Below are 55604 nucleotides of genomic sequence, written 5' to 3' on the forward strand. Positions count from 1 at the left end.
CTGCTCTTCCGTAAACCTCAGTCGCTTCATCGTCCGTCCTTCCATCAGGGCCGGACTCTAATCACGCGTGGAGGAAAATCAGGGGGTCACGTCAGTGAAGGGAGAGGCTGTTTCAGGATATAGCGTTCCCTATTTTTTACAGTCTGTATTCCTCTTGCAGAACTGGGGCTTCTCTGACGGTCTCCAATGGAACGTGCCGGCCTGGTCAATCTCTACCGAATTTTTTGCCTACCTGTGTTTCCCGCTGTTGGTTGCGCTGCTGAAAATCTGCAACTGGCCGACGTGGAGCCTCTGCATTTCCCTGGGTTTTATAACTTTGGGGCTGCACTGGTATTTTCGTTCGCTCGGATTCAATTTTGCCGGGGGTATTGAAAAAACGGGGCTGCTGAGATGCGTCGCCCAGTTTTTCATGGGCATGATTCTATGTGTCCTCTTTCTGAGGGACCACCGGGAAAACGTGTTGAAGATCGGCCTGCTGCTGATGGCGGCAGTGATTTTCATTTCCATGCGCATGATCGAAAAGCAGGCGCCGGTAATCCCTCTGATTTGGGTGACAATGATTCTCGGTTTCGCGCTTTGGCGCCGTGCCAACCCGCTTCTTGCGCGGCCGTTGGTGTGGCTGGGCGATGTCTCTTACGCCACGTATCTTTGCCACTACTTGGCATTCATTGTTTTCAAGCTGGTGTTCGTAGGCCCTGAACAGACGCCTCTATGGTTGATCCTGGGCTTTTATGGCGGCGTTCTCGTCGCGTCTCACCTGCTTTACAGATATGTTGAGAAGCCCTCTCAACGATGGTTGACGCGGCAGTATGGCGTGTCTCGTATGGTGCGGGCAGAATCGGCAAACGGCTGACAACGGAACTCAGTCTTGCCCCCCGCCGTCCTTCCCGTGCTTCATCAGGATCGGCGCCTGTGATGCCGCGAAGATCATCGAGATCACCAGCACGCCCCACACCTTGAAGGCGACCCACTGGTCGAACGTCAGCCAGGCGCGCAGGGCTTCGTTCAGCATTGCCATGGCGAGGAAGAAGATCGCCCAGTTGCGGGTGAGTTTCTTCCAGCCGTCGTCGTCCATTTCGGGAAAACCGCTTTCCATCACCAGCTTCAGCAGCGGCCGCCCCGTGATGAGGCCGAAGAACAGGATCGCAGCAAACATCGCGTAGATGATCGTCGTCTTGATCTGGAAGAAGCTCTCGTCGCGCAGATAGATGGTCATGCCGCCGAACACCGCGACGACGATACCGGTGAACCACTGCATGGGGGCGATGCGCCCGGTTTTCAGCTTCGAGACGATCATGGCGATGCCGGTGGCGATCATGAAGGCCGTCGTCGCCCACACCGCCTGGTTCACATCGTCGCCGGGCGCGAGGCTGTTCACCGCGAAGAACACGAGCAGTGGGCCGAAATCCAGCGCCATGCGAAGGCCTGAACCCTTTGTCTCAGGCTTCGGCGTCTTGTCTTCCGTTTCGGCCATTACCCGTCCTTTTTCGCTTCGATGCCCGCGAGCGCGCGGGAGAATTCGCCCGGATCGAACGGGCGCAGGTCGTCGATCCGCTCGCCCACGCCGATCGCGTGAACCGGCAGCCTGCCGCGCTCCGCCGCCGCGACGAGCACGCCGCCGCGCGCGGTGCCGTCCAGCTTGGTCATGACGAGCCCGGTGACGCCCGCCACTTCCTTGAACACGTCGATCTGGCTCAGCGCGTTCTGCCCCGTCGTGGCGTCGAGCACGAGCACGACGTCGTGCGGCGCCGATTCCATCTGGCGTTTCAGCACGCGCTTGATCTTGGCAAGCTCGTCCATCAGCCCGGCCTTGTTCTGCAGGCGTCCGGCGGTGTCGATGATGAGCACGTCGGCGCCTGCCGCGCGCGCCTTCGTCAGCGCCTCGAACGCCAGCGCGGCGGCGTCCCCGCCCACGGCGCCCGAAACGATCGGGATGTTCAGCCGCCCGCCCCAGATCGAAAGCTGCTCGATCGCGGCGGCGCGGAACGTGTCGCCCGCCGCCAGCATCACGGAATAGTCCTGCTCCTGAAACAGATGCGCGAGCTTGGCGATGGTGGTGGTCTTGCCCGATCCGTTGACGCCGACCACAAGGATCACGTGCGGGCGCGGGAAGGCGGTGACCTCGATGGGCTTCGCCACCTTCGTCAGCACCGCCTCGACCTCGGCGGCGACGGCGGCTTTCACGTCGTCGTCGGAAACCTGCCGGTCGAACTTGTCGGCGGAAAGTTTGGCGGTGATGCGCGCGGCGGTGGCGGGGCCGAGGTCGGAGGCGATCAGCGCCTCCTCGATCTCTTCCAGCATCGCCTCGTCGAGCGGGCGCCTGGAAACGAGCCCCGCGAGATTGTCGCCGAGCTTGCCCGATGTGCGCTGCAGCCCGGCGCGGAGCCGCGCGAGCCAGCCTTTCGGTTCTGCCTGTTCTTCGCTCACATCCTTGGTCACGCGCGCGTCGCTAGCAGCCGCGCGGCGTCCGCGCCAGTCACGCGTGCGCGCACGATGCTGCCCGGCGCGGCGGGCTGATCGAGCGCGGCGGGCGTGAAATCGGCGGCGTGGCCGCTCTGCCCGTCCTTCTCCACGAGCATGTCGATCGTGCGGCCTGCCTGCGCGGCGAGATGGGCGGCGAGCCTCTGCGCGGCGGCCTCGCGCAGCCGCGCGGCGCGGGCCTTGCGGAGGGGCATGGGAAGCTGCGGCATGCGCGCGGCGGGGGTGCCGGCGCGCGCGGAGTAGGGGAAGATGTGGCCGAACACGATGTCGCAGTCGGCGATCAGGCGCAGCGAGTTTTCGAACATGGCGTCGGTCTCGGTCGGGAATCCGGCGATGATGTCGGCGCCGACGGCGATCTCGGGCCGCTTCGCCTTCACGGCTTCCACGAAGCGCACGGCGTCGGCGCGGCTGTGGCGGCGCTTCATGCGTTTCAGGATCATGTCGTCGCCCGATTGCAGCGAAAGGTGCAGGTGCGGCATCACGCGCGCCTCACCCGTGATCGCTTCGATGAGCGCCGGGTCGGCCTCGATCGAATCGATCGACGACAGGCGCAGGCGCTGTAGCGCGGGCACATGGCGCAGGATGCGCTGCACGAGGCTGCCGAGCGTCGGGCTCCCCGGCAGGTCGGGGCCGTATGACGTCAGGTCGACGCCCGTCAGCACCACCTCCTGCGCGCCGCCGTCCACCAGCCGCTTGATCCGGTCGATCACGAGCCCGGCGGGCACGCTGCGCGAATTGCCGCGTGCGTAGGGGATGATGCAGAAGGTGCAGCGGTGGTCGCAGCCGTTCTGCACCTCCACGAAGGCGCGCGTGTTGGCGGCGAAGCCATCGAGCAGGTGCGGCGCCGTTTCGCGCACCGCCATGATATCGCCGACGCGCACGCGCCCATCCTTGTCACCGGCCGCGCCGAGCAGCGCCGCGGCGTCCAGCTTCTCGGCATTGCCGACGACGCGGGAAACCTCGGGCATCGCCGCGAAGCTCGCCGCTTCCACCTGCGCCGCGCAGCCTGTCACGATCACGCGCGCGTCGGGGCGCTCGCGCTTCAGGCGGCGGATCGTCTGCCGCGCCTGCCGCACCGCCTCGCCGGTCACGGCGCAGCTGTTGATGACGATGGTGTCCGCGTCCCCCGCGGCGGCGAGCGACTGGCGGATGATCTCGCCCTCATAGATATTCAGGCGGCAGCCGAAATTGATGACCTGGCGGTCGCTCAAGCGTAGGCCTCGAGGTCGATCTCGCCGGTGAAGGCGGTGGTTGCGGGGCCGGTCATCACGATGTGGTTGTCGTTGCGCCATGCGATCGAAAGGTCGCCGCCGGGCAGCGTCACCGTCACCGCGCGGTCCACCAGGCCCCGGCGCATCGCCGCGACGGCGGTGGCGCAGGCGCCGGTGCCGCAGGCGCGGGTCAGCCCGGCGCCGCGTTCCCACACCCGCAGGCGGATGTGCGCGCGCGAAACGATGCTTGCGACGTTCACATTGATCCGCGCGGGAAACAACGCGTCATGCTCGATGATCGGTCCCAGCCGGTCCAGCGCGACCGCATCGGTATCGGGCACGAAGAACACCGCATGCGGGTTGCCCACGTTCACCGCGACCGGGTTTTCGAGCGATTCCCAGCCCACCGGCATGTGCAGCGTGTCCATCGCGTAGGCGATCGGGATCTCGTCCCAGCCGAAGCGCGGCGCGCCCATGTCGATGCTGGCGCCGTCCGCCGTCGCCGTCCCCTCGATCACCCCGCCTGCGGTCTCGATGACGGCATTGGCGCCGATCACCTGCGCCACGCAGCGGGATGCGTTGCCGCACGCCTCCACCTCGCCGCCGTCCGCGTTCCAGATACGCATGCGCGCATCGGCGCGGTCGGACCCCTCGATGACGATCAGCTGGTCGCAGCCGACGCCGGTATGCCGGTTCGCGATCGCGCGCACCTGCGCCGCCGTCAGCGCCAGGGGCGCGCGGCGCGCATCGAACACGACGAAGTCGTTGCCGAGGCCGTGCATCTTGAGAAACGGGCGAGTCATCGCGCAGCATTTAGGGATTGCGCGCTCCCAAGTCCATGCGCGGGGCCCCGCGCATTGTCGGCGCATTGTCGGCGCGGCCGGGTTCAGGGTAAACGGGGGAGAATGAATCGTCGCTCCATTCTCCTGTGCGCCATTGTGTTGGCGGCGTGCAATGCGCCGCCGGCGCCCCCGCCGCCGCCCGGCGAGGACAGTTTTCCTTCCGTCGAGCGCCCCGTCGCCGAGATCGTCAGCGCGCAGTTTTCCGACGAGGAAAGTCGCGAGCAGGCCGGCGAAGCGCGCCGCGTGATGGATCTGATGGGTATTGCAGCGGGCGCCACGGTTGCGGATATCGGTGCGGGGCGCGGCTATTACACGGTCAACCTCTCGCGCCGCGTCGGCGCGGATGGCCGCATTTATGCCGAGGATATTTTCGCGAACACGGTGAACGACCTGCGCGGCCGCGTGCATGCGGAGGGGTTCAGCAACGTCTCGGTCGTGCTCGGCACGCCGGGGAATCCCAAGCTGCCGCCGCAAAGTCTCGATCGCGCGCTTCTCGTGCACATGTACCACGAGATCGAAAACCCTTACGAACTCCTCTGGAACCTGCGGACAAGCCTGAAACCCGGCGCGCTTCTGGGCATCGTGGATGCCGATCGGCCGACGCGGAACCACGGTACGCCGCCGTGGCTGCTGGAATGCGAGGTAACGGCGATCGGGTTCGAGCGGCAGGCGCTGCATGAACTCGACGGGAAATCCTATCTCGCGATCTACGCCGCGACGAAGCCCCGTCCGCGTCCCATCGATATCCAGCCCTGCCGGTCAGCGCCGTAGACGCGCGGGGCGTCTACGGCGCTTTTTAGACAGACTAGTTAGACGGGCCTAGAAGTGGAACACGACCGCCGCAGTCGGGCGGATGCTCTGGAACTCGTCGAACGTGTCGACGGCGAGGCGCAGGCGAACGCCGCTCTCACCCGTCACGCCGCCGAGCCCGATGTCCTTCGGGCCGACCTCGACACCGAAACCGTAGATTTCGTTGCGGTCGTCACCGATGTCGGTGTTGACCCACTGATAGCCGGCGCGGCCGAAGATCATGCCGCTTTCGCCGATGCGAAGGCCCAGATGGCCGGTGACGCCATATTCCCAGTCAATGTCGTTGAAACCCTTGGCGACATTGCCTTCGGCGCCGACGACGAACATGCCGAGCGGCACGTTCACGCCTGCGAAGCCGGTCACGAGGCCGCCCTTGGCGCTGCCCTGCGTTTGCAGCAGGCCTTTGTTGCCGGTGTCGAAATCATGCCAGCCGCCGCCGATGCCGATGTAGGGCTCGATGCCGAACGCGCGGCTGCCGTCGGGTGCCTCCTGGGCGTTTGCGGCGGCGAACGGAAGGGTGGCGGCGCAAAGCGCCGCGATCAGGGTGAGTTTCATGGAAAATACCTCTTACGCTTGGGACGTGCGATGGGGTCGCACGCCGGGCTTGAACACGCGTCGCCGGACGAAAATGCCCCTAAGCCTGACCGGCGACAGTGGCATCAACAGGCGGGCGCGGCTCGGGTTGCACGCGCGGTTTCGATTGCCGCCACTGGTGTTGCCAAGCAGCAACAGGCCCCGCGCGCGCATTGACATCAGCGTGCCCCGCCCCTAGGGGAGCCGAGCTTTTCTTTGAAAGCGAGAGTACGAGACGCGTCCACGGATGCACGCCGGTCAGCGAAGATTCGCCCGCCGGCGCGTTTTGCGTTGGGGTGTTTCGCGAAAAGGATGTGAATGTTCGAAAGCCTTTCAGAGCGTCTTGGCAGCGTCTTCGAGCGCCTGCGCGGCCGCGGCGCGCTGAGCGAGATCGACGTGCGCGCAGCGATGCGCGAGGTGCGAGTCGCGCTTCTGGAAGCCGACGTCGCGCTGCCCGTCGCCAAGAGCTTTATCGACAAGGTCACCGAACGCGCGGTCGGCGCCGAGGTCACGCGGTCGGTCACGCCGGGCCAGCAGGTCGTCAAGATCGTCCACGACGAGCTTGCCGCCATGCTCGGCGGCGATGCCGAAGGGCTCGAACTCGATGTGACGCCGCCTGCGGTCATCATGATGGTCGGCCTCCAGGGGTCGGGCAAGACGACGACGACCGCGAAGATCGCCAAGCGCCTGAAGGAAAGGGACCGGAAGAAGGTTCTGATGGCGTCGCTCGACGTCAACCGTCCCGCCGCTCAGGAACAGCTCCGCATTCTCGGCGAGCAGACCGAGGTGACGACGCTGCCGGTCATCGCCGGCCAGCAGCCGGTCGATATCGCCCGCCGCGCCATGCAGGCCGCGAAACTTCAGGGCTTCGACGTGCTGATGCTCGATACGGCGGGGCGTCTTCACGTCGATGCCGCGCTGATGGCGGAGATGCAGAGCGTTGCGGGCGTCGCGACGCCGCAGGAAATCCTGCTCGTTGTCGACGCGCTCACCGGCCAGGACGCGGTGAACGTCGCTGAAAACTTCTCGAAACAGGTCGATCTCACCGGCGTCGTGCTCACCCGCATGGACGGCGACGCGCGCGGCGGCGCCGCGCTTTCAATGCGGCATGTCACCGGCAAGCCGATCAAGTTCGTCGGCATCGGCGAAAAGCTCGATGCGCTCGATGTGTTCGATCCGCAGCGCGTCGCGGGTCGCATTCTCGGCATGGGCGACGTCGTCAGCCTGGTCGAGAAGGCCGCCGCGACGATCGAGCACGAAGACGCCGAGCGCATGGCGGCGAAGCTCGCCAAGGGTCAGTTCGACATGAACGACCTGCGCTCCCAGCTTCAGCAGATGAAGAAGATGGGCGGCATGGCCGGCCTCATCGGCATGCTGCCCGGCATGGGCAAGCTCGCCGCGCAGGCCGAAAAGGCCGGCGCCGACGACAGGCTGCTCGGCCGCATGGAGGCGGTGATCCTGTCCATGACGCCCAAGGAGCGCGGCAAGCCCGAACTTTTGAACGCGAAGCGCAAGATCCGCATCGCGAACGGCGCGGGGACGACGGTGCAGGAGGTGAACAAGCTCCTGAAGATGCACCAGGAAATGTCCACGGCGATGAAGAAGATCCGGAAGATGGGCGGCATGAAGGGGCTTGCCGGTCTTATGGGGAAAATGGGCGGGGGCATCCCCGGCCTTGGTGGTCTCGGAGGATTGGGCGGGGGCGGCATGCCGCAGCTTCCGCCCGGCTTCGACAAGTTCAAACGATAATCTCAATTCAAGCAAGGAAACGAAAACATGGCTATTTCCATCCGTCTCGCGCGCGGCGGCGCCAAGAAGCGCCCCGTTTACCGCATCGTCGTCGCCGATTCGCGCAATCCGCGTGACGGCAAGTATCTGGAGCGCCTCGGCACCTACAATCCGCTGCTGCCGAAGGATTCGGGCGAGCGCGTGAAGCTGGATGCCGAGCGCGCTGCGCATTGGCTGAGCGTCGGCGCGCAGCCCTCCGACCGCGTTGCCCGCTTCCTTGATGCGGCCGGTCTGATGAAGCGCGCCGCGAAGAACAACCCGAAGAAAGCCGAGCCGGGCGAGAAGGCCAAGGAACGCGCCGAGGAGCGTGCAACGAAGGCCGCCGAAGCCGAAGCCGCCGCGAATGCGCCCGCCGAAGAAGCGCCTGCTGAGGAAGCGCCTGCTGAAGAAGCCCCCGTCGAGGCCGCTCCCGCCGAAGTCGCCGCCGAAGCCCCGGCTGAAGCTCCGGCCGAAGCGGCTGCCGAGGACGCCGCGCCTGTGGCCGACGAAGCCCAGAAGGCCGAGTAAGACATGTCCACCCGCCGGGTCACGCTTGCGGCCGTCATCGGCGCGCACGGCGTGATCGGCGAGGTGCGATTGAAGCTCTTCACCGAGAGTTTCGAGAGTTTCCGCGCGTTCAAATCCTATCAGGGCGACGACCGGACACTGACGCTCAAGTCGGCGAAGCAAACGCCCAAGGGCGTCATCGCCCGTTTCGCGGAAGTCAACGATCGCAACGCCGCCGAGGCGCTGCGCGGCACCGAACTCACCATTGATCGCGATGCCCTGCCGCCGCCCGCCGAGGGGGAGGTCTATGTCGCCGACCTGATCGGCCTTGCGGTCGTCACCACCGAAGGCGCGCCGGTCGGCGTCGTCGTCGCGGTCGAAAACTTCGGCGCCGGCGACATTCTCGAAATCGAACAGCCCGGCGGCAAGCGCTTCATGGTGCCGTTCAACGCCGAAGCGGTGCCCGACGTGGCTGACAGCGTCATCCTTGATCCGGCCTATCTGCCGTAGTATATACATGGCGTATATACGGAGCATGTGATGGGCAAGGAATACAGGGCGAAGGTCTTCAAGTCGGGCAACTCGGTGGCGCTGCGCCTGCCGAAGGAACTCGGCCTGAAGGACGGCGACGTGATGGTGCTGCGCGAGGAGCAGGGCCATTTCGAATTCGAACCCGCACCGGCCAAGGCGGACAGGATCGATGTCAGCGGCTTCTGGGGCTCGATGCCCGGGCTTAAGCCGCTGTCGCCGGAAGACCGGCTGATCGAGCCGCGCGAACTCGATTGGGAAGGAAAGTTGCTCAAGCGTGGTTGAGCCTGCCTTCCTGCTCGATTCCAATACCTGTATCTATGTTCTCGAAGGCCTTTCATCGGTGCTTCGAGACCGGATCGAGGCGCGTAGCCCGGGTGAGATCGTCACGTCGGCCATCGTTTACGCGGAAGTCATGCGCGGGATCGATCCCGCGAACGATGTCGCGGTTGCAAAAGCAATGCTGCTGTTCGAAGCCTTTCCCGCCTTGCCGTTCGATGCCGAGGCTGCACGCGCTTACGCTCAGGTGCCGTTTCGGCGGGGGAAGTTCGATCGCTTGATCGGCGCCCATGCCTTGGCTGTGGGGCTCACCGTCGTCACCAGCAACGGCGCCGATTTCGCCGATATCCCCGGCCTCAAGGTCGAGAACTGGACGCTATGACCTTCGCCGCCGCCGTCCTCACGCTCTACCCGGAGATGTTCCCCGGCCCGCTCGGTCACAGCCTTGCGGGCCGCGCGCTCGGGGACGGGCTGTGGTCGCTGGAAACCGTGCAGATTCGCGACTTCGCGACCGACAGGCACCGCTCGGTCGATGACACGCCCGCGGGAGGCGGTGCGGGCATGGTGATGCGCGCGGACGTGTTGGCGCGCGCGGTCGATGACGTCCTGTCGCGCCGGCCGGACGCGCCGATGCTTGCGATGACGCCGCGCGGGGCGCCGCTCACCCAGGCCCGTGTCCGCGCGCTCGCGGCCGGTCCGGGGGTCTCGATCCTCTGCGGCCGGTTCGAAGGCATCGACGAGCGCCTGTTCGAGGCGCGGCCGATCGAACAGGTCTCGATCGGGGACTATGTGCTTTCCGGCGGGGAAATGGCGGCATTGACGCTTCTGGACGCTTGCATTCGCCTCGTTCCCGGCGTAATGGGCGCCGCTTCGAGCGGGAACGAGGAGAGCTTCGAAAGCGGCCTCCTGGAATACCCGCAATATACCCGGCCCAATGATTGGGAAGGGCGCACGATCCCCGAAGTGCTGCGATCGGGGGATCATGCGCGGATCGGGGCCTGGCGCCAGCGTCAGGCGGAGACCGATACACGGCTAAGGCGGTCGGACCTGTGGGAGCGCTATGGTAGCGCTCGGGTCGGCGAGCCCTCTGGCGCGCGGCGTGAGAACAAGGACGAATGAGATGAACCTCATCCAGCAGCTCGAAGCCGAGCAGATCGAAAAGCTTGCCGCAGGCAAGACCATTCCGGAATTCCGCCCGGGCGACACGCTTCGTGTCGGCGTGCGCGTCGTCGAAGGCGAGCGCACCCGCATCCAGAACTTCGAAGGCGTCTGCATCGCCCGCTCGAACAAGGGCGTCAGCTCCAATTTCACCGTGCGCAAGGTGAGCTTCGGCGAGGGCGTCGAGCGCGTCTTCCCGATCTATTCGCCGAACGTCGATTCGATCGAGGTCGTGCGTCGCGGTATCGTCCGCCGCGCGAAGCTCTATTACCTGCGCGGCCGCAGCGGTAAGTCGGCGCGTATCGCCGAGCGTCGCGACACCCGCGAAACCGCGTAAGCGCACTGTATTCAGGAACGGCCGTCCCGGGAGACCGGGACGGCCGTTCGCGTTTCGATGCCGTTGCGCTTTCGGCGATCATCGCCTAACTCCGCGCGCATGGCACAGAACCCGCGCACGCTTTACGACAAGATCTGGGATGCCCATGTTGTTGCGGAGCGCGACGACGGCACGGCACTCCTGTTCATCGATCGCCACCTTATCCACGAGGTGACGACGCCGCAGGCTTTCGAAGGGCTGCGCACGGCGGGACGCCGGCTGCGGCGGCCGGACCTGACGCTCGCGGTGCCGGATCACAACGTGCCCACCAATCATCGCTTCGAGCCGATCACCGATCCCGAAAGCGCCGCGCAGCTTGATGCGCTCACGCGGAACTGCGCCGACTTCGGCGTCGAGCTGATCGAGATGAACGACGCGCGCCAGGGCATCGTGCACGTGATCGGGCCGGAGCAAGGCTTCACGCTGCCCGGCACCACGGTCGTCTGCGGCGACAGCCACACGGCGACGCACGGCGCGTTCGGCGCGCTCGCCTTCGGCATCGGCACGTCGGAGATCGAGCATGTGTTCGCGACGCAGACACTGCTCTTGCGCCGCGCGAAGACCATGGAAGTCCGGGTCGAAGGCAGCCTCGGCCACGGCGTGACCCCGAAAGACGTCACGCTCGCGGTGATCGGCGAGACCGGCACGGGCGGCGGCACCGGCCACGTCATCGAATATCGCGGGCCGGTGATCGAGGCGATGTCGGTCGAAGGCCGCATGACCGTGTGCAACATGGCGATCGAAGGCGGCGCGCGCGCCGGCCTGATCGCGCCCGACGAGAAGACCTTCGCCTATTTCAAGGATCGCCCGCGCAGCCCGAAGGGCGCGAACTGGGAGAAGGCGGTCGCCTACTGGCGCACGCTCGTTTCCGATCCCGGCGCGCGCTTCGACAAGACCGTGATCATCGACGGCTCGAAGATCGCACCGCTCGTCACCTGGGGCACCAGCCCGGAGGATGTCGTGCCGATCACCGGCGTCGTGCCCGCACCCGCGAGCTTCGCGGATCCCGGCAAGCAGGATGCCGCGCAGAAAAGCCTCGATTATATGGGCCTCGTGCCGGGAACGCGGCTTGAGGACGTCGAGGTGCAGAACATCTTCATCGGCAGTTGCACCAACAGCCGCATCGAAGACCTGCGCGCCGCCGCCGCCGTCGCGAAGGGCCGCCATGTCGCGGGCCATATCAGGCAGGCGCTGGTGGTGCCGGGCTCGGGTCTCGTCAAGCGGCAGGCCGAAGCCGAAGGGCTCGACCGCATCTTCATCGAGGCGGGCTTCGACTGGCGCGAGCCGGGCTGCTCGATGTGCCTGGGCATGAACCCGGACAAGGTGCCGCCGGGCGAGCGCTGCGCATCGACCTCCAACCGCAACTTCGTCGGTCGGCAGGGGCCGGGCGCGCGCACGCATCTGATGTCCCCCGCGATGGCCGCCGCCGCCGCCGTCACCGGCCGTCTCACCGACGTGCGCCAGCTGATGGGAGCCGCCTGATGGATGCGTTCAAGACCCTCACCGGCATCGCCGTGCCGTTCGGCGCGAAGAACGTCGACACCGATGTCATCATCCCGGCGCGCTTCCTCAAGACCATCCAGCGCGCGGGCCTTGGCAGCGGCGCCTTTGCGGTGATCCGCGAAAACCCCGACAACATCTTCGATCAGCCGCGGCACAAGGGCGCGCCCGTGCTCATCGCGGGCGACAATTTCGGCTGCGGTTCCAGCCGCGAGCATGCGCCGTGGGCACTCACCGACATGGGCTTCCGCGCCGTGATCGCGCCGTCGTTCGCGGACATCTTCTCGGGCAACGCCTTCAAGAACGGCATGCTGCTGGTGGCGCTGCCGCAGGAGCAGGTCGACCGGCTGATGGAGGTCGCGCAGACCGACGAGATCACCATCGACCTTGAAAACCAGGTGGTGACGACCCCCTATCAGGACCGCTTCGCCTTCGAGATCGATCCGTTCCGCAAGCACTGCCTGCTGAACGGCCTCGACGAGATCGGCCTGACGCAGGCGATGGACAAGGACATCGGGGCGTTCGAGGCAAAGCTCGCCGCCGACCAGCCGTGGATCGCCGGCGCCGCCAAGGCTGCCTGAAACAGCGCACGAAAAAGGATAGAGCCCGATGACGAAATCCCTGCTTCTGCTTCCCGGCGATGGTATCGGGCCGGAGGTGATCGGGGAGGTGAAGCGCCTGATCGGGGCGCTTGCGCTCGACATCGCGGTTGAAGAGGCGCTGTTCGGCGGCGCCGCCATCGATGCCACCGGCCTGCCGATCACCGACGAGACCGTGGCGCGCGCGTGCAGTTCCGATGCCGTGCTGATGGGCGCTGTCGGCGGCCCGAAGTGGGCGGGGCAGGCTTATGACAGGCGGCCCGAGGCGGGGCTGCTGCGCCTGCGCTCCGAAATGGGCGTCTACGCCAACCTGCGTCCGGCGCGCTGCTTCGCGGCGCTTGCCGATTCGTCCAGCCTGAAGCGCGAGTTCGTCGAAGGGCTCGACATATTGTTCGTGCGCGAACTCGTCGGCGGGGTCTATTTCGGCACGCCGCGTGGCATCGAGGATATCGGCGGCGGCGAGCGGCGCGGCGTCAATACGCAGGTCTACACCTCGTCGGAAATCCGCCGCGTGGCGCGCACGGCCTTCGAGCTTGCGCGCGGACGCTCCAACCGCGTCTGCTCGGCCGAAAAGTCGAACGTCATGGAATCGGGCCTGCTCTGGAAGGAGGAGGTGACCGCGCTCCACAAGGCGGAATACGCCGACGTGGAACTCACCCACATGCTCGCCGACAACATGGCGATGCAGCTTGTGAAAAACCCCAAGCAGTTCGACGTGATCGTCACCGACAATCTGTTCGGCGATCTGCTTTCGGACGAGGCGGCGATGCTCACCGGCTCGCTCGGCATGCTGCCGTCGGCGGCGATCGGCGAGGCCGGGAAGCCCGGCCTCTACGAGCCGATCCACGGCTCCGCGCCCGACATCGCGGGGCAGGGCCTCGCGAACCCGTGCGCGGCGATCCTCAGCTTCGCGATGGCGCTGCGTTTCAGCCTGGGGGAAACCGCTGCGGCCGACCGCGTGGAGGCAGCCGTCGACAAGGCGCTGACGGGCGGCGCGTGCACCCGCGACATCGGCGGCACGCTCTCGACAGAAGAGATGGGCACCGCGATAATCGCGGCATTATGATACCCGCCCGTCACCTTCCCGAACCCCCTCGCCCGCCGTGGCGCGATGTGCTGGACCGGGTCTTCGCCCAGTTCCTCACGGGGCTGCTGTTCCTGCTGCCTTTCATCCTCACATTGATGATCCTCGATTGGCTGGTGCGGCAGGTCGCGGGGCTCTTCGGGGCCGATACGCTGCTCGGGTCGGCGCTGACGAGCGGCGGCGCGTTCATCTTCGGCGACGGTCTCATCGGCTTCTGGCTGCTGCTCATCTTCGTCGTCATTGGCATCTGGGCGGTCGGCTTCGCGTTTCAGGACCGGGCGCGGCGCGGCATCGAGCGGCGCCTTGATGCGATTATCGAACGCATACCCGTGCTGCGCGACGTGTACCGGCCCGTTTCGAAACTGGTCCGCATGCTCGGCACGAAGAACGAGAATGATCTTGCGGCGATGCGCGTCGTCGCCTGCCGTTTCGGGGAACGCGGCGCGGACGTGCTGGCGCTGCTCGCCTCGCCCGAGGTGATGATCGTGGGCGGCGAAGAGCGCATGCTCGTCTACCTGCCCTCGGCGCCGCTGCCGATGACCGGCGGGCTCGTGCTCGTGCCGCCGTCCTCGGTGGTCGAGGTCGCCGGCGTGACGGTCGACGACCTGCTCAAATGCTATATTTCGCTCGGCATGCTCGCGCCCGATGCGCTGCGCGGCAAGCCCGCGCCGCTCCCCGGACTGTAGCAAACGCCTTGCAAGCGTCCGCCCGGGCGCGCAGAAGGCGGCTTCATTTTCAGGCAGGATACGCATGATGGGGTACAGGGTTGCCGTTGTGGGCGCGACCGGGAACGTCGGTCGCGAGATGCTGAACATTCTCGCCGAGCGTAAATTTCCGTTCGACGAGATCGCCGCGCTCGCCAGTTCGCGCTCCACAGGGGACATGATCGCGCTGGGCGACACCGACCGCGAACTCAAGGTCCGCAACCTCGAACATTTCGATTTCACGGGCTGGGACATCGCGCTGTTCGCCGCCGGGTCGGGGCCGACCAAGATTTACGCGCCCAAGGCCGCCGCCGCCGGGTGTGTCGTCATCGACAACAGCTCGCTCTACCGCATGGAGCCGGACGTGCCGCTCATCGTGCCCGAGGTGAACCCGGACGCGATCGACGGATACACGAAGCGCAACATCATCGCGAACCCGAACTGCTCGACCGCGCAGATGGTCGTCGCGCTCAAGCCGCTCCACGATGCGGCCACGATCAAGCGCGTTGTCGTCTCGACCTACCAGTCGGTGTCGGGCGCGGGCAAGGAAGGCATGGACGAGCTTTTCGAGCAGACCCGCGCCATCTTCGTGAACGATCCCAAGGAAAGCCGGAGGTTCACCAAGCAGATCGCCTTCAACGTCATTCCGCACATCGACGCCTTCATGGAGGACGGCTCCACGAAGGAGGAGTGGAAGATGGTCGTGGAGACGAACAAGATCCTCGATCCCGATATCCGCGTGACCGCGACCTGCGTGCGCGTGCCGGTGTTCGTCGGTCATTCCGAATCGATCAACATCGAATTCGAAAGGCCGCTTTCGGTCGAGCAAGCGCACGAGATCCTGCGCGAGGCGCCGGGCATCATGCTCGTCGACAAGCGCGAGGACGGCGGCTACGTCACGCCCGTCGAGTGCGCCGGAGAATTCGCGACGTTCATCAGCCGCGTCCGCAAGGATCCCACGGTGAAGCACGGCCTCAACCTCTGGTGCGTCAGCGACAATCTGCGCAAGGGCGCGGCGCTCAATGCCGTGCAGATCGCCGAGCTGCTCGGCCGCCGGCATCTCAGGAAGGCGTGATGCGTTAGCGGCCCTCTGCGGGACGCTTCAACAGCAGCACCAGCGGGATCGACAGCAGCGTCACGATCATCAGCAGATAGAAATCGTTGATGTAGCCGATCATCGTGGCCTGCCGCGTAATCTCCGCGTCGATCATCGAAAACAGGTTTGAACCGACGCCGCCGGCACTTTCGACAAGATGCGGGTTGAGCGGCGCCAGCGACGTTTCGGTAATGCTTGCCCCGATCAGTTCATGGCTCGTCTGCACGGTCCGCGCGAGCTGGGCCGTCACGATCGAGATGCCCACCGAGGCACCGACATTGCGCATCAGGTAAAGCATGCTGGACGCGTCCGTGCGGTAGCGCGGCGGCAGCGTTGCAAACGCCGCGAGGTTGATCGAAGAGAAGATGAAGCCGAGGCCGAGGCCCTGCAGCACGCCGCTCCAGACCACCGGATTCCAGTCCATGTCGAGCGACCAGCGTGTCATCCACCACAGCGACGCTGCGGCAAGGGCCATGCCGCCCGCGATCAGGATGCGGGGATCGACGCGCCCGGCGAGCTGCCCGGCGATGGCCATGCTGATGAGAACGCCGATGCCGCGCGGGGCCAGCATCAGCCCGGTGTCGAAGACCGGATAGCCGTAAACCGCCTGCAGCATCGGCGGCAGCAGCGCCATCGTCGCCATCATGAGCACGCCGATGTTGGCCATGAACACCAGGCCGATCAGGAAATTCCGGTTGGTCAGCATCTCGCGTTCGAACATCGGCCGGCGTCCGGTGGCCATGTGGACGAGGAACAGCCAGATGCCCACGATCGCGATGCCGAGCGTAATGCGGATTTCCCAGGATTGCAGCCAATCCTCCTGCTGGCCGCGGTCGAGCATCAGTTGCAGCGCGGCGAGGCCGATCGCCAGCATCGAGAAGCCGAACAGGTCGAACGACCGCCGCCGCACCGGGCGTGACGGCAGCAGCGCGATCAGGATCGCGAGCGTGGCGATGCCGATCGGCACGTTGATGTAGAAAATCCAGCGCCAGCTGTAGTTGTCGGTGAGCCAGCCGCCGAGGATCGGCCCCATGATCGGGCCGACCATGATGCCCATGCCCCATATCGCCATCGCCTTGGCGTGCTGCTCGCGCGGCGTGATGTCGAGCATCACGGTCTGCGACAGCGGCCCGACGAACGCGGCGGATGCGCCTTGCAGAACGCGGAACAGCACCATCTCGGGAAGATTGACGGCGATCCCGCAGAGCATCGAGGTGATGATGAACCCCGCAACCGAGGCGATGAAGAGCCTGCGCGATCCGAAACGGTCCGAAAGCCAGCCGGTCAGCGGCATCGCGATGGCGGTGGCGAGGATGTAGCTCGTCAGCACCCAGGAAACGCTGTCGAAGGTGGCGCCGAGCGAAGCCTGCATGTGCGGCAGCGCGACGTTGGCGATTGTCGAATCGAGCACCTGCATGATCATCGCCAGCATGACGCCGACGATCAGCAGCGCTTTGTTGCGGACTTCGACGACGGGCTGGCCGTGTGCCTCCTGGCCGTGTCCTTCTGCGGCGCTAGCGGGCATCGGCGTTGGCGTCGGCGCGGACGTCGATCTTCACCTCGGCGCTCAGGCCCGCGATCAGGGGCCGATCGCTTTTCGAATCGATCGCGATGCGCACCGGCACGCGCTGCGTGACCTTCACCCAGTTGCCGTTGGCGTTCTGCGCGGGCAGCAGCGCGAACTCGCTGCCGGTGCCCGCACCGATGCTTTCGACATGGCCGCTCAGCGCCTTGCCGTAGGCGTCGATCGTCACCGTCGTCTTCTGGCCGGGGAGCACCTTGCGGAGCTGGGTTTCCTTGAAATTCGCCTCGATCCACGAATGGCCGTCGGCGACAAGGCTGAGCGTGGGCAGCCCGGCAGGCAGCATCGCGCCGACCTGCAGCCGCTCGGTCTGGCTGATGACGCCGCTCGCGGGCGCGCGGACCTCCGTGCGCGAAAGGTTGAGCACGGCCTCTTCGCGCGCTGCGAGCGCGGCTTCGACCGTGGCGGGCCGATCGGAAACCGCGCCGCCGCTGCCGAGCGCGACGCGCGCCTTGCGCGCTTCGGATGTGGCGGTGTTCATCTGCTCGCGGGTCTTGGCGAGCGCGAGCTGCGCCGCCTGATAGCGCGCCCGCGTCGTGAAGCCCCGGTCCAGCAGTTCCGATTGCCGATCGAATTCAGCCTTCGCGAACGCGATCTCGTCGCGCGCGGCGGCGATATCGACGTCGGCGACAGACACCTCGGCGCCAAGCCCGTCGACTTCGACACGCGCCTTCGCCAGCGCCGCATCCGCCTGGCGCAGCGCGATGCGGTAGGGATCGGGATCGATGCGGAACAGCAGCTGGCCTTCGCGGACGCGCACGTTCTCGCGGACCGCCACCTCGATCACGCGCCCGCCGACTTCGGGGGCGATGGAAACCTTGTCCTGCCGGACGTACGCGTTGTCCGTCGCTTCGTAGGCCTGCCCGGCAATATAGAGCCACACGCCGCCGGCAATCAGCAGCAGCGGCACGGACAGCATCAGGAGCGGGCGCAGCCAGCGCGGCAGGCGGGAGCGCGACAGCGCCGTGTCGTCGTTCACCTCGAATCCCAGATCAGCCATTGATGGCCTCCTGTTCGTTACGCCGTGAAAGATTGGAGCGCATGCGGCTCAGATAGTCCGCGAATGCGGCCTGCTCCTCTGCGGAGAAGCCTTCCAGCGCGTCTTCGATCAACCGGTCGGCCAGTGGCAGCAGTTCCTCCAGCAATGTCTGGGAACGGGGCGTCAGAAACAGGCACCACGCGCGGCGATCCTGCGGGTTGGCGCGGCGTTCCACAAAGCCTGCCTCCTGCAGCCGGTCGACCATGCGGCCGACGGTGATCGCCTCGACTTCGAGCCGTTCAGCGAGGTCGCCCTGGTTGATGCCTTCGCACCGTTTCAGGATGGTGAGCACACGCCACTGCGGGCGGGTGATGCTCATCGGGCGCACGCGCGCGTCGAATTCGCGCCGCAGAAGGCGGGCGCTGTCCGTAAGGAGAAAGCCGAGGGGTTCGCTCATAAGCGTACACATAATAGCCATGCTTACTATATGCAATGACAGGATGGCGCGCGGTGGCGGGTGGTGTAGTTTGTCGCACATGCCGACACTTTCCGCCGACGTCTTCTGGTCGTTCCGTTCGCCCTATTCGTATCTGGCGACGCGCCGCTACCGCGCGTTGACGCAGGAATACGACCTCACCATCACGCTGCGCCCGGTCTATCCGCTCGCGATCCGCCGGCCGGATTTCTTCGAAACGAACCACCCGAACTGGCTGGGCTACACGATGCGGGATTTCGTGCGCGTGGCGCAGTACCTCGGCATCCCCGTCGCGCCGCCACGGCCGGACCCGATCGCGCAGAACATGCTCACGCGCCAGATCGCCGCCGATCAGCCCTACATCTTCCGCCTGACGCGGCTGGGGCAGGCGGCGGCGCGGCGCGGCGCGGGGCTCGCATTCGCCGACGAGGTGTCGCGGCTCATCTGGGGCGGCACGGAAAACTGGCACGAAGGCGACCATCTGGCCGGGGCTGCAGCGCGCGCCGGGCTCGATTTCGCGCAGATCGAGGCCGAGGCTGCGACCGATGCCGAAGCGCTCGACGCCGAGATCGCCGCCAATCAGCAGGCCTTGGAAAAGGCCGGGCACTGGGGCGTGCCGACGCTGGTGTTCGACGGGGAACCGTTCTTCGGTCAGGATCGTATCGACCTCGCCGTCTGGCGCATGAAGCAGGCGGGGCTGGAATCGCGATGACCAAGGTGACCGGCGGCTGCCAGTGCGGCCGCATCCGCTATGAGGCGGAGATCGAAAACTACGAGGCCTATCTCTGCCATTGCCGCTACTGCCAGCGCGCGACGGGGGGCGTTTCGATCGCGTTCAAGAACGTGGCGAAGGCGGCGGTGCGCTGGAGCCGGGAGCCGGACTGGTATGCGTCCTCGCCGATCGCGAAGCGGCCGTTTTGCGCGCACTGCGGCACACCGCTCGGCTTCGCGTTCCCGGACGGCGAAAACATGGACCTCACCGTGGGTTCGTTCGACGACCCCGCGCCGTTTTTTCCGACCTCCAATTTCGGCATCGAGAGCCGCCATGATGCGTGGAGCGACACGTCCGCTCTTCCCGGCGCGCGCGCCGATGCGTACGAGGCGCTGAACAGAAGGTGGAAGGAAGCGGGTGTCTCTCCAGACGCGTGACAGGGATTTCGAAGCGCCCGACGGCGCGCGCATCGCATGGACGGAAGCCGGGCCTGAAGACGGACGCCCGCTCGTGCTGCTCCACGGCCTGTTCTCGAACGCCCACATCAACTGGGTGAAGTTCGGCACGGCGGCGCGGATCGCCGAAGCGGGCCTGCGCCTCATCATGCCGGATTTTCGCGCGCACGGGAAAAGCGCCGGGCCGACGGATGCGGCATCCTATCCGCCCGATGTGCTGGCGGGCGACGTGCTTGCGCTGATCGATCATCTGGGCCTTACCGACTATGATCTCGGCGGCTATTCGCTCGGCGGGCGGCAGACGCTGCGCGCGGTGATCCGGGGGGCAACGCCGCGCCGCATCGCCGTGATCGGCATGGGGCTCGGCGCGGTCGTGAAGGTCGCGCCCAGCACGAACTGGTTCATCGACACGGTTCGCAACGCCGATGCGCACGCGCGCGGCAGCGATGCGTATTTCGCGATCCAGTTCATGCGGACCAATGCGATCGATCCGCAGGCCGCGATCCATCTGCTGAACGCGCAGGTCGATTCCGCGCGCGCGGACATCGCGGCGATCACGCTGCCCGCGCTCGTGCTGTGCGGCGCGGAGGATCATTACAACGCAGAGGCGCACGCGCTCTCCGAAGTGCTGCCGAACGCGACGTGGCAGGAAATTCCGGGCACGCACATGTCGAGCGTCACGCGCCCCGAACTCGGTTCGTCGCTGGCCGCGTTCTTCACCGCTTGACGCTCTGCCGCGCGGTTCTACCCTGATCCGATAACGGTTCAGGGGAGAGTCCGACCATGAAAAGCCTGACATCCGCGCTTGCGCTTGCCGCGATGCTGCTCGCGACCGGCGCGTCGCCCGCGCCGACGGCATCTGACGCCGAAACCTTCGTCGCGAAGGCCGAACAGGAGCTGGAAGAACTCGTCATCTTCGCCGCGCGCGCCGCGTGGGTGAACGCGACCTATATCACCGACGACACCGACATTCTCGCCGCGCGCACCGGCGCCGCCTATACCGAGGCGGCAGTGCGCTACGCGTCTGAAGCCGCGAAATATGCGTCGCTGCCCGGTCTTTCTTCCAGCACGAAGCGCAAGCTCGACATGCTGCGGCAGGGCCTGGTCGCCCCTGCGCCGAACACGCCGGGCGCGGCGGACAGGCTTGCGACGCTGCTCACCGGGCTGCAATCGGCCTACGGCAAGGGCAAGGGCACCTGGAAAGGCGAGGTGAAGAGCGGCAACGACCTTGAAGCGCTGATGGGCACCGAGCGCGATCCCGAAGTGCTGAAGGAAATGTGGGTGTCCTGGCACAAGGTCGGCGTACCGATGCGCAGCGACTATACGCAGTTCGTCGGCATCTCGAACGCGGGCTCGAGGGAACTGGGCTACGCCGATACCGGGGCGCAGTGGCGCGCGGGCTACGACATGGACCCCGATGCGTTCGCGAACCTCACCGACGATAGCTGGAAACAGGTGAAGCCGCTTTACGATCAGCTGCACTGCTACACGCGCACGAAGCTCAACGAAAAATACGGCGACGCCGTGCAGCCGAAGACCGGCCCGATCCGCGCCGACCTGCTTGGCAACATGTGGGCGCAGGCGTGGGGGAACATCTACGACATCGTCGCGCCGCAGGGGGCGGGCGATGTCGGCTATGATCTGACCGCGCTGCTTGTTTCAAAGGGCAACACGCCCGAGACGATCGTGAAGACGGGCGAGGCGTTCTTCTCCTCGCTCGGCTTCGCGCCGCTGCCGCAGACGTTCTGGGACCGCTCGATGATAACGGCCCCCCGCGACCGCGAGGTGGTCTGTCACGCAAGCGCCTGGAACATCGACAACAAGGACGACGTCCGCATCAAAATGTGCACCAAGGTGAACGGCGACGACTTCGTCACCGTCCACCACGAACTCGGGCATAATTATTACCAGCGCGCCTACAACCAGCAGCCCTATCTTTACATGAACAGCGCGAACGACGGCTTCCACGAGGCGGTCGGCGATTTCGTCGCACTCTCGGTCACGCCCGACTACTTGGTAAAGATCGGCCTGCTCGACGCCAAAGCGGTCCCGAGCGCGGACAAGGACATCGGCCTGCTGCTCAAGCAGGCGCTCGACAAGGTGGCGTTCCTGCCTTTCGGGCTCCTTGTCGACAAGTGGCGCTGGGGCGTTTTCTCCGGGCAGATCACCCCGAACACCTACAACGCGGCGTGGAACGACCTGCGCCTCCAGTATCAGGGCATCGTGCCGCCGGTGCCGCGCAGCGAGGCGGATTTCGATCCGGGCGCCAAGTTCCACGTTCCCGGCAACACGCCCTACACACGCTATTTCCTCGCGCGCCTTCTGCAGTTCCAGTTCCATCAGGCGGCGTGCAAGCAGGCGGGCTGGAAGGGGCCGCTGCACCGCTGCTCCATCTACGGCGACAAGAAGGTCGGCGAAAATCTGAACGCCATGCTGGCGATGGGCGCGTCCAAGCCATGGCCCGATGCGCTGGAGGCGTTCACGGGCTCGCGGCAAATGGACGGCAAGGCGATGATCTCCTATTTCCAACCGCTGATGACGTGGCTCGAAACGCAGAACAAGGGCAAGACCTGCGGCTGGTGAGGTTTCCCGCGACCTGTAGGGCGCAGCTCTCCCTTACGCTTCGACTGCTTGTTTGAAGCGTGCGAGCCGGGCGGTTGCCGCTGCGGCGTGAGGCCCGATCCAGCGATCGTGAATGTCCTGGATTGGTATGGCGTTCAGATGGTTCCAGCGCTCTCGCCCGCGGCGTTCGGCGATGATGAGGTCGGCCTCTTCCAGAACCTTCAAATGCTGCATCACCGTGCAGCGGTCGAGATCGGGGAAATGTCCGCATAGCACGCCCGTTGTCAGCGGCTGGTCCTTCAGGTCATCGAGAATCTGGCGACGAACCGAAGACGCCAGCGCCTTGAAAATCAGGTCGTGCTTTTCGTGAATTGACATGTTATAAATTTATAACATATTTGGGCGCCATTCAACAGGAGACTGTCAATGGATCTGAAGTTCAGGGTGGCGGCGCGAATCGCGAAGCCGGTTCACGATGTGTTCGAAGCGGTGGTCGATCCAGCGCAACTTTCGGAATATTTCACCACAGGCGGTGCGAAGGGGCGTCTCGAGACAGGCGCCACGGTGACCTGGGATTTTCACGATTTCCCCGGCGCCTTTCCTGTCCACGTCATCGAAGTTGTGCCCGATACGCGCGTCGTTCTGGAATGGCAGGCAACCGAGGGGGAGGCGCCGAACGTTGACGGCGGCGCGATCGCCGAGGTCGATTACCGAACGCGCGTGACGATGAGTTTCCAGGCGCTCGACGATGGACGCACGCTTGTCGAAATCGCCGAAGAAGGCTGGCGCGAAAATCAGGGCGCACTCAGCGCCAGCTACGGCAACTGCCAGGGTTGGTCGCAGATGCTCTGCGCGCTCAAGATATGGATCGAGCACGGCATCAATCTGCGCGCGGACATGTATCGGTAAGGCTGGACTCCGTACGGACTTTACCGAAACGCCGGTTCGTCGAAGGCGCGCAGCTTGCGGCTGTGGAGGCGTGAGCCTGCGGCGCGGAGCTGGTCGCAGGCGGCGATGCCGATGCGGATGTGCTCGCGGATGGCGCGCTCGTAGAAGCGGTTCGCCTGTCCCGGCAGCTTCAGCTCGCCGTGCAGCGGCTTGTCGGACACGCAGAGCAGCGTGCCGTAGGGCACGCGGAAGCGGTAGCCCTGCGCCGCGATGGTCGCCGATTCCATGTCGATCGCGACCGCGCGCGACTGCGAGAAGCGCAGCGCGGAGAGTGAATAGCGCAGCTCCCAGTTGCGGTCGTCGGTGGTGACGACGGTACCGGTGCGCAGGCGCCGTTTCAGCGCGTCGGCGCTTTCGCCGGTAACGTCGAGCGCCGCCTGCTGGAGCGCCTGCTGCACCTCCGCGATGGCGGGGATGGGGATTTCGGGCGGCAGCACGGCATCGAGCACATGATCGTCGCGGAGATAGGCGTGCGCGAGCACATAGTCGCCGATCGTCTGCGTTGGGCGCAGGCCGCCGCAGTGGCCGATCATCAGCCACGCCTCGGGGCGCAGCACGGCGAGATGATCGGTGATCGTCTTGGCGTTCGACGGGCCGACGCCGATGTTGACGAGGCTGATGCCGGTGCCGTCCTCGGTCATCAGGTGCCACGCGGGCATCTGGTGGCGACGCCATGCGGCGTCCGAGGCCATGCGTTCCGGGTCGGCGTCGCCTGCTGTCATCACCACGCCGCCCGCGCCTGACAGTGCAATATAGCGGCTGTCGCCCTTCAATTGCTCGCACGCCCAGCGCACGAACTCGTCGACGTAGCGGTGATAATTGGTGAACAGCACGTAACGCTGAACGTGCTCGGGCGGCGTGCCCGTGTAGTGGCGGAGCCGCGCGAGACTGAAATCGGTGCGCAGCGCATCGAACAGCGCAAGCGGCCGCGCCGGGCTGAGCGCCGGGTTCCAGAGACCGTCCGCCACCTCGTCGCCGATGTGCGCAAGCTCGGTGGCCGGGAACCAGCGCGCCAGCTCCTCGGCGCGCACCTCGCCGAGTTCGAGCCCGCCGGTGTCGAGCACATACGGGAACGGAATTTCCTGATGGCCGGGCGCGGCGTCGAACGTCACGCCGTAGTCACGCGCGAGAAGGCTGATCTGTTCGACGAGATAGTCGCGGAACAGCGCGGGGCGTGTGATGCTGGTGGCGTAGGTGCCCGGCGCGGTGAGCCGCCCCCAGGCCTGGGATGCCGGGCGGGCGGCGCGCTCCCCGCTGTAGCTGAGGCGCAGCTCCGGATAGGCGAAGGCGCCCGCCCCGCGTGCCGCCGGGTCCGGGCGCGTGCCGTCTGCGATATAGGCTTGCAGGGCCGTCCGCAGCCGTTCGCGCGACGCCTCGTAGAGACGATCGAGGTCCGCGACGACGGCTGCGGCGTCCTGCATTCGTGTCAGGCGAGCTGGCTCAGCAGATGCTCGGCGCTCGAAACGCGGAAGGCGCCCGGCTCTTCGATGTTGAGTTCGCTGACGACGCCGTCCTTCACCAGCACCGAGAAACGCTGGCCGCGCTTGCCCATGCCGAACTTGGACGCATCCATCGTGAGGCCGAGGGCTTCCGAAAAGCTGCCGTTGCCGTCGGCGAGCATCGTCACCTTGCCGTCGGCGCCCGCGCCTTTGCCCCATGCGCCCATCACGAACGCGTCGTTCACGGCGAGGCAGGCGATTTCGTCAACGCCTTTCGCTTTCAGATCGTCGGCGCTTTCGATGAAGCCCGGCAGGTGCTTGGCCGAGCAGGTCGGCGTGAATGCGCCGGGCACGGAGAACAGCGCGACGCTGCGACCGGCGAAGTATTCGTCCGTGTGAACCGGCTCGGGGCCGTTTTCCGTCATCGTCATCAGCGTTGCGCTCGGGATCTTGTCGCCTACCGAAATCGTCATGTGTCTTGCTCCTTGGACGGGTGAAATCCGGACGCGCTTGGTAGCCGGTCCCCCGCCGATCGCCAAGCGTCCGTTGGCATAAGGTCGCAGGATTGCCTATAGTTCCCCGATGGACGTTGCGCCCTATCTTTCGGGACAGCTTTTGCTGTCCATGCCCGGCATGGCCGATCCGCGATTCGAACGCGTGGTGATCGCGATGTGCGTTCACGATGCCGAGTCGGCGCTCGGGCTTGCGGTCAACAAGATTCGCGACGACATCGATGTGCGCGGTCTGCTCGAACAGCTCGATGTCGATCCCGGTGTTGCGCCTGCCGTGCCGGTGTTCGATGGCGGCCCGGTCGAGCCCGGCAGGGGCTTTGTGCTGCACAGCCCGGAATACGAAGGGCAATCGACGCTCTCGGTGGGCGGGCGCTGGGCGCTGACCGCGACGCTGGATATCCTGCGCGACATCGCCGCCGGAAAGGGGCCGCAGCGCTGGCTGATTGCGCTGGGCTACGCGGGATGGGGCCCGGGTCAGCTCGACGATGAAATGACGCGCCACGGCTGGTTCGCGGCACCGGGAAACGCCGGATTGCTGTTCGACGCGCCGATCGACAGCAGGTGGACCTCCGCCTTCGCCGGCGCGGGCATCGACGTCGGCCTGCTCAGCGCCAGCGCCGGGCACGCATAGACATTCGCACTTAATTGTTCGGCAACCGTTCCGTTTAAGCCCTGGTTTACGCGCGAGTCGCACTTTCGGTTTGCCGCCGGAGCAGGGGTGATCCTCCGGCGTGTCAGCCGGGGTCATAACATGAAGACAAACTCGAAAATGGTGGTCTGCGGTGCGGCCGCGCTGCTGTCCGTGTCGCTTGCGGCGCCCGCCGCCGCGCAAAACTGCTGGAACGGCGCGGCGGTGAAGGCCGCCAAGGTTCGCGACATGCAGACGCTGCTGATGGTGGGCGCTCTGCAATGCCGTTCGACGGCCCACGATGTGCTCGGGCACTACAACCGTTTTGTGAAGACGCACCGCGCGGCGATCTCCGCGCACAACGACATCCTGAAAACGCACTTTGTCCGCGCCGGCAAGGCGCGGGACTACGACCGCTTCGCGACAGCGATGGCAAACGGCCATTCGGCAGGCGCGGGGAATCCCGCGTTCTGCAAGGAAACCGCCGCGCTTGCCGAACAGGTCGCGGGTCTCAGCCGCAGCGAGGTCGAGGCGATCGCCGACAGGATGTTCACTGCGCCCAAAGGCGTTGGCCGCACCTGCTCCTGACAGGGCGTGCCGGCAGATTCCCAGTCCGTTGCCGCTGTTTTCCTCCCCTTTTGCGGCGGCGGCGGACATCCTCCAGAGGCCGCGCGATGCCTTGTGCTCGCGCGGCCCTTTTCTTTCCGGACATAAAGAGTTCTTTATATTCTCTCTTGCCTTGTTCCGGCGCCTCCCGTAACTCCGCCTGAATATCCGCGCGGCGACCCGCGCGCCCACTGACTGGATCAGGGACAGGAAACGAGACTATGGCGCAGGATTATATCGTCCGGGACATCAGCCTTGCCGATTGGGGCCGCCGCGAGCTTCAGATCGCGGAAACCGAAATGCCCGGCCTCATGTCGCTGCGCGCGGAATATGGCGCCGCCCAGCCCCTGAAGGGTGCGCGCATCACGGGTTCGCTGCACATGACGATCCAGACCGCGGCGCTGATCGAGACGCTGACGGCGCTCGGCGCCGAGGTGCGCTGGGCTTCGTGCAACATCTATTCGACACAGGATCATGCCGCTGCCGCCATTGCCGCGCAGGGCATCCCCGTGTTTGCGGTGAAGGGCGAGACGCTCGCCGAATACTGGGATTACATCGATCTCACCTTCCAGTGGCCGGGCGAGCCCGCCAACATGATTCTCGATGATGGCGGCGACGCCACCATGTTCATCCTCTGGGGCGCGCGGCTTGAGGCGGGCGAAAGCCTGCCCGCGCCGACCAACGAGGAGGAAGAGGAATTCCAGCGCGTCGTGAAGGCGCGCGCCGCCGCCTCGCCGGGCTTCTTCACGAAGACGCTGAAAAGCCTTCGCGGTGTCTCCGAGGAAACGACGACGGGCGTTCACCGCCTCTACGAGCTGGCGAAGGCGGGCAAGCTGCCGTTCCCGGCGTTCAATGTGAACGACAGCGTCACCAAGTCGAAGTTCGACAACAAGTACGGCTGCAAGGAAAGCCTCGTCGACGGCATCCGCCGCGGCACCGACGTGATGATGGCGGGCAAGGTCGCTGTCGTCGCGGGCTACGGCGACGTCGGCAAGGGGTCGGCCGCCTCGCTGCGCGGCGCGGGCGCGCGCGTGATGGTGACGGAGATCGATCCGATCTGCGCGCTGCAGGCGGCGATGGACGGTTTCCAGGTCGTCACGATGGAGACGGCGGCGCCGATCGCAGACATCTTCGTGACCGCGACCGGCAACAAGGACGTCATCACGATCGATCACATGCGCGCCATGAAAGACATGGCGATCGTGGGCAACATCGGCCACTTCGACAACGAGATCCAGGTCGGCGCGCTCAAGAATCTCAAGTGGACCGAGGTGAAGCCGCAGGTCGACCTGATCGAATTCCCGGACGCCAAGCGCATCATCCTGCTGTCGCAGGGCCGCCTGCTCAACCTCGGCAACGCCACCGGCCACCCGAGCTTCGTGATGTCGGCGAGCTTTTCCAACCAGGTGCTGGCGCAGATCGAGCTGTTCACGCGCGGCGGCGACTACAAGAACGAAGTGTACGTGCTCCCCAAGCACCTCGACGAGAAGGTCGCGGCGCTGCACCTCGAAAAGCTCGGGGTGGAGCTTACGACGCTTTCCGCCGAGCAGTCGTCTTACCTCGGTATCGATGCCGCCGGCCCGTTCAAGACGGATCAGTACCGCTACTGACGCGATCAACAGGGATTCAATCCTGCGGCGACTGCGTCTAAGGTCGTCGCCGTGACGCTTCGCCCATACGCCCTTCCAGCGCTTCTGCTGATGCTGCCCGCAGCGCCAGCGTCGGCGGCGGTGTCGCTGATGCAGCGCGGCTGGCCGGTGACGGCGACGGCGATCATCGGTGCGGCGTGGCTCGCCTTTGCGGTGTGGGCGGTGATTCGCTCGGCGCGCGCGCGCGTGCAGGCGGAAATGGCGAAGGAGTGGGGCCTGCGTCTGCGCGGTCTCCTCACCACCACGCCGGGTGCCTATCTCGTTGTCGGCGAGGACGGCGCGGCATCGTGTTCGGACGGTCTCCGCTCGTGGCTCGGGCTCGACCGCAAGGTGGCGCGGCTGGAGGATCTGCTCGGCACCGGCGAAAGCGGCCTCTCGCCGGATGATTATTCGGCACTCAGCGCGGCGATCCAGGCGCTTGCCATTTCGGGCGCGCCGTTCCGCATTTCCGTTTCGGTGATCGGCGACCGGGTGCTCACCGCGGAAGGCAAGGCCGCGCCGCCTCAGCTTGCGGGCGATCACGGCATCGTCGTCTGGTTTTCGGATTCGAGCGGCGCGTATCGCAGAACGGAGGCGCTGGAAGCGGACCGCGACGGACTTCGCGCCACGCTCGACGCGTCGATGGCGGTGATCGACGCTGCGCCCGTCCCGATCTGGAGGCGCGGTCCCGATCAGCGGCTCGTTCAAGTGAACCGTGCCTATGCCCACGCAGTCGAGGCGGATAGCCCGGCGGCTGCCGTTCGGCTGGGCATCGAGCTTGTCTCCAACCCGCTTTCCGCAACGCCGCAATCGGCAGCGCGCATGGCGCTTGCAACGGGCGTGCCGCAGGTGCGCGAGGAACCGGCGATCGTCGGCGGCGAGCGGCGCATGATGAGGATCATCGACAAGGCGCTCGAGAACGGGGAGGTCGCGGGCTACGCGATCGACGTCAGCGAGCGCGACGAGGCGGTGAGCAAACTGGAACGCTTCGTCGCCGCGCAGACGGCGACCTTCGATCGCCTGTCCGCTGGTGTTGCCCGCTTCGGCGCGGACCGGGCGCTCGTGTTCTGGAACACGGCGTTCGCGGCGCTGTTCCGCCTCGACGCGCCGTTTCTCGATGAAGGCCCCGAGTTCGACCGTCTGTTCGAGCGGATGCAGGAGCAGCACCGTCTTCCTGAACAGCGTGATTTTCCAAGCTGGCGGCGTGCGCGCCGCGCCTGGTTCACCAGCCAGATGGATAATGCCGAGGAAACGTGGGTTCTGCCCGATTCGGCGGTGCTCCGCGTCATCGCGCAGCCGAGCCCGGACGGCGGGCTGCTGCTGATCTTCGAGGACCGCTCCGAGCAGCTTCGCCTCGCCAGCTCGCGCGATACGCTGCTGCGCGTGCAGGAGGCGACGCTCAATAACCTGCACGAAGCGGTCGCCGTGTTCGCAGCGGACGGCCGCGTGCAGCTCTACAACAGCGTCTTCGCCGATCTCTGGAACATCGACGAGGGCCACCTCGCGGCGAAACCCCACGTCGACGAGCTTGCCGATCCGGCGGCGCCGCCGCGCGAGCAGCACGCGTATTTCGGCCTGCTGCGCGATCTCATCCAGGTGTCCACGATGGGGCGTCAGGCCAAGGGGGGGCGTGTCGATTTCATCGGCGCGCGCGTGCTACAGTATGCGGCGGTGCCGCTGCCGGACGGCAACGCGCTCATCACCTTCCTCGACATCACCGATTCAACGCGCATCGAAAACGCGCTGCGCGAACGCAACGAGGCGCTGGAAGCGGCGGACCGGCAGAAGTCGGCGTTCGTCGAGAACATGTCCTATGAACTGCGCACGCCGCTCACGGCGATCAGCGGTTTTGCCGAGATGCTGGCGCAGGGCTATGTGGGTGATCTGTCGCCGAAGCAGGAAGACTATGTCCGCTCGATCCTGATCTCGTCGGACCGGCTTCAGCTTCTCATCAACGATATTCTGGACCTTGCCGTCACCGAGGCGGGCGCGCTTGCGCTCGATATCCGCGCGGTGGGGGTGGCGGAACTTGTGGAAAGTGTCGCCACGATGACGCGCGGTTTCGCTGTGGATCGCGGCCTCGCATTCGAAGCGAACGTGCCGCCCGAAACCGGCGTCATCGACGGCGACCCCGTGCGCCTGAAGCAGGCGCTGTTCAATCTCGTGAACAACGCGATCCGTTTCACGCCGTCGGGGGGCCGCGTGGGCGTCTATGTCGAAAGCTTGCCGGGCAATATCGTGATCCATGTCAGCGACAACGGCATCGGCATCCCCGGCGACGAGCAGGAACTTGTCTTCGATCGCTTCCGCAAGGGATCGAACGCGACCGCCAGCCAGGGCGTCGGCCTCGGCCTGTCGCTGGTGCGCGACGTCATCGATCTGCACGGCGGCCGCGTCGTCCTCGATTCGCGGCTCGGCGAGGGCACGACGGTCAGCCTGCATATTCCGCGATGCCACGGAGACCGCGCGTGATCGTGCTGGCCGACGAAGCGGCGACGACCGCCTTCGGCCACCGCCTCGCCCAGCGTCTCGCGCCCGGCGACGTGGTGCTGCTGTCGGGCGATCTCGGCGCAGGAAAAACGGCGCTCGCGCGCGGCATGCTTGCCGGCCTCGACCATGTGGGCGAAGTGCCGAGCCCCACCTTCACGCTCGTGCAGAGCTACGAGGTGCCGGGCGTGCGCCTCCCCGTCTGGCATGTCGATCTCTACCGCCTGAGCAATCCCGATGAGGTGGATGAACTCGGGCTCGACGAGATTCTTGCCGACGGTACGCTCATCATCGAATGGCCGGAACGCACGCAGGCGCGCTGGCCCGATGCGCTGCATCTGACGCTCACCGATACCGGCGAAGGCAGCCGCCGCTTGACAGCGCATGTGCCGCCCGCTTGGGAAGCGCGATGGCCGATCTGAACTTGCCCGCCGGGGCGAAACCTTTCCTTGAGGCGCACGGATGGGGCGGGGCGGAAATCGCGCCGCTCGCCGGGGACGCGTCCTTCCGCCGCTATTTCCGCGTGCGCGACGGCGATCGCCGCGCCGTGCTGATGGATGCGCCGCCGCCCAACGAGAACTGCGCTGCGTTCGTCGCGATCGACGCGTATCTCGCCGCGCGCGGCATCAGCGTGCCGCAGGTGTTCGCCTCGGACACGGCGCAGGGCCTCGCGCTTCTCGAAGACCTCGGCGATTCGATGTTCGTGCGCGCCATCGACGGCGGCGCCGACGAGGCGGAACTCTACCGTGCGGCGACCGACGTGCTCGCGCATCTTCATGCCGATCCGATGGTGGAGACGGTAGGCGGTCATGCGGTCGGCCCTTATGCCGAAGAGCGCATGGCGCGCGAGGTCGCGCTGGTGCTGGATTGGCACTGGCCGGAACTGAAGGGCGGCGCGGCGGACGATGCCCTGCGCGCGTCCTACGCGGCGGCATGGGCGGCGGTGTGGCCGCTGGCGCGTGCGCACGACGACCGGCTGGTCCAGCTCGATTATCATTCGCCGAACCTGATGTGGCTGCCGGAGCGCGGCGGCCTTGCCCGCGTCGGCGTGCTCGATTTTCAGGATGCGATGCGTGGTCCCGCCGCGTACGATCTCGTCTCGCTGATCCAGGATCCCCGCCGCGACGTGCCGCCCGCGCTGGAGCCCGCGCTGATCGATCGCTATCTCGCCGCGTGCCCGGCGTTTGACCGCGAGGCCTTCGCGGCAAGCTACGCGGTGCTCGGCGCGCAGCGCGCGGCGCGAATTCTCGGCGTGTTCGTGCGGCTGTGGCGGCGCGACGGCAAGCCTGGGTATCTCAAGCACATCCCGCGCGTGTGGTCGCTGCTCGACCGCAACCTCGCGCACCCCGCGCTCGCGCCCGTCGCGCAGTGGTTCGACGCGAATCTGCCGCCCTCGGTGCGCCGCGATTTCACGGGCGCGGCATGAAAACGCACCGCGCGCCTCTGTCGCTCCGGCCCAATCCGGAGGGTCCGCTGCCTGCCGCCGCGATGGTGCTCGCCGCCGGGCTCGGCAAGCGGATGCGTCCGCTCACCGCGACGCGCCCCAAGCCGCTCGTGCGCGTGCAGGGCAAGACCCTGCTCGACCACGCGCTCGACAACCTCCGCGCCTCCGGCGTGCGACGCGTCGTCGTCAACGTCCACTATCTCGCCGGGCAGGTGGAGGCGCACCTCGCGCGCAATGCCGCCGATCTCGATGTCGCGGTTTCAAACGAGCGCGATGCGCTGCTCGAAACCGGCGGCGGTGTCGCGAAGGCGCTGCCGCTGATCGGCGCCGACCCGTTCTTCGTCGTGAACAGCGACAATATGTGGGTGGACGGGCCGATCGATGCGCTGCGGCAGATGGCGCGGCGCTGGAACCCCGACATCATGGATGCGCTGCTGCTCGTCGTCCCGCTCGCCCGCGCGCACGGCTATGAAGGGCGCGGCGATTTCCACATGACGGGCGAGGGCCTGCTTTCCCGGCGTCGCGGCGCGCGTGTGGCGCCGTTCGTGTTTTCGGGCGTGCAGCTGCTGAAAGCCTCGCTGTTCGATGATGTGCCCGAAGGCGCCTTCTCGCTCAATCTCATCTACGACCGGCTCATTGAAAGCGGGCGTCTCTACGGCATCGCGCACACCGGCCAGTGGTTCCACGTCGGCACGCCGGAGGCCGTGAAGGAGACGGAGGCGCTGCTCGGCAATGGCTGAGCGCAAGGCCGTCTTCACGATCCCGGCGCACCGCGCCTTCGCCGATGCGCTCGCGGCAGGGATGCTCGGCCGCATCGGCAAGGACGATCTTCCCCGCGCGCTCCTCCTCCTCCCCAATCGCCGCGCCGTGCGCGCAGTGACCGAAGCCTTCGTGCGCGCTTCGGGCGGCGCGCTGCTGCTGCCCCGGATGCTGCCGATCGGCGACGTCGGCGAAAACGAAGCGCTCGGCCTCTTTGACGAGGCGATGGCGCTGGAGGCCGACGTTCAGCCCGCGATTGCGGCGTTTGAACGCCGGATGCTGCTGATGCCGCTCGTCCATCGCTGGCAGCAGCTCAGCGGCCGCGCGCGCAGCAGTGTCGAAACGCTGCGCCTCGCCGATGCGCTCGCGCGGACGCTCGATCAGCTTCAGCTTGAAGGTATCGAACCTGCACGCCTGCACGAGACCATGGCCGAGCTTGGCGCGCACTGGGAAGCGACGCTGAATTTCCTGGAGGTGGTGGTGACGGCATGGCCGCCGCAGCTTGCCGCGCGGGGGCTGATGGACCGCGTGGCGCGGCGACAGATGCTGCTTGGCGCCATCGCCCGCCGCTGGCGCGCGTCCCCGCCCGCGCGCCCGATCGTGGCGGCGGGCATGGCGAGCGCCGATCCGGCGGTGGCCGATGTGCTCGCCGTCGTCGCGGGCCTGCCGCGCGGCGCGGTCGTGCTGCCCGGTCTCGATCTCCAGACCCCGGACTGGGACGACATTCGCGGCTTTCCGGCGCACCCCCAATGCGGCCTTCTGCATCTTCTGGAGGCGATGAGCATCGCGCGCGACGAGGTGCGCGTGTGGGAGGGGACGAGCGCGCTCGACGGACCGGAGGCGCGCGCCGGGGCGATCGGCGCGGCGCTCTCGCTTGCGGGCAGCACGGCGCACTGGCCGCCCGCCGGTCCGCTCGCCGACCTGCGCTTCGCCGAAGCGGCGAACCCGGCGGGGGAGGCGGGCATCATCGCGCTCGCCATGCGCCGCCAGCTCGATACGCCCGGCGCCACCGCCGCGCTCGTCACGCCCGATCGCGGCCTTGCCCGCCGCGTCGCCGCGCAGCTTCGGCGCTGGGACATCGAAGTGGACGATTCGGCAGGCACGCCGCTTGCCCGCGCGCCTTCGGGCACGCTGCTGCTCGCCGCGCTGGAGGCGGGCGCGCAGCGCTGCGCGCCCGGCGCACTGCTCGCGCTTCTGAAGCACCCGCTGACCGGGCCGGGTGAGGGAAGGGCGCGCCTCAACTGGCTCGACGATGTCCGCCGCCTCGATCTCGCACTGCGCGGCGTGCGGCCCGCAGCGGGCCTGAAAGGCATAAGCGCGCGCGTCAAATCCCCGCCCAAAGGCGCGCTCCCTGAAACCGAACGCAGCCGGCTTGCGGAATGGTGGAAGGCGCTGCGTCCCCGGCTCGATGCGCTTGAAGCGCTGATGGCGAAGCCGCGCAGGCTCGGCGATTTCGCCGATGGCCTCCGCGCGTTTGCCGAGGCGATGTCGGAAGGCCGCGTGTGGGAAGGCGCCGCCGGACGCGCGGCGGCCGAGACGATCGCGGAAATGGTGCAGCACGGCGATATGGGGCTGCGTATCCCGCCCGCCGATCTTCCGGCGCTGCTGGGCGCGATGCTCGGCGATGTCGCCGTGCGGCCGCCCTTCGGCAAGCATCCGCGCCTCGCCATCTACGGGCTTCTCGAAGCGCGGTTGCAGCGCGCCGATCTTATGATTCTCGGCGGGCTGAACGAGGGCGTCTGGCCCGGCGGCGATCCCTTCGATCCGTGGATACCGCCCGCGATCCGCCGCCGCCTCGGCCTGCCCGAAACCGAACGCGCCATCGGGCTTGCCGCGCACGATTTCGTGCTCGCCGCAGCGGCGCCGCACGTGCTGCTGACCCGCGCGCGCCGCGACGCCTCGGCGCCCACAGTCGCCTCGCGCTTCTGGCTGCGGCTGCTTGCCTTCGCGGGCGATCACGCGGCGTGGGAAACAGAGCTTCCGCTGCTTGCCGCCGCGATCGACGCGCGCGGGGCGGTGCCGCCTGCGGAGCGCCCGCGCCCGTCACCGCCCGTTGCCGATCGGCCCAGGCAGATCAGCGTCACGCAGATCGATCGCCTGCTGATCGACCCCTATAGTTTTTATGCCGAAAAGATGCTGCGCCTGCGCCCGCTCGATCCGCTCGATGCCGATCTTTCGGCGGCGGAGCGCGGCACCATCGTCCACGCCGTTATCGAAACGCTGATCGCGGCGGGCACGCTGCACGATCCGGCCGGGCGCGCCGCCGCGATCGACGCGGCGATCGCCGCACATGCCGACCAGCCGCTCGTCGCCGCGCTGTGGCGCCCGCGCATCGTGCGGATGCTGGACTGGGTGGCGGAACTGATGCGCGCGCGCGCCGCCGGGGGCTGGGGCGCGGTGCGATCGGAGGTGGAAGGCCGGGTCGAAATCTCCGGCGTCACGCTGAAGGGCAAGGCCGATATCGTGCAGGCGGGCCCCGAAGGCGTGCTGATCGCCGACTTCAAGACCGGGAAGGTTCCCGGGCAGGCCTCGCTCGCCGACGGATTCGCCTCGCAGCTCGGCCTGCTCGCATGGCTTGCCGAGGAAGGCGCGCTCGACGGCCCCGCATCGCGCGTCGTCGAGGTTGCCTACTGGAAGCTCTCGGGCGGCAAGGACGCCGGAGAAGAGAAGACGAGCGCGCGCCACTACAAAAAGGCATGGAGTGATCTCCCCGCCTTCATCGACATCTGCCGCGCCGCATTCCGCGAGGCGGTGAGCGACTATCTCGCGGGCAGCCGCCCGTTCGAGGCGAAGGTGAAGCCGGAATATGCGGTTCACCTGCAGGACTACGATCACCTCGCGCGGCTCGCCGAATGGTGGGGCCGCAAATGAGCATCCGGCCGCTGCTGCCTGAACAGAAACGCGCCGCCGATCCCGGCCTCAGCGCGTGGGTTTCCGCCTCTGCGGGGACGGGAAAGACGCAGGTGCTGACCGCGCGCGTGCTGCGGCTGCTGCTTGCGGGCGCGCGGCCGGACGGGCTCCTCGCGCTCACCTTCACCAAGGCGGCGGCAGCGGAGATGCAGACGCGCATTTTCGAAACGCTGTCCCGCTGGGTGCGCGCGGACGATGAAACGCTTGCCGCCGAACTCGCCGCGATCGGCGCGCCCGCCGATGCCGATACGGGCCGCCGCGCCCGCGCGCTTTTCGCCGAGGCGCTGGAGACGCGCGGCGGCTTGAAGGTGCAGACGCTGCACAGCTTCGCAAGTTCCCTGCTCGCCGCCTTCCCGCTCGAAGCGGGAATCGCGCCCGGCTATGAAACGCTCGACGACCGAAGCGCGCTTCGCATCCATGCCGAAACGCTCGCCGAGCGGATCGGCAGCGGCGACGCCGCGCTGCTCGCCGACCTTGCCGATCTCTCCGTGCTCGGCGGAGAGGCGCGCGTGCAGGAGGTGATCGCGAAGCTGCTCGCCACGCGGAACGTGTTCGAGGATGTCTACAACAAGGCCGTCGACTGGCGCGGCCTCGTGCGGCGCGGGCTCGGCCTTCCCGGCAGCGGAAGCCGCGACGAGGTGCTCGCCGCCGCACTCGCCGACGATGCGTTCGATTGGGAAACCGTGCGCGAATATGCGGGGGCAATGGCGGCGTGGGGCACCAAGACGGGCCTCGACGCTGCCGATGTGCTGGCGTGTGTAATCTGTGCGTCGCCGGAGGTGCGACACGATTTTCTGGACGATCTCGTCGGTGCGGCTTTCCGCAAGGACGGCGAGCGCCGGGCCGCGCCGAAGGGACTGAGTGACCTCCACGACCGTTTCTGCATCGTCGTCGGCGCGGTGCGCGATCTCGCCGCCGGGCTCGATCTTGCCGAGACGGCGGCGCTGCATCTGCGCGTCGGCCATGCGCTCGCCGCCGCCTATGAAACGCGCAAGGAAGCCGCAGGCGCGCTCGATTATGCCGACCTCATCGTCAAGGCCGCGCGGCTGCTCTCCACGCTCGCAGCGCCCTTCGTGCTCTACAAGCTCGATCAGCGCATCGACCATATTCTCGTCGACGAGGGGCAGGATACGAATGCCGCGCAGTGGGCGATCGTGGAGGCGATCGCCGACGAATTTTTCTCCGGCGAAGGCACGCGCGACGAGGCCGAAACGGGCACGCGCACGCAGTTCGCGGTCGGCGACTACAAGCAGGCGATCTTCGGCTTTCAGGGCACGGACCCGCGCGCCTTCGAAGCCGCGCGCACCTCCGCCGAGCGCCGGGCGCTGAGCGCGGACAAGCCCTTCGAAACCATCGACCTCGCGCTCAGCTTCCGCTCCGCGCCCGCCGTGCTCGATGTCGTCGATACCGTTGTGGAAACCGCCGGTTCCGCCGCGTTCGGGATCGACGGCGAGATTTCGCGCCATGCCGCGCACCGCGCCGATGCCGCCGGGGAGGTGGTACTGTGGCCGCCCGTCACCGGCGCGCTCGACGAGGAGGACGCGGCCGAAGACGCCGTACCCGAAGACGCCGAGCGCACACTCGCGGCGAACATCGCGCGGCAGGTTTCCGGCTGGCTGGAGCGCGGCGAATTGCTGGCGTCCAAAGGTCGGCCCATCGCGGCGGGCGACATCATGCTGCTGGTGCGTTCGCGCGGCAGCCTCGTCCCCGCGCTCGTTTCCGCGCTGATGGCCGCGCGCGTGCCCGTGGCGGGCGCAGATCGGCTGCGGCTCACCCAGCCGCTCGCGGTGCAGGATCTGCTCGCGCTCGTCCGCTTCGCGCTGCAGCCGGGCGACGATCTTTCGCTCGCGGCGCTGCTCGTCTCGCCGTTTCTCGGCTGGACGCAGGACGATCTCTACGGCCTCGCGTTCAACCGGCGCGGCACGCTGTGGCGCACGCTGCGCGACCGCATGGACGACAAGGCCCGCGCCGCCGAAGCGTGGCTCGGCAAGGTGCTCGCGCGCGCCGACTATATGGCGCCGTTCGAATTCCTCGAATACGTGCTGTCGGGCGAACCGCAGGGGCGGCTGCGCCTGCTCGCGCGGCTCGGCGAGGAAGCGCGCGATCCGATCGAGGAACTGCTGAACCAGGCGCTTGCCTATGAAGGCGCGAACACACCGTCGTTGCAGGGCTTCCTGTCGTGGATCGAGGCGGACGACGTGGAGGTGAAGCGCGACGCCGAAGCCGCGCACGATGCCGTGCGCATCATGACGGTGCACGGCTCGAAGGGCTTGCAGGCGCCGATCATCATTCTGGCGGATGCGGCCTCCGCCGTGCCGAAAAGCGCAAAGCCGCCGCTGTCGCTCGATCTGCCCGGCCTCGGCCCCGCGCCGCTGTTCTTCGGATCGGCGAAGACGCTCGTGGGCCCGGCGCGCATCGCTCACGAGGCGGAGACGCGCGCGGCGGGCGAGGAGCACATGCGCCTGCTCTATGTCGCGCTGACGCGCGCGGAGGACCGGCTTTATGTCGGCGGCGCGCTCGGCAAGAAACCCTCGAAGGCGAAAAGCTGGCACGGCCATGTCGCCGAAGCGCTTGCGGCGTCGGCCGCGCAGACCGTTGACGACCCCGTGTGGGGCGCTGTGCTGCGTCATGCGAGCGGAACGCCCGCCCCCGCCGCCGCCGAAGCGAAAGCCTCACCGCAGGATGCGCCCGCGATCCCCGCATGGGCGCTCGCGATGCCGCCGCAGGAAGAGCGCCCGCCGCGCCCGCTCGCCCCCTCCGCGCCGCAGGACGACGATCCCGCGCAGCCTCCGCCCGGCCCGGCCCTGCGCGACGCCGCGCGCCGGGGGCAGGTGCTGCACCAGCTCTTCGAGCGGATCGGCGGCATCGCACCGGCAAACCGCGAGGCCGCGATGCGCGCGTGGCTGCGCCGCAACGCGCCCGATCTGGATGCGGACGCGATCACCGCCGAGGTCGCGGGCGCGCTCGCCGATCCGGGGCTGGCGCCGTGGTTCGCGGAGGGCGCTTATGCCGAAGCGCCGCTTTCGGCGGTCGTCGAGGATGTGGTCATCACCGGCACGATCGACCGGCTGATCGTGGGGGAAGGCCTTGTCCGCGCGCTCGATTTCAAGACCGGACGGAGCCCGCCGCGCGACCTTGCGGGCGTGCCGCAGGCGCACCTGCGCCAGATGCGCGCCTACCGCGATGCGCTCGCGCGCATCTTCCCGGGGCGGCGCGTCGAGACCGCGCTGTTCTACACGGCGGCGCTGCGCCTTATCCGCGTCGATTGATCTGAAAGCCCGGCTTTCCGCGCTGTCAGAAAAGCCTTGGGATATTTGGCCTTGAAGCGGTGCGGTTCAGTCTCCAGATTGCGGCGTAAGTTGTCGTTTATGGAGACGTGCCATGGGTTCCACCGCCATTACGCCTGAAAATTTCGAGGCCGAGGTCGCAAATGCCGGGAAACCGGTTCTCGTCGACTTCTGGGCGCCCTGGTGCGGCCCGTGCCGCCAGATCGCGCCCGCGCTCGAGGAGCTTTCCGAAGAACTCGGCGATCAGGTGACGATCGCCAAGCTCAACACCGACGATCACCCCGAGCTTGCCTCGCAGTTCGGCATTCGGGGTATCCCGACGATGATCCTGTTCAAGGACGGCAAACCCGCCGCCACCAAGGTGGGCGCGCAGCCGAAATCGTCGATCAAGGACTGGCTCGTCGGCGAACTCGCCTGAGCAGGTAAAGGCGGAGGCTAAGCGGCCTCCGCCAACGCTGCGCGGCGGCTGACGAACGCCGCCAGCAGCGCGCCCGCCGCCAGCACGCCCGACGCGATCAGAAAGCTGATCCCCGGCGCATCGCCCACGGTCATTTCGTACATCCAGCCGAAGAACAGCGGCGAGGCGATGCCCGCGATGCTGCCCACGCTCATGTTCGCGCCCTGAAGCTGGCCCTGCTCGCTCTCGGAGACGCGGCGCGTCATCAGCGATTGCAGCGTCGGCATCGCGAGCGCCCAGAGCGCGTTGGGGAATAGCGCGAGCGTGAAGAGAAATCCGGTCGGCGCAAGCCCCATGCCCGCAAGGCCGAGGCTTCCCATGATGAGCCCGGCGACCATCGTGCGCCGGTCCCCCCAGCGCTTTACCGCCGGGCCGACGAGCACCGCCTGCACGATCATTTCAAGCCCGCCCGCGAGCGCCAGCGCGAAGCCGAGATACATCGGGGTCCAGCCGTGCGTGTGCGCGGCGTAGAGCACGAACACCACCGAGAACACGTGGTGCGCGAAGTAGAGCAGGAAGTTCACGATCGCGAGCCCCGACAGCTCCGGGTGCGAGCGCAGCAGCTTCAGCGCGCCGAAGGGGTTCGCGCGCGTCCACGAAAACGCCATGCGCCGCTCGGGCGGCAGCGATTCGGGCAGGATGACCAGCCCGTAGAGGAACGTGATGCCCGAGAGTACCGCCGCCGCCCAGAACGGCGCGCGCGGGCTGATCTCGCCGAGCACGCCGCCGATCAGCGGCCCGGCGATGAACCCGGCGCTGAACGCCGCGCCGACAAGGCCGTAGCCGCGCGCGCGCTCTTCGGGCGCGGTGATGTCGGCCATGTAGGCGAACACCGCGGTGAAGCTGGAGGAGGTGATGCCCCCGATCATGCGGCCGACGGCAAGCCACCACAGGTCGGGCGCCAGCGCCATCAGTATCCAGTCGAGCGTCAGGCCTGCGGTGGAAATCAGGATCGTCGGGCGCCGTCCGTAGCGGTCGGAAATCGATCCGATGATCGGCGAGCAGAGGAACTGCATCCCCGCCCAGATCGCCACCATGATGCCGTTCCAGTATCCGGCGGAAGCCTCCGACCCCACGAAACCCTCGATAAGCGCGGGAAGCACGGGGATGACGAGCCCCATGGCCATGACGTCGAGCACGGCGACGGCAAGGATGAAGGCGATTGCAGGGCGGGATGACGCGGACGACATGACCGCGCGGTCATAGCCGGACGCAGGCGCGGCGTCACGCGCCTAAGATGTTAAATCAGACTGTCATGCAGAACTTGTTTCAGCATCCATGCGGCCGTGCCGCTGAACCGCCGTATGGACCCTGAAACAAGTTCAGGGTGACGTTTTGGTGAGCTCTGAACCGCCGTGCGCCGGTCAGCTCCGATAGTCGGCGTTGATCGAGATGTAGCCGTGCGTCAGGTCGCAGGTCCATACCGTCGCGCGGCCTTGCCCGAGGCCGATGTTCACACCGATCTCGATCTCCTGCCCCTTGAGGTGCGCCGCGACGGGCGCCTCGTCGTAGCCGTCGACGACCATGCCCTCTTTCGCCACCACCGTATCGCCGAAGCGCACCGAAAGCCTGTCGCGGTCCGCAGGTTCGCCCGCCTTGCCCACCGCCATCACGACGCGGCCCCAGTTGGCGTCCTCGCCCGCCACTGCGGTCTTCACCAGCGGCGAGTTGGCGATCGAAAGCGCGATGCGCTTTGCCGAGGCGTCGTCGGTTGCGCCTTCCACGTTCACGGCGATCAGCTTCTGCGCGCCCTCGCCGTCGCGCACCACCTGCTGCGCGAGATCGCGGCAGACCTGCGTGAGCGCGGCCTGGAGAGCGTCGGCGCCGGGCGAGTCGGGCCCGGTGATTTCGGCGTTCTTCGCCGCGCCGGTCGCGAACGCGAGCAGCGTGTCGCTGGTGGAGGTGTCGCTGTCCACGGTGATCGCGTGGAAGCTGAGGTCGGCTGCCGCCGCGAGCATCGTCTTCAGGTACGCAGGCGAGACGGCGGCGTCGGTGAACACGAACGCGAGCATCGTCGCCATGTCCGGCGCGATCATGCCCGAGCCCTTGGCGATCCCGACGACCGCGACGGTGCGGTCGCCGACGACGGCGGTGGCGCCCGCGCCCTTCGCGAACGTATCGGTCGTCATGATCGTGGAGGCGGCGTGCAGCCAGCTTGCGTCGGAGCCCACGGAGAGCTTGCTGAACGCCTGCCGCAGCCCGTCCTTCGCCTTGTCTTCGGGGAGCGGCACGCCGATCACGCCCGTCGAGGCGAGGAAGATCTCTTCGCGCGCGACGCCGAGTTCACCGGCGACCGCATCGAGGATCGCCTCGCACGCCGCCTGGCCGCGCCGTCCGGTGAAGGCGTTCGAGTTGCCTGCGTTCACCACGAGCGCGCGGGCCTTGCCCCCGGCAAGCGCGGCGCGGCACCATTCGACTTCGGGCGAGGGGCACTTCGATGTCGTCGTCAGCCCCGCGACCACCGTGCCTTCGGAGAATTCGCCGAGCAGCAGGTCGGCCCGGTCCCAGCTCTTGTACTGCGCGCGCGCCGTGGCGAGGCGGACGCCTTCGATATCGGGCAGTTTGGGGAATTTTTCGGGGGCCAGCGGCGAACGGTCGTGCATCATCGTCCTCGTGAATGGAATTGCCGCCGGTTTAGGCCACTGCGGCGTTTTGGTCGAGCCGCAAGAGGGGACTCGCCAAGGGGATTCCACCACGTTAGGCTCGCGGGCAACGATAATAACCCAGCGGCGAGCAGAGACGAAGGAGCGCAGGTTCAAAAGGGGAAACGCATTTCGACGTTCAACGAAATGTACGACGGGGAAACGGTTCGCGCGCCCTATCTCGACCTGGCCGGTTGGGTATCGGACATGCCGCCGGACCTCCTCGATCTGAAGCGCGCCGAGGCTGACGCTTTGTTCCGCCGCATCGGCATCACCTTCGCGGTTTACGGCGAAGGCGGTGATCCAGAGCGGCTGATTCCTTTCGACATTTTTCCGCGCGTGTTCACTGCGCACGAATGGCGGCGGCTGGAACGCGGCGTGAAGCAGCGCGCGCAGGCGCTGAACGCCTTTCTCCGCGATGTCTACGGCCGCGCCGAGATCGTTCGCGCCGGGCGCATTCCCGCAGAGCGTATCTTTCAGAATGCCGCCTATGAGCCTGCGGTGGTGGGCATCCAGCCGCCGCGCGGCATCTACAGCCACATCGTCGGCGTCGATATCGTGCGCACCGGTCCCACGGATTTCTTCGTTCTGGAAGACAATTGCCGCACGCCGTCGGGCGTTTCCTACATGCTGGAAAACCGCGAGATCATGATGCGCATGTTCCCGGACCTGTTTCAGCGCAACCGCGTCGAACCCGTGGACGATTATCCGAACCAGCTGCGCCGTACCTTGATGAGCGTCGCACCCGAAAGCTGCAAGGGCGGGCCGACCGTCGTGCTGCTCACCCCCGGATCGCTCAACAGCGCGTATTATGAACACTCCTTCCTTGCCGACCAGATGGGCGTCGAACTCGTGGAGGGGCAGGATCTCTTCGTCGACGGCGACCATGTCTACATGCGCACGACGATGGGGCCCAAGCGCGTCGATGTGATCTACCGCCGCATCGACGACGATTTCCTCGATCCGCTCTGCTTCCGCCCCGATTCGATGCTGGGCGTGCCGGGGCTGCTCAACGTGTACCGCGCCGGCAACGTCGCGATCGCATCCGCCCCCGGCGCGGGCGTGGCGGACGACAAGGCGATCTATACCTACGTGCCGGAGATGATCCGCTTCTACCTCGGCGAGGAGCCCGTGCTGGCGAACGTGCCGACGTGGCAGTGCGGCAATCCCGACGATCTCGCCTATGTGCTCGGCAACCTCTCCGACCTCGTCGTCAAGGAGGTGCATGGTTCGGGCGGGTACGGCATGCTCGTGGGGCCTGCCGCGACACGCGAGGAGGTGGAGGCGTACGCCCGGCGCATCAGGGCCAATCCTTCCGAGTTCATCGCGCAGCCGACGCTCTCGCTGTCGACGACGCCGACCTATGTGGAATCGGGCCTCGCGCCGCGCCATGTCGACCTTCGGCCTTATTGCCTGGTGGGGGAGCGCATCCATCTGTGCGCGGGCGGGCTGACGCGCGTGGCGCTTCGCGAAGGTTCGCTCGTCGTCAATTCCTCTCAGGGCGGCGGCGTGAAGGATACGTGGGTGCTGGCGGACTGAGATGACGATGCTGAGCCGCACTGCCGAAAACCTGTTCTGGATGACGCGCTACATGGAGCGCGCCGAGACGATGGCGCGCCTGCTGGAGGTCGGCTACCGCATCGCGCTGATGCCGTCGGCGGGGGCGGGGCACCAGAACGACTGGGCATCCATTCTGGCGGCAGCGGGCGGTGCGGCGGCGTTCGCCTCGCGCTACGGCGAGACCACGCCCGCCACGGTGGAGTCGTTTCTGTTCTTCGACCGCGAGAACACATCCTCGGTCGCGAACTGCATCTCCCGCGCGCGCGACAATGCGCGCGTCGTGCGCACCGCCGTGACCAGCGAAGTGTGGGACGCGCTGAACGGCGCGTTTCAGGATATGAAGGCGTTCGAGCGGCGCGGACCGGGCCGCGCCGACCTGATGACGCTGTGCGACTGGACCAAGCGGCAGACGGCGCTGCTGCGCGGCGCCATCGAAAACACGCAGCTGCAGCAGGACGGCTACGATTTCATGAACCTCGGCTATTACATCGAGCGCGCCGACAACACCGCGCGGATGCTCGATGTGAAATATTATGTGCTGCTGCCGGTGACGGACCGGGTCGGCGGCGGCATCGACAATTACCAGTGGACGACGCTGCTGCGCGCCATGTCGGTGTTCCGCGCGTTCCACTGGGCCTACGGCGGCGATTACACGCCGGGGAAGATCGCGCACTTCCTCATCCTCAACAAATCCTGCCCGCGTTCGCTCATCCACTGCGCAGAGCAGGCGAACTACCATCTCGCGCGCCTCTCCCGCGCCTACGGCCAGCGTACGAAGCCGCACCAGACCGCGCGCACCATGCTCGCCGAACTTGCCGATGCCGACATCGACGCCATCGTCCTCTCGGGGCTCCACGAGTTCCTGACCGATCACATCCGGCGCACCGCGAAGCTCGGCAGCGAGATTGCGGATACCTATTTGTTCGGGGGCGGGTGATGCGCCTTACGGTCTCGCACGTCACCCGTTACCGCTATGCCACGCCGATCCGGCAGGTGGTGCAAAGCCATCGCCTCACGCCGTCGCGCTTCGCGGGGCAGCGCACGCTCGACTGGAAGGTGGAGGTGGAAGGCGGCCGCTTCTCGCAGCCGTTCACCGACGGCGCGGGGGACACGATCCGCACCATGTCGATGCACGGGGCGGTCGAGGCTGTTGATATTCACGTGACAGGCACGGTCGACACCGTCGATCTCGTCGGCGTGCTCAAGGATCACCGCGAGTGCATCGCGCCGGGCGTCTATCTTCGCACCACGCGCGCGACGCGGCCCGATGCCGCGCTCCGCAAGCTGGCGGCCAAGGCGGTTTCCGGCATTCCCGAGACGGCGCGGCTCGACCGCGCGCACGCCATGGCCGCCGCCGTCGCCGACGGCATCGTGTATGCGCCGGGCGAAACACACGCGCACACCACGGCGGCCGAAGCGCTCGCGCTTGCGCTGGGCGTCTGCCAGGATCACACGCACGCGCTCATCGCCTGCGCGGTTTCAGTCGGCATTCCGGGGCGCTATGTGTCGGGCTATCTGTTCGCGAGCGCCGACGGCGTTGCGCACGAGGCGAGCCACGCCTGGGCGGAGCTTCATATCGAGGGGCTCGGCTGGGTGGGGTTCGACGCCGCCAACCGCTGCTCGCCGGACGAACGCTATATCCGGCTCGGCTCCGGCATCGATTCCGTGGCGGCGGCGCCGATCCGGGGCGTTTCTTTCGGCCGTGCGAACGAAGATCTCGATGTGACCGTTGCGGTTACCGCGGTGCAGCAATAAAGGTTGCAGCATCATGACATATTGCGTCGGCGTCCTTCTCAATGATGGCATCGTGCTCCTTTCGGACACGCGCACCAATGCCGGTTTCGATAATATCGCCAGCTACAAGAAGATGTTCGTCTTCCAGGAGCCGGGCGAGCGCGTGATCGCGCTGATGACGGCGGGCAGCCTTTCGGTGACGCAAACCGTGATCGCGCGCCTGCGCGACGCGATCGACGATCCGGACCAGACCGAAACGCCGTCGATCATGAAGGCCTCCACGATGCTGGAGGTGGCGCATATCATCGGCGACACGCTCTCGCGCGTCACCTCGGAGGTTTCGGAAAAGCTCGAGCGGATGAAGCAGGGCGCGACCGCGTCGATGATCCTCGCCGGGCAGCGCAGGGGCGGCGGCCCGCGCATGTTCCTGATCTATCCGGAGGGCAATTTCATCGAGGCCACGGAAGATACGCCCTTCCTCCAGATCGGCGAGCACAAGTACGGCAAGCCGATTCTCGACCGGGTGGTCCGCAAGAGCATGCCGATCGAGGATGCGCGCAAGGCGCTGCTGCTTTCGATGGATTCGACGCTGCGCTCGAACCTGTCGGTCGGGATGCCGCTCGATCTCGCCGTCATCCGCAAGGATGAACTCGGCTTTTCCGAAACGCGCCGGTTCGAGCCGGGCGATCCGTCGTTCTCCGCGATGTCGGACGCATGGAGCCGCACGCTGCGCGAGGGGTTCTCGCGGATCGAGATCTGACGATCAGGGCTTGCCGAAAAAGCGGTCGATCACGCTTTGTGTCAGCCGCGCCGGACGAAGCGTTTCGGCGGCCACGCAGCACCAGCTCGATTTCACCTCGGCAAGCACCTCCTCGCCGCGCCTGATGACGGTCTCGTAAAACGCGCGCGCGCCGTGCACCTTTTCAAGGAGCACGGTGGCGAACACCTCGTCTTCCAGAAACGTCGGCCGCCGGTAGGTGATCTCGTGCTTCAGCGCGACCCACATGTGCGCGGCGACCGCTTCGGCGGGGGCGAAGCGCTGCCAGTGGCTGAGCACGGCATCCTGCACCCATTTCAGGTAGCTGGCGTTGTTCACGTGCCCCATGAAATCGATATCGGCGGGGCTGATTTCGATCGCGTAGCTGAAGGGGGCGGGGCCGGACATGCGCAGAGGATAGCAGGCCGCGCCGCCCATACAAACGAAAAGCCCCGCCGGAGAGAACTCCGGCGGGGCCTTTGCGTGACGAAAGCTGTGGCTTACGCGGCCTTGCGGCGACGCGCGGCGGCGAGGCCGACGAGGCCCAGGCCGAAGAGCGCGAGCGCAGCCGGTTCCGGCACATCGACGATGTTCACGGCGGTGACCGTGGCCTTCACCTTGGTCGGCGAACCGAAATCGATACCGGCGAGGTTCTGGAACGACACGGTGAAGATGGACCCGTCGTCGGCGATGATCGGCGCGATCGCATTCCACGTCAGTGCGCCGCCGCTGATGGCGCCGAACGCGGTCAGGAACCAGCCCGATCCGCCCGTGGACGCCGAGCCGGCGATCGGCGCGTCGAACGCGAGCGTGGCGGTGAAGTCCACATCGCCGCCGCCGAGGCCGCCGAGATAGAGGTTCGCGAAGTTGAACGAGACGCTCTCGCCCTCTTCAAGATCGAACGAGAAATCGTTGCCGAACGCGAGGCCCGCATTCGCGGTGCATGTCGGCAGAAGGTAGCAATCGAGATCCGCTACGGTGATGCTCGAACCGCCATGATCGACGTCGAAGGTCAGGCCGGCGAGCGCGGGCGCGGAGAACGTGGCGGCACCGACAAATGCAGCGGCAACGGCGAATGATTTCATGGTCATGGAGGGGAGCTTCCTTTCAGCAAAGCAACACAAACGGTCGCTACTGGATGCAATGATCGTGCCACCCTCGAAATGATTGAAAACAGGGTTAATGTTAAATTTACCGTCACCGAACTGTAAAAAATTCCGACGGTTTTCGCGCCCCGGCCGCCGCTGTCAGAACCAGGCGCGGACGCCGACCAGCCAGCGAAGCGTATCCGTGTCTTCGCCCGCGATGCGCGCGTAATCTGCGGTGTCGCCGATTTTGCCGTGCCATTCGACGCCGATGTAGGGCCGCATCCGGGGCGTGATCTCATAGCCGAGCCGCGCGCCCGCCTCGATCGCCGAAAGTCCTGCGCCGATCCCGTATTCGGGGATGTCCTGCGCGGAAAACTCGACTTCGAGGCGCGGCTGCAGGATCAGTCGCTGCGTCAGGCGCTGATCGTATTCGGCCTCGATGCGCGCGGTCACGTCCCCCTTCGTGGAGATGAAGGCGGCGGCGTCCACCTCGAACTTGTAGGGAGAGAGGCCCTGGATGCCGATCACCGCGTGGGCGCGGTCCGGCTCCGGGCGGATGTCGTAGCGCACGCCCGCCTGCAGATCGAAGAACGGCCCGATCGCGCGGCTCCACAGCGCCTGCACCTCGGCGGATTCAAGCGCGCCGCCGAACGCGCCTTCGCCTTCGGTCTTCCACCAGAACTTGTCGATGTCGCGGCCGATCCAGCCCTGCACGTCCCACAGATAGGTCTCGTGGCCTTGGCCCAAGCCCGTTTCGAGCCGGTCGATGATGGTCTTGTTCACCGTCATGCCGCCCGTTTCCTTGTACAGCGCGGCGCGCGCGGCGGCCATTGTCTCGGCGCCGAACACGGCATCGGCGGCATGGACCGCGCCGGAGGTCGCCGCGGCGGGCGGCGGGCCTTTGGGGATGGCAGGGCCTGAAGGCGCGGCGCCGTGCCCGGCGTACGGGTCGGCCGATGGCATGACATGGCCTGCGTGCGGGTCAGCGGCCGGCGGCGGCATCACGTGCCCCGCGTGCGGATCGGCGGCGGGCATCTGGTGGTGCGAATGGTCCTGCGCGAACGCCGGGCCCGCCGCGCCGATCAGGAGGAGTGCAAGACGCCGCGTCATGCCGCGTCTCCTTCGCTATCGAGAGGCCGCACCGTCACCACGTTGAACATGCCGAGGTGCATGTGCATCAGCAGGTGGCAGTGGAACGCCCAGTCGCCGGGCGCGTCGGCGGTGAAGTCGAAGGCGACCTTGCCGCCCGGCAGCACGTTCACCGTGTGCTTGCGCGGGTGGTGGCCCTCGTGGCCGTTCACGACCTCGAAGAAATGCCCGTGCAGGTGGATGGGGTGCGCCATCATCGTGTCGTTCACCAGCGTCACGCGCACGCGCTCGTTGCGTTCGAAGCGGAACGGCTCTGTCACCGGGCTGAACTGCTCGCCGTTCAGCGACCACATGTAGCGTTCCATGTTGCTCGTCAGGTGGATTTCGAGATTGCGCGAGGGCGGGCGCGGGTCCGGGTTCGGCGCCAGCGCGACGAGATCGGTGTAGACGAGCACGCGGTGCGTCTCGTCCTCAAGGCCGAGCCCCCGGTCGCCGACGCGGTCCACCGGCATCGGCGCGATCATGTCGACGCCGGGGCTCAGCTTCACGCCCGCGCGCGCGGCGTTCTGCGGGTCGCGCATTTTCATGGAATGGCCCATCGCGGCATGGTCACCGCCGCTGCCGTGCCCCATGTCCTTCATCGAAAGCGTCGGGCGTTCGCGCAGCTTGGGCACCGGCGCGCTCATGCCCATCCGGGGCGCCAGCGTCGCGCGCGCCATGCCGGAGCGGTCGACGCTCTCGGCGGCGAGCGTGTACGCGCCGTCCCCCGGCGTCACGATCACGTCGTAGGTCTCCGCGACGCTGATCTGGAGTTCGTCCGTCTCCACCGGCCGCACGTTCTCGCCGTCCGCGTTCACCACGGTCATGGGGAGGCCGGGGATGCGGACGTTGAAGATGGTCATGGCCGACGCATTGATGATACGCAGCCGCACGCGCTCGCCCGGCGTGAAGAGCCCGGTCCAGTTCTCCGCCGGGCCGTGTCCGTTCACGAGATAGGTGTAGGTCGCGCCGGTCACATCCGAAATGTCGGCGGGGCTCATCCGCATGCCGCCCCATTCCAGCCGATCCTTCAGGCTCTGGCCCTTGCCCGCCAGCAGCTCGGCAAGGTTCGGATTGTCGCGGCGGAAGAACTCGGGATCCTGCTTCAGCGTCTTCATGATCGCGTGCGGATGCATGAAGCTCCAGTCGGACAGCACGATCACGTGCTCGCGGTCGTAGGCGACGGGGTCCGACGCGGCGGGATCGATGACGAGAGGGCCGTAATGCCCCATGGCTTCCTGCAGGTTCGAATGGCTGTGATACCAATAGGTGCCGGCCTGAATGACCGGGAATTCGTAGGTGAAGCTGGAATGCGGCGCGATGCCGGGGAAGCTGATGCCCGGCACGCCGTCCATCTGGAACGGCAGCAGCAGCCCGTGCCAGTGGATCGATGTGTCTTCGTCAAGATGGTTGGCGACGATCAGCCGCGCGTTCTGGCCTTCCTTCAAACGGATAAGCGGCGCGGGCAGCGTGCCGTTCACCGTGATCGCATGGCCGGTGCGCCCGCCGACGGTGAAGGGCGTGTGCCCGACGTTCAGCCGAATCTCGGGGCCGGAAAGCGCGGCGCCGATGCCGGGCGTGCCGCTGCGCGCCCATGCGGGGAAAAGTGCCGTGGCACCAAGGCCGCCGATCAACGCGCGGCGCGAGAGGGGAAGTGTGTTCATGCGGCGCCTTCTGCACCTTGACATTATGTCAGGGTCAAGGGTCTGTTTGGACGATTTTCGAATCCGGGGGTGAAACTATGAACATCGGCGAGGCATCGAAGAAAAGCGGCGTCAGCCAGCGCATGATCCGGCACTACGAGGGCATCGGCCTCATCCCGCTGCCGCCGCGCCGCGACTCCGGCTACCGCGACTACGGCGAGGCCGATGTCCACCGCCTGCGGTTCATCGCCAATGCGCGCGATCTCGGCTTCGGCATCGATGAAATCCGCACGCTGCTGGCGCTCTGGTCCGACCGGGAGCGCAGCAGCGCAGACGTGAAGCGCCTCGCGCTCCAGCAGGCCGAAGCGCTCGGCGAGAAGGCGAAGGCGATTGAGGCGATGCGCCGCACGCTTATCCATCTGGCCAAGGGTTGCCAGGGCGATTCGCGCCCCGAATGCCCGATCATCGACGCGCTCGCGACCCGCATTCATTGACTATAAAGCGCGCCGTTCCTATGTCGGCGGCGATGTTGGGGGCGCGCCTGTGCGGCCCCGCCCTTTGCGCACAAGGTCCTTCATGCTGGGTTTTAACGCGCTCGCGAAGCGTATCTTCGGGTCTTCCAACGATCGCTATGTCCGGTCGCTCTCCACCATTGTCCGCAAGATCAACGATCTTGAACCGTCGTTCGAGGTGCTGTCGGACGATCAGCTGAAGGCCAAGACGGACGAGTTTCGTCAGCGCCTTGCGGCCGGCGAAAAGCACGACGCCCTGCTGCCCGAAGCCTTCGCCACGGTGCGCGAGGCTTCGAAGCGCGTTCTGGGCATGCGGCATTTCGACGTGCAGCTTATCGGCGGCATCGTGCTTCATCGCGGCGAGATCGCCGAGATGCGCACGGGCGAGGGCAAGACGCTCGTGGCGACGCTCGCCACGTACCTGAACGCCATCGAGGGCAAGGGCGTCCACGTCGTCACCGTGAACGACTATCTGGCCCGCCGCGATTCCGGCTGGATGGGCAAGATCCACAATTTCCTCGGCCTGTCGGTGGGCGTCATCGTTCCCAACGTCGATGAAGCCACCCGCCGCGCGGCCTACGCGTCGGACATCACCTACGGCACCAACAACGAATTCGGCTTCGATTACCTCCGCGACAATATGAAATACTCGCGCGAGGCGATGGTGCAGCGGCCCTTCAACTTCGCGATCGTCGACGAGGTCGATTCGATCCTGGTGGACGAGGCGCGCACGCCGCTCATCATTTCGGGCCCCACCGAAGACAAGACCGACCTCTATCTCGCCGTGGACGCGGTGGTGAAGGTGCTGCCCAGAGACGCCTACGACGTCGACGAGAAGCAGAAGTCGATCATGCTCACGGAAGACGGCACCGAAGCCGCCGAGCGCGCGCTGGAGGCGGCGGGGCTGCTTGTCGGCGCCAACCTCTACGATTTCGAGAACACGCAGGTCGTCCACCACCTCAACCAGGCGCTGAAGGCCAATGTGATCTTCCGCCGCGACACGGACTATATCGTGAAGGGCGGCAAGGTCGTCATCATCGACGAGTTCACCGGCCGCATGATGGACGGGCGCCGCTGGTCCGACGGTCTGCATCAGGCGGTCGAGGCCAAGGAAGGTGTCGAGATCCAGCCGGAAAACCAGACGCTCGCCTCGATCACCTTCCAGAACTACTTCCGCATGTACCCCAAGCTGGGCGGCATGACCGGCACGGCGGCGACCGAAGCGGCCGAGTTCTACGACATCTATAAGCTGAACACGGTCGAGATCCCCACGAACGTGCCCGTGAAGCGCATCGACGTCGACGACGAGTTCTACAAGAACGCGCAGGACAAGTACGGCGCGATCGTGAAGGCGATCCGCGAGGCGAGCCTGAAGGGCCAGCCGGTGCTCGTCGGCACGGTTTCCATCGAAAAGTCGGAAATGCTCTCCGAGCATCTGACGAAGGAAGGCGTCGAGCACAGCGTGCTCAACGCGCGCTTCCACGAGCAGGAAGCCCGCATCGTCGCGCAGGCGGGCCGGCTCGGCGCCGTCACCATCGCCACCAACATGGCCGGGCGCGGCACGGATATCCAGCTCGGCGGCAACGTGGAGTTCCGCGTCGACGACGAGCTGCAAACGATGCCCGAAGGCCCGGAAAAGGACGCCGAAGTCGAGCGCATCCGTCAGGAGATCGCCGCCGAGCGCGAGGCGGTGAAGGCGGCGGGCGGGCTTTTCGTGCTCGGCACCGAGCGGCACGAGAGCCGCCGCATCGACAACCAGCTGCGCGGCCGTTCGGGCCGACAGGGCGATCCCGGCTTCTCGCGCTTCTATCTCAGCCTCGACGACGACCTGCTGCGCATCTTCGGGCAGCAGTCGATGCTCAACCGCATGATGCAGTCGGGTCTCGAAGAGGGCGAGGCGATCGTCCACCCCTGGATTTCGAAAGCGATCCAGACCGCGCAGCGGAAGGTGGAGGCGCGCAACTACGACATCCGCAAGCAGCTCCTCCAGTACGACGACGTGATGAACGACCAGCGCAAGGTGGTCTACGAACAGCGCGCCGACGTGATGGATTCGGAAACGCTCGGCGACGTCGCCGCCGACATGCGCACGGAAACCGCCAACGACGTGCTGGCGCTGCACTGCCCGGCGGGCACCTATCCCGAACAGTGGAACATCGAGGGGCTGAAGGGCGATCTCCAGCGGCTATTCGCGCTCGACCTGCCGATCGAGACATGGATGGGCGAACAGGCCATCGATCAGGAAATCTTCGCCGAACGCATCGAGCAGGCCGCCAAGGACGTGCTCGAGGCGAAGACGGCGAACATCCCGACCGAAACGTGGACGCAGATCGAAAAGAGCTTCCTGCTCCAGGCAATCGACCATCACTGGAAGGAGCATCTTGCCACGCTCGATGCCCTGCGCGCCGTCATCCATCTGCGCGCCTATGCCCAGAAGCAGCCGATCAACGAATACAAGCAGGAAGCCTTCGCGCTGTTCGAGCGGATGCTCGTGAACATCCGCGAGGAAGTGACGCGCATGCTCAGCCACGCGCAGTTCGAAATGACGCCGCCGCCGCCGATGCCGCGCGCGCCGTCCGAATTCGTCACCACGCATATCGATCCGTTCACCGGCGAGGACGATTCGTTCCCGCACACAGACACGCCCGGGCCGCGTCAGGGCGCCTTGTTGCCGATGCCGGAGGGTCAGGGGCCGGTCGGGCGCAATCAGATGTGTCCTTGCGGCTCCGGGCGCAAATACAAGCACTGCCACGGCGCGAAGGACTGACCGCCGCGCCGGACTCTGCGCGATTCGTGTCACGAGTCGGGCGGGGCGTGCCCGCGAATGTTCCTTTCGTCATGCGGGGCGGAGACAGCGTGAAAGATGCGCGCCGGGCGCGTCGCCGAAGACCCGCAGAGAACCGTCACGAAAGCCGTTGACCTTGGGGGGGCGCACGCATATAAGCCGCGCCCGTACTCGCGGGCTGGTGGTAGGCGTTCGTCCTAGACGCTGTCCTGGAACGGGTTTTTAGAGCTGATAGGCCGCAAGGCCGCGAAATAAGGGTCCGGGTGGGGCCGTTAAGGTGCCCGCCGGGGCCGTTTGCATTTGTCCGCGAATCGATCGCGGATGTTTTGCGCGCGGCTGGTCACGGATGCTCGCATGGATTTGGAAACAAGAGGCTGAAGCGTTAATGCCGACGATCAACCAGCTGGTCCGCAAGGGTCGAAACCCGCAGAAGGCGCGCAACAAGGTGCCGGCGCTTGAGGCGAATCCGCAGAAGCGCGGCGTTTGCACGCGCGTCTATACGACGACCCCGAAGAAGCCGAACTCGGCGCTCCGCAAGGTCGCCAAGATTCGCCTGACCAACGGTTTCGAGGTGATCGGCTACATCCCGGGTGAAGGCCACAACCTTCAGGAACACTCGGTGGTGCTCATTCGCGGCGGCCGCGTGAAGGATTTGCCGGGTGTGCGCTATCACGTGCTCCGCGGCGTGCTTGACACCCAGGGCGTCAAGGACCGCAAGCAGAGCCGTTCGAAATACGGCGCCAAGCGGCCGAAGTAAGGAAACGAAGAAATGGCTCGTCGTCGTCGTCCGGAGAAGCGCGAAATTCTCCCCGATCCCCGCTTCGGGGACATCACGCTCACGAAATTCATGAATCTCGTGATGTATGAGGGCAAGAAGTCGATCGCTGAAACGATCGTCTACACTGCGCTCGACAGCATCGAATCGAAGATGAAGAAGGATCCTGTCGGGATCTTTCACGACGCGCTGAACAACGTGAAGCCGGGCATCGAGGTCCGCAGCCGCCGCGTCGGCGGTGCGACCTATCAGGTGCCCGTCGAGGTGCGTCCGGAGCGTTCGCAGGCGCTGGCGATCCGCTGGCTGATCGCGTCGGCCCGCAACCGCAGCGAGAACACGATGTCGGCGCGCCTTTCGGGCGAGCTGATGGATGCCTCGCAGAACCGCGGCACCGCCGTGAAGAAGCGCGAAGACACACACCGTATGGCCGAGGCGAACCGCGCCTTCGCGCACTACCGCTGGTAAAGAGTAAGGACTGACCGTCATGGCCCGCAGCCATCCGCTCGAGAAATATCGCAATATCGGCATCATGGCGCACATCGATGCCGGTAAGACGACGACGACCGAGCGCATTCTTTATTACACCGGCAAATCCTACAAGATCGGCGAGGTCCATGAGGGCACCGCTACGATGGACTGGATGGAGCAGGAGCAGGAGCGCGGGATCACGATCACGTCCGCTGCGACCACCTGTTTCTGGAACGACCACCGCATCAACATCATCGACACGCCCGGCCACGTCGATTTCACCATCGAGGTGGAGCGCAGCCTTCGCGTGCTCGACGGTGCGGTCGCGTGCTTCGACGGCGTTGCCGGTGTCGAGCCGCAGTCGGAAACGGTGTGGCGCCAGGCGGACAAGTACAAGGTTCCGCGGATGTGCTTCGTCAACAAGCTCGACCGGACCGGCGCCAACTTCGAACGCTGCGTGGAGATGATCAAGGATCGTCTCGGTGCGCGTCCGCTGGTGCTTTACCTTCCGATCGGTATCGAGAGTTCGTTCAAGGGTCTCGTCGATCTCGTCGAGAACCGCGCGATCATCTGGCTCGATGAATCGCTTGGCGCGAAGTTCGAATACCAGGACATTCCGGACGATCTGAAGGATTCCGCCGAACTGGCGCGTCAGGAACTCATCGAGATGGCCGTCGAGCAGGACGATGCCGTCATGGAATCGTACCTCGAAGGCAACATCCCCGATGCCGCGACGCTGAAGGCGCTGATCCGCAAGGGCACGCTGAACTTCTCGTTCGTGCCGGTGCTGTGCGGTTCGGCGTTCAAGAACAAGGGCGTGCAGCCGCTGCTCGACGCCGTCGTCGATTACCTGCCGAGCCCGCTCGACGTGCCGCCGGTGCAGGGCGTCAAGCTGGACGGCGAGACCGTCGATAGCCGCAGGGCTGCCGACGACGAGCCTTTCGCGGCGCTGGCGTTCAAGATCATGACCGATCCGTTCGTCGGCACGCTGACGTTTGCGCGCATCTACTCGGGCAAGCTCGAGGGGTCTTCCACCGTGCTCAACTCGGTGAAGGACAAGAAGGAAAAGATCGGGCGCATGCTGCTCATGCATGCGAACGAGCGCGAAGACATCAAGGAAGCCTTCG

The 55604-nt window shown here is 66.5% G+C and carries 55 protein-coding genes (1 of these 55 running past the window's edge); 38 read left to right on the forward strand and 17 right to left on the reverse strand.

Annotated elements, in window-relative coordinates:
* The first annotated feature begins 94 nt into the window (after positions 1–94).
* Positions 95–853 (forward strand): acyltransferase family protein, encoded by a 759-nt coding sequence (locus GGQ98_RS08840; protein ID WP_184068208.1) that lies wholly within the window; start codon positions 95–97, stop codon positions 851–853.
* Between the two features lie 9 nt (positions 854–862).
* Here the strand turns inward: GGQ98_RS08840 and ispZ are convergent, their stop codons facing one another.
* From ispZ to dapF, 4 genes are read right to left on the reverse strand one after another with little or no spacing between them, the layout of a single operon-like run.
* Complete coding sequence (gene ispZ, locus GGQ98_RS08845; RefSeq protein WP_243451788.1) at positions 863–1474, reverse strand: septation protein IspZ; 612 nt, start codon at positions 1472–1474, stop codon at positions 863–865.
* Positions 1474–2439 carry a signal recognition particle-docking protein FtsY gene (ftsY, locus tag GGQ98_RS08850; RefSeq protein ID WP_341534167.1) on the reverse strand — a complete coding sequence of 322 codons (966 nt, stop codon included), beginning with the start codon at positions 2437–2439 and terminating at the stop codon, positions 1474–1476. The genes ispZ and ftsY overlap by 1 nt, the downstream gene beginning before the upstream one ends.
* Positions 2436–3692: a tRNA (N(6)-L-threonylcarbamoyladenosine(37)-C(2))-methylthiotransferase MtaB gene (gene mtaB / locus GGQ98_RS08855; RefSeq protein WP_184068211.1), complete on the reverse strand. Its 1257-nt coding sequence runs from the start codon at positions 3690–3692 to the stop codon at positions 2436–2438. Before mtaB ends, ftsY begins: the two co-directional genes overlap by 4 nt.
* Positions 3689–4495 (reverse strand): diaminopimelate epimerase, encoded by an 807-nt coding sequence (dapF, locus tag GGQ98_RS08860; RefSeq protein WP_184068214.1) that lies wholly within the window; start codon positions 4493–4495, stop codon positions 3689–3691. Before dapF ends, mtaB begins: the two co-directional genes overlap by 4 nt.
* A gap of 102 nt (positions 4496–4597) precedes the next feature.
* Here dapF and GGQ98_RS08865 point away from each other — a divergent pair, with 102 nt between their 5' ends.
* Positions 4598–5305: a class I SAM-dependent methyltransferase gene (locus GGQ98_RS08865; RefSeq protein WP_184068217.1), complete on the forward strand. Its 708-nt coding sequence runs from the start codon at positions 4598–4600 to the stop codon at positions 5303–5305.
* A gap of 48 nt (positions 5306–5353) precedes the next feature.
* Here the strand turns inward: GGQ98_RS08865 and GGQ98_RS08870 are convergent, their stop codons facing one another.
* On the reverse strand, positions 5354–5899 hold the full coding sequence (locus GGQ98_RS08870) for an opacity protein (protein WP_184068220.1): 546 nt from the start codon (positions 5897–5899) through the stop codon (positions 5354–5356).
* A gap of 336 nt (positions 5900–6235) precedes the next feature.
* Here GGQ98_RS08870 and ffh point away from each other — a divergent pair, with 336 nt between their 5' ends.
* From ffh to GGQ98_RS08930, 12 genes are all read left to right on the forward strand, one after another.
* Entirely contained in the window at positions 6236–7666 is a 1431-nt protein-coding gene (gene ffh, locus GGQ98_RS08875; protein WP_184068223.1) for a signal recognition particle protein, read from the forward strand.
* Positions 7667–7693: 27 nt separating this feature from the next.
* Complete coding sequence (rpsP, locus tag GGQ98_RS08880) at positions 7694–8212, forward strand: 30S ribosomal protein S16 (RefSeq protein ID WP_184068226.1); 519 nt, start codon at positions 7694–7696, stop codon at positions 8210–8212.
* A gap of 3 nt (positions 8213–8215) precedes the next feature.
* Positions 8216–8701: a ribosome maturation factor RimM gene (gene rimM, locus GGQ98_RS08885; protein ID WP_184068229.1), complete on the forward strand. Its 486-nt coding sequence runs from the start codon at positions 8216–8218 to the stop codon at positions 8699–8701.
* Between the two features lie 30 nt (positions 8702–8731).
* Positions 8732–9004, forward strand: a complete 273-nt coding sequence (locus GGQ98_RS08890; protein WP_184068232.1) for an AbrB/MazE/SpoVT family DNA-binding domain-containing protein — start codon at positions 8732–8734, stop codon at positions 9002–9004.
* On the forward strand, positions 8997–9380 hold the full coding sequence (locus GGQ98_RS08895; protein WP_184068235.1) for a PIN domain-containing protein: 384 nt from the start codon (positions 8997–8999) through the stop codon (positions 9378–9380). Before GGQ98_RS08890 ends, GGQ98_RS08895 begins: the two co-directional genes overlap by 8 nt.
* Positions 9377–10117, forward strand: coding sequence for a tRNA (guanosine(37)-N1)-methyltransferase TrmD (trmD, locus tag GGQ98_RS08900; RefSeq protein ID WP_184068237.1), 741 nt, complete (start codon positions 9377–9379; stop codon positions 10115–10117). The genes GGQ98_RS08895 and trmD overlap by 4 nt, the downstream gene beginning before the upstream one ends.
* A 1-nt stretch (position 10118) precedes the next feature.
* Positions 10119–10493 (forward strand): 50S ribosomal protein L19, encoded by a 375-nt coding sequence (gene rplS / locus GGQ98_RS08905; protein ID WP_184068240.1) that lies wholly within the window; start codon positions 10119–10121, stop codon positions 10491–10493.
* 99 nt (positions 10494–10592) lie between these two features.
* The gene (leuC, locus tag GGQ98_RS08910) at positions 10593–12014 is read left to right on the forward strand and encodes a 3-isopropylmalate dehydratase large subunit (RefSeq protein WP_184068243.1); all 1422 of its coding nucleotides are present in this window, start codon (positions 10593–10595) and stop codon (positions 12012–12014) included.
* Positions 12014–12613 (forward strand): 3-isopropylmalate dehydratase small subunit, encoded by a 600-nt coding sequence (gene leuD, locus GGQ98_RS08915; protein ID WP_184068247.1) that lies wholly within the window; start codon positions 12014–12016, stop codon positions 12611–12613. The genes leuC and leuD overlap by 1 nt, the downstream gene beginning before the upstream one ends.
* Positions 12614–12641: 28 nt before the next feature.
* Positions 12642–13697 carry a 3-isopropylmalate dehydrogenase gene (gene leuB / locus GGQ98_RS08920; protein ID WP_184068250.1) on the forward strand — a complete coding sequence of 352 codons (1056 nt, stop codon included), beginning with the start codon at positions 12642–12644 and terminating at the stop codon, positions 13695–13697.
* Positions 13694–14401 carry a DUF502 domain-containing protein gene (locus GGQ98_RS08925; RefSeq protein ID WP_184068253.1) on the forward strand — a complete coding sequence of 236 codons (708 nt, stop codon included), beginning with the start codon at positions 13694–13696 and terminating at the stop codon, positions 14399–14401. The genes leuB and GGQ98_RS08925 overlap by 4 nt, the downstream gene beginning before the upstream one ends.
* 67 nt (positions 14402–14468) lie before the next feature.
* The gene (locus GGQ98_RS08930; protein WP_184068256.1) at positions 14469–15494 is read left to right on the forward strand and encodes an aspartate-semialdehyde dehydrogenase; all 1026 of its coding nucleotides are present in this window, start codon (positions 14469–14471) and stop codon (positions 15492–15494) included.
* Between the two features lie 4 nt (positions 15495–15498).
* On the opposite strand, the gene GGQ98_RS08935 is transcribed toward GGQ98_RS08930, so the two are convergent.
* From GGQ98_RS08935 to GGQ98_RS08945, 3 genes are read right to left on the reverse strand one after another with little or no spacing between them, the layout of a single operon-like run.
* Complete coding sequence (locus GGQ98_RS08935; protein ID WP_184068259.1) at positions 15499–17040, reverse strand: DHA2 family efflux MFS transporter permease subunit; 1542 nt, start codon at positions 17038–17040, stop codon at positions 15499–15501.
* Positions 17030–18097, reverse strand: a complete 1068-nt coding sequence (locus tag GGQ98_RS08940) for an HlyD family secretion protein (RefSeq protein WP_184068262.1) — start codon at positions 18095–18097, stop codon at positions 17030–17032. The genes GGQ98_RS08935 and GGQ98_RS08940 overlap by 11 nt, the downstream gene beginning before the upstream one ends.
* Positions 18090–18533: a MarR family winged helix-turn-helix transcriptional regulator gene (locus tag GGQ98_RS08945; RefSeq protein ID WP_184068265.1), complete on the reverse strand. Its 444-nt coding sequence runs from the start codon at positions 18531–18533 to the stop codon at positions 18090–18092. Before GGQ98_RS08945 ends, GGQ98_RS08940 begins: the two co-directional genes overlap by 8 nt.
* Before the next feature lie 79 nt (positions 18534–18612).
* Between GGQ98_RS08945 and GGQ98_RS08950 the strand changes: the two genes are divergently transcribed.
* From GGQ98_RS08950 to GGQ98_RS08965, 4 genes are read left to right on the forward strand one after another with little or no spacing between them, the layout of a single operon-like run.
* Complete coding sequence (locus tag GGQ98_RS08950) at positions 18613–19263, forward strand: 2-hydroxychromene-2-carboxylate isomerase (protein WP_184068268.1); 651 nt, start codon at positions 18613–18615, stop codon at positions 19261–19263.
* Entirely contained in the window at positions 19260–19700 is a 441-nt protein-coding gene (locus GGQ98_RS08955; RefSeq protein ID WP_184068271.1) for a GFA family protein, read from the forward strand. The genes GGQ98_RS08950 and GGQ98_RS08955 overlap by 4 nt, the downstream gene beginning before the upstream one ends.
* Positions 19681–20445 carry an alpha/beta fold hydrolase gene (locus tag GGQ98_RS08960; RefSeq protein ID WP_341534168.1) on the forward strand — a complete coding sequence of 255 codons (765 nt, stop codon included), beginning with the start codon at positions 19681–19683 and terminating at the stop codon, positions 20443–20445. The genes GGQ98_RS08955 and GGQ98_RS08960 overlap by 20 nt, the downstream gene beginning before the upstream one ends.
* Positions 20446–20501: 56 nt before the next feature.
* Positions 20502–22301, forward strand: a complete 1800-nt coding sequence (locus tag GGQ98_RS08965; RefSeq protein WP_184068274.1) for a M2 family metallopeptidase — start codon at positions 20502–20504, stop codon at positions 22299–22301.
* A 33-nt stretch (positions 22302–22334) separates the two neighbouring features.
* Here the strand turns inward: GGQ98_RS08965 and GGQ98_RS08970 are convergent, their stop codons facing one another.
* Complete coding sequence (locus tag GGQ98_RS08970; RefSeq protein ID WP_184068277.1) at positions 22335–22658, reverse strand: ArsR/SmtB family transcription factor; 324 nt, start codon at positions 22656–22658, stop codon at positions 22335–22337.
* Positions 22659–22706: 48 nt separating this feature from the next.
* On the opposite strand from GGQ98_RS08970, the gene GGQ98_RS08975 reads away from it, so the two are divergent.
* The gene (locus tag GGQ98_RS08975) at positions 22707–23189 is read left to right on the forward strand and encodes an SRPBCC family protein (RefSeq protein WP_184068280.1); all 483 of its coding nucleotides are present in this window, start codon (positions 22707–22709) and stop codon (positions 23187–23189) included.
* A 20-nt stretch (positions 23190–23209) separates the two neighbouring features.
* On the opposite strand, the gene GGQ98_RS08980 is transcribed toward GGQ98_RS08975, so the two are convergent.
* Together GGQ98_RS08980 and GGQ98_RS18350 are read right to left on the reverse strand one after the other, a co-directional pair.
* Positions 23210–24649, reverse strand: a complete 1440-nt coding sequence (locus GGQ98_RS08980; protein WP_243451789.1) for an AMP nucleosidase — start codon at positions 24647–24649, stop codon at positions 23210–23212.
* A 5-nt stretch (positions 24650–24654) separates the two neighbouring features.
* Entirely contained in the window at positions 24655–25140 is a 486-nt protein-coding gene (locus tag GGQ98_RS18350) for a peroxiredoxin (protein ID WP_243451790.1), read from the reverse strand.
* A gap of 109 nt (positions 25141–25249) precedes the next feature.
* Between GGQ98_RS18350 and GGQ98_RS08985 the strand changes: the two genes are divergently transcribed.
* The 10 genes from GGQ98_RS08985 to trxA all read left to right on the forward strand — a co-directional run bounded on the left by GGQ98_RS08985 (position 25250) and on the right by trxA (position 39346).
* Positions 25250–25810, forward strand: coding sequence for a YqgE/AlgH family protein (locus GGQ98_RS08985; protein WP_184068286.1), 561 nt, complete (start codon positions 25250–25252; stop codon positions 25808–25810).
* A 120-nt stretch (positions 25811–25930) separates the two neighbouring features.
* Entirely contained in the window at positions 25931–26395 is a 465-nt protein-coding gene (locus tag GGQ98_RS08990; protein WP_184068289.1) for a hypothetical protein, read from the forward strand.
* A gap of 239 nt (positions 26396–26634) precedes the next feature.
* Entirely contained in the window at positions 26635–28023 is a 1389-nt protein-coding gene (ahcY, locus tag GGQ98_RS08995) for an adenosylhomocysteinase (protein WP_184068292.1), read from the forward strand.
* Positions 28024–28074: 51 nt separating this feature from the next.
* Complete coding sequence (locus GGQ98_RS18800; protein ID WP_184068295.1) at positions 28075–30513, forward strand: ATP-binding protein; 2439 nt, start codon at positions 28075–28077, stop codon at positions 30511–30513.
* Positions 30513–30950 (forward strand): tRNA (adenosine(37)-N6)-threonylcarbamoyltransferase complex ATPase subunit type 1 TsaE, encoded by a 438-nt coding sequence (tsaE, locus tag GGQ98_RS09005; RefSeq protein ID WP_341534170.1) that lies wholly within the window; start codon positions 30513–30515, stop codon positions 30948–30950. Before GGQ98_RS18800 ends, tsaE begins: the two co-directional genes overlap by 1 nt.
* Positions 30938–31954 carry an aminoglycoside phosphotransferase family protein gene (locus tag GGQ98_RS09010; protein ID WP_184068301.1) on the forward strand — a complete coding sequence of 339 codons (1017 nt, stop codon included), beginning with the start codon at positions 30938–30940 and terminating at the stop codon, positions 31952–31954. Before tsaE ends, GGQ98_RS09010 begins: the two co-directional genes overlap by 13 nt.
* Entirely contained in the window at positions 31951–32712 is a 762-nt protein-coding gene (locus GGQ98_RS09015) for a nucleotidyltransferase family protein (RefSeq protein ID WP_184068304.1), read from the forward strand. The genes GGQ98_RS09010 and GGQ98_RS09015 overlap by 4 nt, the downstream gene beginning before the upstream one ends.
* Entirely contained in the window at positions 32705–35602 is a 2898-nt protein-coding gene (gene addB / locus GGQ98_RS09020; protein ID WP_184068308.1) for a double-strand break repair protein AddB, read from the forward strand. Before GGQ98_RS09015 ends, addB begins: the two co-directional genes overlap by 8 nt.
* Complete coding sequence (addA, locus tag GGQ98_RS09025; RefSeq protein ID WP_184068311.1) at positions 35599–38910, forward strand: double-strand break repair helicase AddA; 3312 nt, start codon at positions 35599–35601, stop codon at positions 38908–38910. The genes addB and addA overlap by 4 nt, the downstream gene beginning before the upstream one ends.
* A 112-nt stretch (positions 38911–39022) precedes the next feature.
* Positions 39023–39346: a thioredoxin gene (trxA, locus tag GGQ98_RS09030; RefSeq protein ID WP_184068314.1), complete on the forward strand. Its 324-nt coding sequence runs from the start codon at positions 39023–39025 to the stop codon at positions 39344–39346.
* Positions 39347–39363: 17 nt separating this feature from the next.
* Here the strand turns inward: trxA and GGQ98_RS09035 are convergent, their stop codons facing one another.
* Positions 39364–40575 (reverse strand): TCR/Tet family MFS transporter, encoded by a 1212-nt coding sequence (locus GGQ98_RS09035; protein ID WP_184068317.1) that lies wholly within the window; start codon positions 40573–40575, stop codon positions 39364–39366.
* 174 nt (positions 40576–40749) lie between these two features.
* A complete protein-coding gene (argJ, locus tag GGQ98_RS09040; protein WP_184068320.1) occupies positions 40750–41988 on the reverse strand; it encodes a bifunctional glutamate N-acetyltransferase/amino-acid acetyltransferase ArgJ in 1239 nt (412 codons plus the stop codon).
* A gap of 186 nt (positions 41989–42174) precedes the next feature.
* Between argJ and GGQ98_RS09045 the strand changes: the two genes are divergently transcribed.
* Genes GGQ98_RS09045 through GGQ98_RS09060 form a run of 4 tightly spaced genes read left to right on the forward strand, consistent with a single transcriptional unit; the run spans position 42175 to position 46081 of the window.
* Positions 42175–43566, forward strand: a complete 1392-nt coding sequence (locus GGQ98_RS09045; protein WP_184068323.1) for a circularly permuted type 2 ATP-grasp protein — start codon at positions 42175–42177, stop codon at positions 43564–43566.
* A 1-nt stretch (position 43567) separates the two neighbouring features.
* Positions 43568–44524, forward strand: a complete 957-nt coding sequence (locus tag GGQ98_RS09050; RefSeq protein WP_207791328.1) for an alpha-E domain-containing protein — start codon at positions 43568–43570, stop codon at positions 44522–44524.
* Positions 44524–45342 (forward strand): transglutaminase family protein, encoded by an 819-nt coding sequence (locus GGQ98_RS09055; RefSeq protein ID WP_184068326.1) that lies wholly within the window; start codon positions 44524–44526, stop codon positions 45340–45342. The genes GGQ98_RS09050 and GGQ98_RS09055 overlap by 1 nt, the downstream gene beginning before the upstream one ends.
* Before the next feature lie 13 nt (positions 45343–45355).
* Entirely contained in the window at positions 45356–46081 is a 726-nt protein-coding gene (locus GGQ98_RS09060; protein ID WP_184068329.1) for a proteasome-type protease, read from the forward strand.
* Between the two features lie 3 nt (positions 46082–46084).
* Here the strand turns inward: GGQ98_RS09060 and GGQ98_RS09065 are convergent, their stop codons facing one another.
* The 4 genes from GGQ98_RS09065 to GGQ98_RS09080 all read right to left on the reverse strand — a co-directional run bounded on the left by GGQ98_RS09065 (position 46085) and on the right by GGQ98_RS09080 (position 49958).
* Positions 46085–46486, reverse strand: a complete 402-nt coding sequence (locus GGQ98_RS09065) for an acyl-CoA thioesterase (protein ID WP_184068332.1) — start codon at positions 46484–46486, stop codon at positions 46085–46087.
* Between the two features lie 92 nt (positions 46487–46578).
* Positions 46579–47169, reverse strand: a complete 591-nt coding sequence (locus GGQ98_RS09070; protein WP_184068335.1) for a PEP-CTERM sorting domain-containing protein — start codon at positions 47167–47169, stop codon at positions 46579–46581.
* Between the two features lie 156 nt (positions 47170–47325).
* Positions 47326–48276, reverse strand: a complete 951-nt coding sequence (locus GGQ98_RS09075) for a copper resistance protein B (RefSeq protein ID WP_207791329.1) — start codon at positions 48274–48276, stop codon at positions 47326–47328.
* The gene (locus GGQ98_RS09080) at positions 48273–49958 is read right to left on the reverse strand and encodes a copper resistance system multicopper oxidase (RefSeq protein WP_184068338.1); all 1686 of its coding nucleotides are present in this window, start codon (positions 49956–49958) and stop codon (positions 48273–48275) included. Before GGQ98_RS09080 ends, GGQ98_RS09075 begins: the two co-directional genes overlap by 4 nt.
* A 77-nt stretch (positions 49959–50035) precedes the next feature.
* On the opposite strand from GGQ98_RS09080, the gene cueR reads away from it, so the two are divergent.
* From cueR to fusA, 5 genes are all read left to right on the forward strand, one after another.
* Entirely contained in the window at positions 50036–50431 is a 396-nt protein-coding gene (gene cueR / locus GGQ98_RS09085; RefSeq protein ID WP_184068341.1) for a Cu(I)-responsive transcriptional regulator, read from the forward strand.
* An 82-nt stretch (positions 50432–50513) separates the two neighbouring features.
* Positions 50514–53216 (forward strand): preprotein translocase subunit SecA, encoded by a 2703-nt coding sequence (gene secA / locus GGQ98_RS09090; RefSeq protein WP_184068344.1) that lies wholly within the window; start codon positions 50514–50516, stop codon positions 53214–53216.
* 403 nt (positions 53217–53619) lie between these two features.
* Positions 53620–53991, forward strand: coding sequence for a 30S ribosomal protein S12 (gene rpsL, locus GGQ98_RS09095; protein ID WP_121047240.1), 372 nt, complete (start codon positions 53620–53622; stop codon positions 53989–53991).
* A 12-nt stretch (positions 53992–54003) separates the two neighbouring features.
* On the forward strand, positions 54004–54474 hold the full coding sequence (gene rpsG, locus GGQ98_RS09100; protein ID WP_184068347.1) for a 30S ribosomal protein S7: 471 nt from the start codon (positions 54004–54006) through the stop codon (positions 54472–54474).
* Between the two features lie 19 nt (positions 54475–54493).
* Positions 54494–55604, forward strand: partial view of an elongation factor G gene (gene fusA / locus GGQ98_RS09105; RefSeq protein WP_184068350.1) — the 5' portion only. Its footprint extends 965 nt past the window's final position; the window shows 1111 of its 2076 coding nt (coding positions 1–1111); its start codon is at positions 54494–54496; the stop codon falls past the right edge of the window.

It is taken from the genome of Sphingosinicella soli (genome assembly GCF_014199685.1).
Taxonomy (GTDB): domain Bacteria; phylum Pseudomonadota; class Alphaproteobacteria; order Sphingomonadales; family Sphingomonadaceae; genus Sphingosinicella; species Sphingosinicella soli.

Excerpts from the sequence above, each read along its gene's own strand:
- GGQ98_RS08955 (WP_184068271.1), top strand. The coding sequence starts at position 19,260 with ATGACCAAGGTGACCGGCGGCTGCCAGTGCGGCCGCATCCGCTATGAG.
- GGQ98_RS09060 (WP_184068329.1), top strand. The coding sequence starts at position 45,356 with ATGACATATTGCGTCGGCGTCCTTCTCAATGATGGCATCGTGCTCCTT.
- GGQ98_RS09065 (WP_184068332.1), bottom strand. The coding sequence starts at position 46,486 with ATGTCCGGCCCCGCCCCCTTCAGCTACGCGATCGAAATCAGCCCCGCC.
- argJ (WP_184068320.1), bottom strand. The coding sequence starts at position 41,988 with ATGCACGACCGTTCGCCGCTGGCCCCCGAAAAATTCCCCAAACTGCCC.
- GGQ98_RS08870 (WP_184068220.1), bottom strand. The coding sequence starts at position 5,899 with ATGAAACTCACCCTGATCGCGGCGCTTTGCGCCGCCACCCTTCCGTTC.
- GGQ98_RS08935 (WP_184068259.1), bottom strand. The coding sequence starts at position 17,040 with ATGCCCGCTAGCGCCGCAGAAGGACACGGCCAGGAGGCACACGGCCAG.
- ahcY (WP_184068292.1), top strand. The coding sequence starts at position 26,635 with ATGGCGCAGGATTATATCGTCCGGGACATCAGCCTTGCCGATTGGGGC.
- ffh (WP_184068223.1), top strand. The coding sequence starts at position 6,236 with ATGTTCGAAAGCCTTTCAGAGCGTCTTGGCAGCGTCTTCGAGCGCCTG.
- dapF (WP_184068214.1), bottom strand. The coding sequence starts at position 4,495 with ATGACTCGCCCGTTTCTCAAGATGCACGGCCTCGGCAACGACTTCGTC.
- GGQ98_RS08890 (WP_184068232.1), top strand. The coding sequence starts at position 8,732 with ATGGGCAAGGAATACAGGGCGAAGGTCTTCAAGTCGGGCAACTCGGTG.
- GGQ98_RS09045 (WP_184068323.1), top strand. The coding sequence starts at position 42,175 with ATGTACGACGGGGAAACGGTTCGCGCGCCCTATCTCGACCTGGCCGGT.
- GGQ98_RS08950 (WP_184068268.1), top strand. The coding sequence starts at position 18,613 with ATGCCGACACTTTCCGCCGACGTCTTCTGGTCGTTCCGTTCGCCCTAT.
- GGQ98_RS09035 (WP_184068317.1), bottom strand. The coding sequence starts at position 40,575 with ATGTCGTCCGCGTCATCCCGCCCTGCAATCGCCTTCATCCTTGCCGTC.
- rpsL (WP_121047240.1), top strand. The coding sequence starts at position 53,620 with ATGCCGACGATCAACCAGCTGGTCCGCAAGGGTCGAAACCCGCAGAAG.
- GGQ98_RS09080 (WP_184068338.1), bottom strand. The coding sequence starts at position 49,958 with ATGAACACACTTCCCCTCTCGCGCCGCGCGTTGATCGGCGGCCTTGGT.
- addA (WP_184068311.1), top strand. The coding sequence starts at position 35,599 with ATGAGCATCCGGCCGCTGCTGCCTGAACAGAAACGCGCCGCCGATCCC.
- addB (WP_184068308.1), top strand. The coding sequence starts at position 32,705 with ATGGCTGAGCGCAAGGCCGTCTTCACGATCCCGGCGCACCGCGCCTTC.
- GGQ98_RS09050 (WP_207791328.1), top strand. The coding sequence starts at position 43,568 with ATGACGATGCTGAGCCGCACTGCCGAAAACCTGTTCTGGATGACGCGC.
- secA (WP_184068344.1), top strand. The coding sequence starts at position 50,514 with ATGCTGGGTTTTAACGCGCTCGCGAAGCGTATCTTCGGGTCTTCCAAC.
- GGQ98_RS08865 (WP_184068217.1), top strand. The coding sequence starts at position 4,598 with ATGAATCGTCGCTCCATTCTCCTGTGCGCCATTGTGTTGGCGGCGTGC.
- rpsP (WP_184068226.1), top strand. The coding sequence starts at position 7,694 with ATGGCTATTTCCATCCGTCTCGCGCGCGGCGGCGCCAAGAAGCGCCCC.
- ispZ (WP_243451788.1), bottom strand. The coding sequence starts at position 1,474 with ATGGCCGAAACGGAAGACAAGACGCCGAAGCCTGAGACAAAGGGTTCA.
- rimM (WP_184068229.1), top strand. The coding sequence starts at position 8,216 with ATGTCCACCCGCCGGGTCACGCTTGCGGCCGTCATCGGCGCGCACGGC.
- cueR (WP_184068341.1), top strand. The coding sequence starts at position 50,036 with ATGAACATCGGCGAGGCATCGAAGAAAAGCGGCGTCAGCCAGCGCATG.
- GGQ98_RS09015 (WP_184068304.1), top strand. The coding sequence starts at position 31,951 with ATGAAAACGCACCGCGCGCCTCTGTCGCTCCGGCCCAATCCGGAGGGT.
- GGQ98_RS18350 (WP_243451790.1), bottom strand. The coding sequence starts at position 25,140 with ATGACGATTTCGGTAGGCGACAAGATCCCGAGCGCAACGCTGATGACG.
- GGQ98_RS08970 (WP_184068277.1), bottom strand. The coding sequence starts at position 22,658 with ATGTCAATTCACGAAAAGCACGACCTGATTTTCAAGGCGCTGGCGTCT.
- GGQ98_RS08940 (WP_184068262.1), bottom strand. The coding sequence starts at position 18,097 with ATGGCTGATCTGGGATTCGAGGTGAACGACGACACGGCGCTGTCGCGC.
- GGQ98_RS09070 (WP_184068335.1), bottom strand. The coding sequence starts at position 47,169 with ATGACCATGAAATCATTCGCCGTTGCCGCTGCATTTGTCGGTGCCGCC.
- trxA (WP_184068314.1), top strand. The coding sequence starts at position 39,023 with ATGGGTTCCACCGCCATTACGCCTGAAAATTTCGAGGCCGAGGTCGCA.
- GGQ98_RS08930 (WP_184068256.1), top strand. The coding sequence starts at position 14,469 with ATGGGGTACAGGGTTGCCGTTGTGGGCGCGACCGGGAACGTCGGTCGC.
- GGQ98_RS08985 (WP_184068286.1), top strand. The coding sequence starts at position 25,250 with ATGGACGTTGCGCCCTATCTTTCGGGACAGCTTTTGCTGTCCATGCCC.
- leuD (WP_184068247.1), top strand. The coding sequence starts at position 12,014 with ATGGATGCGTTCAAGACCCTCACCGGCATCGCCGTGCCGTTCGGCGCG.
- GGQ98_RS08975 (WP_184068280.1), top strand. The coding sequence starts at position 22,707 with ATGGATCTGAAGTTCAGGGTGGCGGCGCGAATCGCGAAGCCGGTTCAC.
- GGQ98_RS08925 (WP_184068253.1), top strand. The coding sequence starts at position 13,694 with ATGATACCCGCCCGTCACCTTCCCGAACCCCCTCGCCCGCCGTGGCGC.
- leuB (WP_184068250.1), top strand. The coding sequence starts at position 12,642 with ATGACGAAATCCCTGCTTCTGCTTCCCGGCGATGGTATCGGGCCGGAG.
- GGQ98_RS08945 (WP_184068265.1), bottom strand. The coding sequence starts at position 18,533 with ATGAGCGAACCCCTCGGCTTTCTCCTTACGGACAGCGCCCGCCTTCTG.
- GGQ98_RS08980 (WP_243451789.1), bottom strand. The coding sequence starts at position 24,649 with ATGCAGGACGCCGCAGCCGTCGTCGCGGACCTCGATCGTCTCTACGAG.
- rpsG (WP_184068347.1), top strand. The coding sequence starts at position 54,004 with ATGGCTCGTCGTCGTCGTCCGGAGAAGCGCGAAATTCTCCCCGATCCC.
- GGQ98_RS09075 (WP_207791329.1), bottom strand. The coding sequence starts at position 48,276 with ATGACGCGGCGTCTTGCACTCCTCCTGATCGGCGCGGCGGGCCCGGCG.
- GGQ98_RS08965 (WP_184068274.1), top strand. The coding sequence starts at position 20,502 with ATGAAAAGCCTGACATCCGCGCTTGCGCTTGCCGCGATGCTGCTCGCG.
- rplS (WP_184068240.1), top strand. The coding sequence starts at position 10,119 with ATGAACCTCATCCAGCAGCTCGAAGCCGAGCAGATCGAAAAGCTTGCC.
- leuC (WP_184068243.1), top strand. The coding sequence starts at position 10,593 with ATGGCACAGAACCCGCGCACGCTTTACGACAAGATCTGGGATGCCCAT.
- GGQ98_RS08990 (WP_184068289.1), top strand. The coding sequence starts at position 25,931 with ATGAAGACAAACTCGAAAATGGTGGTCTGCGGTGCGGCCGCGCTGCTG.
- GGQ98_RS09010 (WP_184068301.1), top strand. The coding sequence starts at position 30,938 with ATGGCCGATCTGAACTTGCCCGCCGGGGCGAAACCTTTCCTTGAGGCG.
- GGQ98_RS09055 (WP_184068326.1), top strand. The coding sequence starts at position 44,524 with ATGCGCCTTACGGTCTCGCACGTCACCCGTTACCGCTATGCCACGCCG.
- trmD (WP_184068237.1), top strand. The coding sequence starts at position 9,377 with ATGACCTTCGCCGCCGCCGTCCTCACGCTCTACCCGGAGATGTTCCCC.